This window comes from Micromonospora sp. DT53 (assembly GCF_049841535.1).
Taxonomy (GTDB): Bacteria; Actinomycetota; Actinomycetes; order Mycobacteriales; family Micromonosporaceae; genus Micromonospora.
In genome coordinates this window covers 230,687-288,164 of sequence record NZ_JBNCKM010000007.1, presented here as the reverse complement: position 1 = coordinate 288,164, position 57,478 = coordinate 230,687, and the positions used below count along the sequence as shown (strand labels likewise).

General features: G+C 70.6%; 49 protein-coding genes and 2 pseudogenes (1 of these 51 only partly in view). 15 read left to right on the top strand and 36 right to left on the bottom strand.

All coding sequences use genetic code 11. The annotated features are described in order from the left end of the window. Positions 1-100: 100 nt before the first annotated feature. A complete protein-coding gene (locus ACLQ3B_RS23160; protein WP_425782779.1) occupies positions 101-1,351 on the bottom strand; it encodes an Ig-like domain-containing protein in 1,251 nt (416 codons plus the stop codon). A gap of 213 nt (positions 1,352-1,564) precedes the next feature. Between ACLQ3B_RS23160 and ACLQ3B_RS23155 the strand changes: the two genes are divergently transcribed. Together ACLQ3B_RS23155 and ACLQ3B_RS23150 are read left to right on the top strand one after the other, a co-directional pair. Beyond that, entirely contained in the window at positions 1,565-2,101 is a 537-nt protein-coding gene (locus ACLQ3B_RS23155; protein WP_425782778.1) for a hypothetical protein, read from the top strand. Positions 2,102-2,330: 229 nt separating this feature from the next. Further along, on the top strand, positions 2,331-3,467 hold the full coding sequence (locus ACLQ3B_RS23150) for a DUF1996 domain-containing protein (RefSeq protein ID WP_425782777.1): 1,137 nt from the start codon (positions 2,331-2,333) through the stop codon (positions 3,465-3,467). A gap of 144 nt (positions 3,468-3,611) precedes the next feature. On the opposite strand, the gene ACLQ3B_RS23145 is transcribed toward ACLQ3B_RS23150, so the two are convergent. The 15 genes and pseudogenes from ACLQ3B_RS23145 to ACLQ3B_RS23075 all read right to left on the bottom strand — a co-directional run bounded on the left by ACLQ3B_RS23145 (position 3,612) and on the right by ACLQ3B_RS23075 (position 20,769). Beyond that, positions 3,612-3,830, bottom strand: coding sequence for a hypothetical protein (locus ACLQ3B_RS23145; RefSeq protein ID WP_425782776.1), 219 nt, complete (start codon positions 3,828-3,830; stop codon positions 3,612-3,614). Further along, positions 3,827-4,006 carry a hypothetical protein gene (locus ACLQ3B_RS23140; RefSeq protein WP_425782775.1) on the bottom strand — a complete coding sequence of 60 codons (180 nt, stop codon included), beginning with the start codon at positions 4,004-4,006 and terminating at the stop codon, positions 3,827-3,829. The genes ACLQ3B_RS23145 and ACLQ3B_RS23140 overlap by 4 nt, the downstream gene beginning before the upstream one ends. A gap of 591 nt (positions 4,007-4,597) precedes the next feature. Further along, on the bottom strand, positions 4,598-5,794 hold the full coding sequence (locus ACLQ3B_RS23135; RefSeq protein ID WP_425782774.1) for a helix-turn-helix domain-containing protein: 1,197 nt from the start codon (positions 5,792-5,794) through the stop codon (positions 4,598-4,600). Positions 5,795-6,211: 417 nt separating this feature from the next. Continuing rightward, a complete protein-coding gene (locus ACLQ3B_RS23130; RefSeq protein WP_425782773.1) occupies positions 6,212-7,189 on the bottom strand; it encodes a hypothetical protein in 978 nt (325 codons plus the stop codon). 32 nt (positions 7,190-7,221) lie between these two features. Then, positions 7,222-7,683 (bottom strand): annotated as a pseudogene (locus ACLQ3B_RS23125) (OmpL47-type beta-barrel domain-containing protein); the annotation flags it as partial. A gap of 90 nt (positions 7,684-7,773) precedes the next feature. Then, positions 7,774-8,412: pseudogene (locus ACLQ3B_RS23120) on the bottom strand (OmpL47-type beta-barrel domain-containing protein); the annotation flags it as partial. A gap of 347 nt (positions 8,413-8,759) precedes the next feature. Next, positions 8,760-12,701: a ThuA domain-containing protein gene (locus ACLQ3B_RS23115; RefSeq protein WP_425782772.1), complete on the bottom strand. Its 3,942-nt coding sequence runs from the start codon at positions 12,699-12,701 to the stop codon at positions 8,760-8,762. A gap of 23 nt (positions 12,702-12,724) precedes the next feature. After that, positions 12,725-13,732 carry a multicopper oxidase domain-containing protein gene (locus ACLQ3B_RS23110; protein WP_425782771.1) on the bottom strand — a complete coding sequence of 336 codons (1,008 nt, stop codon included), beginning with the start codon at positions 13,730-13,732 and terminating at the stop codon, positions 12,725-12,727. A gap of 309 nt (positions 13,733-14,041) precedes the next feature. Next, positions 14,042-14,881 carry an amino acid ABC transporter ATP-binding protein gene (locus tag ACLQ3B_RS23105; RefSeq protein ID WP_425782770.1) on the bottom strand — a complete coding sequence of 280 codons (840 nt, stop codon included), beginning with the start codon at positions 14,879-14,881 and terminating at the stop codon, positions 14,042-14,044. Positions 14,882-14,885: 4 nt separating this feature from the next. Then, on the bottom strand, positions 14,886-15,680 hold the full coding sequence (locus tag ACLQ3B_RS23100) for an amino acid ABC transporter permease (protein ID WP_425782769.1): 795 nt from the start codon (positions 15,678-15,680) through the stop codon (positions 14,886-14,888). A 149-nt stretch (positions 15,681-15,829) separates the two neighbouring features. Beyond that, positions 15,830-16,648, bottom strand: coding sequence for a basic amino acid ABC transporter substrate-binding protein (locus ACLQ3B_RS23095; RefSeq protein ID WP_425782768.1), 819 nt, complete (start codon positions 16,646-16,648; stop codon positions 15,830-15,832). Positions 16,649-16,833: 185 nt separating this feature from the next. Continuing rightward, a complete protein-coding gene (locus ACLQ3B_RS23090) occupies positions 16,834-17,511 on the bottom strand; it encodes a hypothetical protein (RefSeq protein ID WP_425782767.1) in 678 nt (225 codons plus the stop codon). Positions 17,512-17,596: 85 nt separating this feature from the next. Beyond that, positions 17,597-18,508 (bottom strand): sulfotransferase family protein, encoded by a 912-nt coding sequence (locus ACLQ3B_RS23085; protein WP_425782766.1) that lies wholly within the window; start codon positions 18,506-18,508, stop codon positions 17,597-17,599. 3 nt (positions 18,509-18,511) lie between these two features. Continuing rightward, positions 18,512-19,489, bottom strand: a complete 978-nt coding sequence (locus ACLQ3B_RS23080) for a sulfotransferase (RefSeq protein ID WP_425782765.1) — start codon at positions 19,487-19,489, stop codon at positions 18,512-18,514. Then, positions 19,486-20,769 (bottom strand): glycosyltransferase family 4 protein, encoded by a 1,284-nt coding sequence (locus ACLQ3B_RS23075; RefSeq protein WP_425782764.1) that lies wholly within the window; start codon positions 20,767-20,769, stop codon positions 19,486-19,488. Before ACLQ3B_RS23075 ends, ACLQ3B_RS23080 begins: the two co-directional genes overlap by 4 nt. Positions 20,770-21,028: 259 nt before the next feature. Between ACLQ3B_RS23075 and ACLQ3B_RS23070 the strand changes: the two genes are divergently transcribed. From ACLQ3B_RS23070 to ACLQ3B_RS23060, 3 genes are read left to right on the top strand one after another with little or no spacing between them, the layout of a single operon-like run. After that, the gene (locus ACLQ3B_RS23070; RefSeq protein WP_425782763.1) at positions 21,029-21,991 is read left to right on the top strand and encodes a hypothetical protein; all 963 of its coding nucleotides are present in this window, start codon (positions 21,029-21,031) and stop codon (positions 21,989-21,991) included. Continuing rightward, positions 21,984-22,763: a sulfotransferase family protein gene (locus ACLQ3B_RS23065; protein ID WP_425782762.1), complete on the top strand. Its 780-nt coding sequence runs from the start codon at positions 21,984-21,986 to the stop codon at positions 22,761-22,763. Before ACLQ3B_RS23070 ends, ACLQ3B_RS23065 begins: the two co-directional genes overlap by 8 nt. Then, the gene (locus tag ACLQ3B_RS23060) at positions 22,760-24,235 is read left to right on the top strand and encodes a hypothetical protein (RefSeq protein ID WP_425782761.1); all 1,476 of its coding nucleotides are present in this window, start codon (positions 22,760-22,762) and stop codon (positions 24,233-24,235) included. The genes ACLQ3B_RS23065 and ACLQ3B_RS23060 overlap by 4 nt, the downstream gene beginning before the upstream one ends. On the opposite strand, the gene ACLQ3B_RS23055 is transcribed toward ACLQ3B_RS23060, so the two are convergent. The 7 genes from ACLQ3B_RS23055 to ACLQ3B_RS23025 all read right to left on the bottom strand — a co-directional run bounded on the left by ACLQ3B_RS23055 (position 24,232) and on the right by ACLQ3B_RS23025 (position 33,631). After that, positions 24,232-25,083 (bottom strand): sulfotransferase family protein, encoded by an 852-nt coding sequence (locus ACLQ3B_RS23055; protein WP_425782760.1) that lies wholly within the window; start codon positions 25,081-25,083, stop codon positions 24,232-24,234. The genes ACLQ3B_RS23060 and ACLQ3B_RS23055 overlap by 4 nt on opposite strands. Continuing rightward, on the bottom strand, positions 25,080-26,660 hold the full coding sequence (locus tag ACLQ3B_RS23050) for an oligosaccharide flippase family protein (RefSeq protein WP_425782759.1): 1,581 nt from the start codon (positions 26,658-26,660) through the stop codon (positions 25,080-25,082). Before ACLQ3B_RS23050 ends, ACLQ3B_RS23055 begins: the two co-directional genes overlap by 4 nt. A gap of 31 nt (positions 26,661-26,691) precedes the next feature. Then, positions 26,692-27,708: a Wzz/FepE/Etk N-terminal domain-containing protein gene (locus tag ACLQ3B_RS23045; RefSeq protein ID WP_425782758.1), complete on the bottom strand. Its 1,017-nt coding sequence runs from the start codon at positions 27,706-27,708 to the stop codon at positions 26,692-26,694. A gap of 24 nt (positions 27,709-27,732) precedes the next feature. Next, positions 27,733-29,190 carry an O-antigen ligase family protein gene (locus ACLQ3B_RS23040; protein WP_425782757.1) on the bottom strand — a complete coding sequence of 486 codons (1,458 nt, stop codon included), beginning with the start codon at positions 29,188-29,190 and terminating at the stop codon, positions 27,733-27,735. Positions 29,191-29,370: 180 nt separating this feature from the next. Beyond that, the gene (locus ACLQ3B_RS23035) at positions 29,371-30,657 is read right to left on the bottom strand and encodes a glycosyltransferase family 4 protein (protein WP_425782756.1); all 1,287 of its coding nucleotides are present in this window, start codon (positions 30,655-30,657) and stop codon (positions 29,371-29,373) included. 245 nt (positions 30,658-30,902) lie between these two features. Then, the gene (katG, locus tag ACLQ3B_RS23030; protein ID WP_425782755.1) at positions 30,903-33,179 is read right to left on the bottom strand and encodes a catalase/peroxidase HPI; all 2,277 of its coding nucleotides are present in this window, start codon (positions 33,177-33,179) and stop codon (positions 30,903-30,905) included. Continuing rightward, on the bottom strand, positions 33,176-33,631 hold the full coding sequence (locus tag ACLQ3B_RS23025; protein ID WP_425782894.1) for a Fur family transcriptional regulator: 456 nt from the start codon (positions 33,629-33,631) through the stop codon (positions 33,176-33,178). Before ACLQ3B_RS23025 ends, katG begins: the two co-directional genes overlap by 4 nt. Before the next feature lie 198 nt (positions 33,632-33,829). Here ACLQ3B_RS23025 and ACLQ3B_RS23020 point away from each other — a divergent pair, with 198 nt between their 5' ends. The 3 genes from ACLQ3B_RS23020 (at position 33,830) to ACLQ3B_RS23010 (ending at position 36,844) form a co-directional block, all read left to right on the top strand. Continuing rightward, positions 33,830-34,237, top strand: a complete 408-nt coding sequence (locus tag ACLQ3B_RS23020; protein ID WP_425782754.1) for a YciI family protein — start codon at positions 33,830-33,832, stop codon at positions 34,235-34,237. Between the two features lie 8 nt (positions 34,238-34,245). Then, positions 34,246-35,391: an RNA polymerase sigma factor gene (locus tag ACLQ3B_RS23015; RefSeq protein WP_425782893.1), complete on the top strand. Its 1,146-nt coding sequence runs from the start codon at positions 34,246-34,248 to the stop codon at positions 35,389-35,391. 430 nt (positions 35,392-35,821) lie between these two features. After that, complete coding sequence (locus ACLQ3B_RS23010; RefSeq protein ID WP_425782753.1) at positions 35,822-36,844, top strand: glycoside hydrolase family 11 protein; 1,023 nt, start codon at positions 35,822-35,824, stop codon at positions 36,842-36,844. An 87-nt stretch (positions 36,845-36,931) separates the two neighbouring features. On the opposite strand, the gene ACLQ3B_RS23005 is transcribed toward ACLQ3B_RS23010, so the two are convergent. The 10 genes from ACLQ3B_RS23005 to ACLQ3B_RS22960 form a co-directional block, all read right to left on the bottom strand. Next, complete coding sequence (locus ACLQ3B_RS23005; RefSeq protein ID WP_425782752.1) at positions 36,932-37,825, bottom strand: SGNH/GDSL hydrolase family protein; 894 nt, start codon at positions 37,823-37,825, stop codon at positions 36,932-36,934. A gap of 121 nt (positions 37,826-37,946) precedes the next feature. Then, positions 37,947-38,621: a DUF6891 domain-containing protein gene (locus tag ACLQ3B_RS23000; RefSeq protein WP_425782751.1), complete on the bottom strand. Its 675-nt coding sequence runs from the start codon at positions 38,619-38,621 to the stop codon at positions 37,947-37,949. Between the two features lie 75 nt (positions 38,622-38,696). Beyond that, positions 38,697-39,311, bottom strand: coding sequence for a dihydrofolate reductase family protein (locus tag ACLQ3B_RS22995; protein WP_425782750.1), 615 nt, complete (start codon positions 39,309-39,311; stop codon positions 38,697-38,699). A 109-nt stretch (positions 39,312-39,420) separates the two neighbouring features. Then, positions 39,421-39,978: a GNAT family N-acetyltransferase gene (locus ACLQ3B_RS22990; protein WP_425782749.1), complete on the bottom strand. Its 558-nt coding sequence runs from the start codon at positions 39,976-39,978 to the stop codon at positions 39,421-39,423. A gap of 236 nt (positions 39,979-40,214) precedes the next feature. Next, the gene (locus ACLQ3B_RS22985) at positions 40,215-41,612 is read right to left on the bottom strand and encodes a non-reducing end alpha-L-arabinofuranosidase family hydrolase (protein ID WP_425782748.1); all 1,398 of its coding nucleotides are present in this window, start codon (positions 41,610-41,612) and stop codon (positions 40,215-40,217) included. 152 nt (positions 41,613-41,764) lie between these two features. Further along, on the bottom strand, positions 41,765-42,850 hold the full coding sequence (locus ACLQ3B_RS22980) for a hypothetical protein (protein ID WP_425782747.1): 1,086 nt from the start codon (positions 42,848-42,850) through the stop codon (positions 41,765-41,767). Positions 42,851-42,898: 48 nt separating this feature from the next. Further along, a complete protein-coding gene (locus tag ACLQ3B_RS22975; RefSeq protein WP_425782746.1) occupies positions 42,899-43,348 on the bottom strand; it encodes an OsmC family protein in 450 nt (149 codons plus the stop codon). A gap of 25 nt (positions 43,349-43,373) precedes the next feature. Further along, a complete protein-coding gene (locus ACLQ3B_RS22970) occupies positions 43,374-45,113 on the bottom strand; it encodes a multicopper oxidase family protein (protein ID WP_425782745.1) in 1,740 nt (579 codons plus the stop codon). Continuing rightward, positions 45,110-45,562: a DUF6220 domain-containing protein gene (locus ACLQ3B_RS22965; RefSeq protein WP_425782744.1), complete on the bottom strand. Its 453-nt coding sequence runs from the start codon at positions 45,560-45,562 to the stop codon at positions 45,110-45,112. Before ACLQ3B_RS22965 ends, ACLQ3B_RS22970 begins: the two co-directional genes overlap by 4 nt. A 10-nt stretch (positions 45,563-45,572) precedes the next feature. Beyond that, positions 45,573-46,565: a carboxymuconolactone decarboxylase family protein gene (locus tag ACLQ3B_RS22960; protein ID WP_425782743.1), complete on the bottom strand. Its 993-nt coding sequence runs from the start codon at positions 46,563-46,565 to the stop codon at positions 45,573-45,575. A 144-nt stretch (positions 46,566-46,709) separates the two neighbouring features. Between ACLQ3B_RS22960 and ACLQ3B_RS22955 the strand changes: the two genes are divergently transcribed. From ACLQ3B_RS22955 to ACLQ3B_RS22945, 3 genes are all read left to right on the top strand, one after another. Further along, positions 46,710-47,840, top strand: a complete 1,131-nt coding sequence (locus tag ACLQ3B_RS22955; protein ID WP_425782742.1) for a sensor histidine kinase — start codon at positions 46,710-46,712, stop codon at positions 47,838-47,840. Beyond that, entirely contained in the window at positions 47,837-48,499 is a 663-nt protein-coding gene (locus ACLQ3B_RS22950; protein ID WP_425782741.1) for a response regulator, read from the top strand. Before ACLQ3B_RS22955 ends, ACLQ3B_RS22950 begins: the two co-directional genes overlap by 4 nt. An 82-nt stretch (positions 48,500-48,581) precedes the next feature. Beyond that, positions 48,582-49,319 (top strand): hypothetical protein, encoded by a 738-nt coding sequence (locus ACLQ3B_RS22945; protein WP_425782740.1) that lies wholly within the window; start codon positions 48,582-48,584, stop codon positions 49,317-49,319. Between the two features lie 13 nt (positions 49,320-49,332). On the opposite strand, the gene ACLQ3B_RS22940 is transcribed toward ACLQ3B_RS22945, so the two are convergent. Further along, on the bottom strand, positions 49,333-50,100 hold the full coding sequence (locus tag ACLQ3B_RS22940) for a class I SAM-dependent methyltransferase (RefSeq protein WP_425782739.1): 768 nt from the start codon (positions 50,098-50,100) through the stop codon (positions 49,333-49,335). Positions 50,101-50,340: 240 nt separating this feature from the next. Between ACLQ3B_RS22940 and ACLQ3B_RS22935 the strand changes: the two genes are divergently transcribed. After that, the gene (locus ACLQ3B_RS22935; protein ID WP_425782738.1) at positions 50,341-51,441 is read left to right on the top strand and encodes a threonine aldolase family protein; all 1,101 of its coding nucleotides are present in this window, start codon (positions 50,341-50,343) and stop codon (positions 51,439-51,441) included. A 147-nt stretch (positions 51,442-51,588) separates the two neighbouring features. On the opposite strand, the gene ACLQ3B_RS22930 is transcribed toward ACLQ3B_RS22935, so the two are convergent. Together ACLQ3B_RS22930 and ACLQ3B_RS22925 are read right to left on the bottom strand one after the other, a co-directional pair. Continuing rightward, a complete protein-coding gene (locus ACLQ3B_RS22930) occupies positions 51,589-53,892 on the bottom strand; it encodes a hypothetical protein (RefSeq protein ID WP_425782737.1) in 2,304 nt (767 codons plus the stop codon). Positions 53,893-54,138: 246 nt separating this feature from the next. After that, positions 54,139-54,405, bottom strand: a complete 267-nt coding sequence (locus tag ACLQ3B_RS22925; RefSeq protein WP_425782892.1) for a hypothetical protein — start codon at positions 54,403-54,405, stop codon at positions 54,139-54,141. Between the two features lie 625 nt (positions 54,406-55,030). On the opposite strand from ACLQ3B_RS22925, the gene ACLQ3B_RS22920 reads away from it, so the two are divergent. The 3 genes from ACLQ3B_RS22920 to ACLQ3B_RS22910 all read left to right on the top strand — a co-directional run. Next, on the top strand, positions 55,031-55,885 hold the full coding sequence (locus tag ACLQ3B_RS22920) for a helix-turn-helix domain-containing protein (RefSeq protein ID WP_425782736.1): 855 nt from the start codon (positions 55,031-55,033) through the stop codon (positions 55,883-55,885). After that, positions 55,882-56,067: a DUF397 domain-containing protein gene (locus ACLQ3B_RS22915; protein ID WP_238685028.1), complete on the top strand. Its 186-nt coding sequence runs from the start codon at positions 55,882-55,884 to the stop codon at positions 56,065-56,067. The genes ACLQ3B_RS22920 and ACLQ3B_RS22915 overlap by 4 nt, the downstream gene beginning before the upstream one ends. A 171-nt stretch (positions 56,068-56,238) precedes the next feature. Continuing rightward, positions 56,239-57,478 carry the 5' portion of a gluconokinase gene (locus ACLQ3B_RS22910; RefSeq protein WP_425782735.1) on the top strand. Its footprint extends 287 nt past the window's final position, so only the first 1,240 of its 1,527 coding nucleotides appear in the window; it begins with the start codon at positions 56,239-56,241; its stop codon lies beyond the right edge, outside the window.

The window sequence follows — 57,478 nt, the reverse complement described above, 5'->3', positions numbered from 1 at the left end:
CGGTGGGCCTCGGGCCGGGAACCATCATCGGCTCGTACGTCATGATCCGGAGGGTAGGGCTGCCGGGCCAGCGGCGAGAGCCCGCACGGCGCCCGGTGGTTCAGCCGCCGGAGGCGGACGGCCCCGGCGTCGGCACGCCACCGGCGGCCGCACGCGCGGGCGGCGCCGGGGCCGGGGCCGGTCGCAGATCCGCGGACACGGGCAGCGCGCTGCCCTTGACGAACTGGCCCCAACTGGTGTTCCAGGCCGTCCAGCCGTTGCCCGACTGGAGCCGGACCTCGGTGCCGGTGAAGGTGACCAGGTCACCGACCCGGGTGACGCCCATCAACCAGTCGGCGTTGGCCGCCGAGATGTTCGTGCAGCCGTGCGAGACGTTGCGGTGTCCCTGATCCGACACCGACCAGGGTGCCCCGTGGATGAACTCGCCGCCCCAGGTGAGCCGTTGCGCGTCCTCGACGTTCACCACGTAGCCGCCGTTCGGCTCACCGCGCGTGTCGAACGTGGTGTGCTGGTACTTTTCCATGATCACCATCTTGCCGCTGGACGTGGGAGTGCCGCGTTTGCCGAGGCTGACCGGGATGCTGCGGATCAGCTTGCCGTCCCGCAGCACCCGCATCTGCTTGGTGGCGTTGTCGACGTCGAGCGCCACCTGCCGTCCGATCCGGGACGTCGCGGTGCGATCGGCGTCGCCGATGTGGTTCTTGCCGATCGGCAGGCCCTCCAGGCCGGCCCGGACACTGATGGTCGTGCCGGGCCGCCAGAAGTCGGGAGCCCGGTAGTAGACCTGGCTGCCGTCGTCCACCCAGGACCAGGCCCCCGGCTGCGGCGGGTTCGTGGTGACGAACAGTCGACGTTGCACGTCGGCGCGGGCCGCCCTGGCGATGGGCGGATCGAAACCGATGGTCACCGGCATCGCGGTGCCGTACGTCTGCTTGTCGGCGAAGTACAGGGTGCTGCTCGCCTGCGGCTTCGTCGACGTCGCCGCGGTGGTGAAGGTGCTGGTGCGGGTGGTGGTCCGCCCGGAGTCGCCGGTGGCGGTCACCGCCGCGGTGTAGGTGTGCTGCGGGCGCAGCGGAGTGGTCGGCACCCAGGCCGAGCCGTCCTCGCGTGGCTCCGCCCGGACCAGCGCGCCCGCGTCGTCGACGATGCGCACGGCGGTGATCCGTCCGCCCGTGACGAGCGGAACCACCTCGGCGCTGAGCGGCACGTCCCGGGAGAGATCGGCGGGCGTGAGGGTCAGTTCGGGCGAGGGCACCACCTGCTCGGCGGGGCGCACGGCGGCCTTTCGCTCGGTGGTGCAGCCACCGAGGACCAGCGGTGTGGCCGCGACGGTCACCGCAACGAGCGCCATACGCCTTCGTAGACCCATCGAACGTCCCCCGGCTTCCGTGTGCTCCGTGGCGGCAATTCTCTCCGCGTCGGCGGCGCCCTGCGCTGTTTCCGAAAATCACGCAACGAAGGGGGGAACGCTGGGCACATCGCGCGTTGCAGGTCCGTCCGCTGCGCTTCCCTTTCGTGATCCTCGGGGCATCGAAGCGTGATGCCGCCGTGGAATGCTGCCGACATGCGCGGAAGACGACGTCCATGGATTCTGCTCCCGCTGCCCCTCCTCCTCCTGACCGCCTGCACCCCACCGGACGAGCCGATTGTCGCCCTCGCCGTCCAGGACGGCCGGCCGGTCGGCGTACTTGTTACCTGTTACGACCGTGACGCCAATATCCGGGTGTACGAGAACGGCCATCAGGGTGAACCGGGCAAACGGTCGCTGATCAGGTGGAGCATCGGCGGCCCGCCCGCGAGCGAGGTCGTGGAGGTCACCCTGCTGGGTCAGCCACCGGAGGGCTGGGAGGTCGACGAGCCGGTCGACTTCCCCGGGCCCGAGCCCGGCGTCGAGGTGGACGTCGAGTCGCTCACCGAACTGCGCCCCGGAGCCACCTACACCCTCAACGGGTCAAGCCGCCGTAAGTCCATCCCGGTGGACTTCACCCTTGCGGACCTGCCGCGAATCGGCCCGGATCAGGTGCTGGCGCCGCGCGGGCACGACTCGACGACTGTCGTGTCGCGGGAGAGCTTCCTGCGTAAGGCACGCGACAAGTGTTGAACAGGACGGCGGTCGGGGGCACGGCAGAAACGCAGAGTGCCAGCACACTCGCCGATTACAGTTTTTGCAGAAAAATCAGAGAATTGAGATCGAGCCGACATCGCGGTGACTCCGTAAAGCTGACCAGGCAATCGCTGAGCGCTATTTAAGGGAGAATTAACCGTTTCAGTGGGAAACGGGCAGGGGGCCGACTCGTATTCTTCGGGCTCGGAAGAAAGGTGCGCCCCCGTTGATAAATCTCCGATCCACCCCTCGACACCGTCGTTCCGTCACCGCCCTGCTGCTGGTGAGCGTGGCACTCGCCGGCGGATGCAAGGAGGCCCCGGCCACTCCCGGCGCGTCCGGCCCGTCCAGCGACACCGGCATCGGCTCGCCCGGCCCGGACGCGCCCACTGCCCCCGCCCCGGGCGACCCCTCAGCCACGCCGAGCGCCCCGGGCACATCGGCAACCCCGCCCACGCCGGGCACGCCGTCGACCCCGGCGACCAGCGCCGCCCCGCCCACCGCATCCGGCGGCTGGATCACCATCGACGCCGACGGGCAGGCCGCCGCGACGAAGGCGTTCTTCGCGCGTAAGCCCAAGCCGGTGACCGGCAACCCCGTCAAGGTGCCCGAATTCAACGTCGGCTGTACGACCAGCCACCACAACAGCGACGACCCGATCGTGCTGCCCAAGCTGGTGGGCGGCTCGCACAACCACACGTTCTGGGGCAACAAGTCGACCGACGCCAACTCGACCGCCGAATCGCTGCGGGCGTCCAAGGCGACCACCTGCAACTCGCCGGACGACCAGTCCGCCTACTGGGTGCCGACGATGTACCAGAACGGCAAGGTCGTGGACCCGAAGGAGGTGACCGTCTACTACGGTTCCCGCCTGAAGGACCCGAGCCGGACCCAGCCGTTCCCGTTCGGCCTACGAATGATCACCGGTAACGCCAAGAACCAGGTCGACACCCCGGACAAGCAGGGCAACCACTTCTGGTGCGCCGGCATCGGCGGCGAGGTCGGCCGCAGCGCCGACAAGACGTTCCCGGTCTGCGCCAAGACCGCGAACATCGTCCGGCAGATCACCTTCCCGGACTGCTGGGACGGCAAGCACCTGGACAGCCCCGACCACAAGGCGCACATGGCCAACGGGGACCACACCGGAGCGTGCCCGAAGAGCCACCCGGTGCCCGTCCCCTCGGTGTCCTTCGTGATCTCGTACCCGTTGAGCGCGAACACTGACGGCATCACCCTCGCGTCCGGCACGTCGTTCTCTATGCACGCGGACTTCTTCAACGCGTGGAAGGACGACGCGCTCGCCGCACGGGTGCGCAACTGCCTCGACCAGGGCGTGAAGTGCAACTCGGCCGGTAACTTCTAGAGCGAACGGTCGATCTGAGCTGGCCCACGGATCGTCGCGGGCCAGCTCAGATCGAGACGTAGCGAGGTCTCCGGTGGACGGCTCAGCCGCCGGACGGAGAGCCGTCGCTGTAGTGGAACTTCTCGTTGCCAGACCGCAGGATGCTCACCGAAGCCAGCCGAGGAAGCGTCTGTGCAACGCACCCGCCGGCAGCCAGGTCAGATCCTCGGAGGCCCGCACCAGCTGGGCACCTAGGTAGATGGCCAGGGAGATCGGGGCGTTGTCGAACTCGGCGCGTAGCTCGCGCTTCCGGGTCGCGCAGGGCCAGGGCAGGCCGCAGCCACCGCAGCTCCAGATCGGCAGGACCGGGCCGTGGACGCTCACCGCACACCCGTCAGGAGGCGAGCAGTGACCGCCCGTGCCTGCCGGCTGGTCGCCCATTGCACCTGCCAGCACGGGTACGGCGTGAGCAGTGCCCACCACGCCCGGCAGCCGCTGCACATGCCGTCCAGTCCTCGGACGTGCACCGCAATGATCGCCTTCTGCTGCCCGTTACTCACTGCTCACCTTCCTGTGGCCAGTGACCACGATTGATCGGAAGCCGGTGCCGGGCACGGCATGGCAGGTCGGCTCCGCAGCGGCAGACATGCCGCCAGAGTCGCCACGACCACACCGGCCGATGCCTGGGGCGAGAGTCAGCGCGGTGGCCGAGAGGTATTCGTCATACGAAACGCGCCGGCTGGTCACGGTTGACCGGCTGAACGAGTTGGCCACGCGTCGGGTCACCGGAGGCCCTCCGGTCGGCGTGCGCTGAGCTGGTCTGCCGATTCGTGATGGCCCTGGCACCGCCGCAACTGCCTCGCGTGGTCGAGTAGACGCTGCTGCGCCGCGGCCTGCTCAACCTCCTGGTACCGCTGCCCGGTCCCGGGCGGTGGCGGCGGCTGGGGCCGCCGACACAGCCACCGCATCAACGCGCACAGCTCAGACCAGATCGCCACAGACTCGCCCCCTCGATCGAGCAACAGGGGCGGCGACGAGATCCGGTCGGGCTCCATCGGGTGTCAAGCAGGCACAGGCTCGCCGCCGTCAGTGACCGGGACGCTACGAGTGGTCACCGGCTGCGGAAGGGAGAGTTTGTACCTCAGGGAGAGTTACCCGACCATGCCGATCGCGAGGGCCAACTCTCGGGCGTCCTCACCGACCGTGCCCGGCCGGTTCGACAGTTCCAGGGCAACAGTGCGGGCGTACGGGTTGTGTCGCACCGTGTCGACGCTCTCCCGAAGTGCCCGGCCGAGCAGGTGCACCGCCGCGACCTCCCCACGGTCGAGCAGGTGCGCCCGAGCGGCATCGATCAGCGCGGCAGCCCGGCGCGTCTGCGAGGGCATCGCCCGATAGTCGGTGGCGTCGGCCCGCCGCACCGCCTCACCCGTGCGGCACAGGTCCGTCTCGATGGAGACCGCGTACGCCGCACACGCCGCCGATCCGAACATCAGCCACGGATGGACGTACCCGTCACCGAGCCGGCTCGCGGCCGAGTCGGCGGCATCCCACGCCCGCGACGCCCGACCGGCCCGGCCAGCCTTGCTGTGGCCCAACGCGATACCGAGCTGCACCTGACCCCATCGCGCCAACTGCTCGCCACCCGCCGCTGGGTCAACCAGACCCGCAGCCTCGACCAGTGCCTGCTCGGCGGCATCCACCTGATTCGCGCCCCGGTAGACGTGCGCGTAGTACCAGGCCGCCACCGCGATCGCCGCCGGGTCGTCCGCGTCCTGGGCCGCCGACGTCGCCCGGTCGGCAGCGAGCCACACCAACTCCGGCAGCGGCTGGTGCGCAAGGTACAACTGCACAAGGTGATACACCCGCGCCAACTCCACCGACGCCAGCCGACGATCCCCGCCGTCGAGCATCCGGGCACTCCGCTGCGCATCCGTCAGCAACCCGGGAAGCACCGCCGCCACCGCCGTACGCTCGGTCGTCGACCGATGCCACAAGGCCCACGCCTGATCCACCAGAGCACGCATCACGACAACCGGCGTCACCGCGCCCACCGGCACCGAAGCCCGCTGCATCACCGCAGCGACCTTGCCGACCTCGGAATGCCCCGCCCTGGTCACCGACGCCACCGGTAACGACTGATCACCGGTCAGATCCGCCAGATCCGAGATGTCGAGCACCTCGGCCAGCCGCAGCAGCATGGGCAGGCGTGGCGGCAGTAGCCGGCCGTTCTCCAACGCCTTGACCCACTCCGCGCTACGCCCGACCAGCCCTCCGAGAACGGGTCGAGTCTTCCCCGCGCGCTCGCGATACATCCGAAGGCGCGCACCAAAGGTCGCGGAATCGCTCATCATCGTCTCCCAGGTAGCGGTCTGGGCAGCGGACCACCAGCCGTTACGCCAGCAGACCACCACAGTCGACGGTACCCCCGCCCACCGCCCAGACGCGCCCCACCACGACGGATAAAGCTGCAGCGGCCCGGCGACGTTCCGAGCTTCGCCGCACCGCGGCCTTCGCCCGCGGTGACTCAAGCGGGGCTCAGGTGCGGCCAGGCTATCCCCAACCGTGCCGGCCCTCGCCATCAGCTCGACGAGCGCGAGAGGACACGACCATCGGCGGGACGTGGCACCACCACGAACCCGACCTCCGGCGTGAGCCGGGTCGATGGGACAACCTCCACGCGAGCTTGGCTCGCGATGGTCCGGCCCCGATACGACGGCGGTGGCCGGTCGCCCCGAGGGGTGGCCGGCCGCCGCCGCGTCAATCAGCTAGAGCCGGGCCGCGCCCGCCTCGGTGGCCTCCTGCACCGCCGACGTACGGCGGAGCTCGGCCCGCTCGTCGCCAGCGTCCTCGCGGTCCGGACCGGCCACCCGCGCCGCCCGGTTGGTGGCCGGGGCGGCTTGGTCACCTGTCACGCCGCCGCGGATCCGGTTGTTCGCGGCCACCTGCGCGGCCGGGTCGTTGGACGTCACCGCCAACTGGCCGTTGATGATGTTGTCGTCGACGGTGACGCCACCGGTGGTGCTGGTGACGCTCACGTCCCCACCCCAGTAACCGCCGGAGGCGCAACTGTCCAGGGTGCCGTTCGGGCCGAGCTGCACACCGCCCAGGTTGCCGGCGAAGGTGGCCCGGCCCTGCACCGCGCTGCCACACACCACGCTGCCGGTGGCGCTGTTGAGCACCGACAGGGTGCCGTCGACGAACGAGTCGTGCAGGTCGGTGTAGTAGGTGCCGGTGCTGCTGAGGTTGCGCTGCACCTGGGTGCCCCGGTCGAGCCGGACCTCGCCGGCCCCGACGTTGACGTGCCCGGTGACCGTCGACGCCTCGGCGAACAGGAAGCTGTCGATGGTCGTGGAGCCCTTCGGCCGTACGGTCACGGTGCCGGTGCGGGCGTCCTTCAGGAAGATGCCGTACCCCCCGGCCGCGAGCACCACCTGGCCGTCGACTGTCGTCTCGGTCGCGTCGAGGTACCCGTCGGCGGCGACGCGCACCTCACCGCTGACCCGGCCACCGGTCACCACCAGGTTGCCGCCGGCCGCGACTGTGACGTTGCCGGTGATCGTGGTGCCGGTCAGCGCGCAGGACTCGCCGGCGGGTACGAGCAGGTCGTTGGGCACGGTCACCGCACCGCCGGTGCCGATGCAGTGGGTGACCAGGTCCGCGTGTGCGGTGGGCGCCACGGCCAGCACCGATGCCGCGATGACGGCGCTCACGGTGGCCAGCTTGGCGACGGTACGTCCGGGCATGGCTGTACTCCCTGTCGATGAGGTTCGAGGACTCATGCGCCGACGTCCGATCGGGCCGCGGCCCGGACGATGGCGCCCTGCTGCCGCCGGTCGAGCGTGCCGCCGGTCACGAGCGCGGCGGTGACCGCCTCGACGTGCCTGACGAATTCGGCGTGGCCGGGGTAGTCGGCGTGTTCGTCGATCAGATCGTTGATGGTGCAGCCGTCGCCGGTGTCCACGTTGGCCACACCGGTGTCGCCGCCGTCGATGATCACGGTGGCCCGGCTGTCCGAGTCGGGGCACTTGTCGGTGCCGTCGGCCACCACCGTGAACGTCGCCGACTGCTCGGTGGAGGAGTTCCCGGCCGTGTCGGTCGCCCGGTACCGCAGGGTGTGCGCGCCGGGCGCGCGGACGGCGACCGGGGCGGCGTACGCCGTCCAGCCTCCGGCGTCGAGCGCGTACTCGATCGTGGCCACACCCGACTCGGCGTCGGTGGCCGTGACGGTCACGGTCGCACCGCCGACGTACGCGCCGTCGTCGTTGCGCTCACCGGCCAGCGTGGCGGCGACCGTTGGTGCGGTGGTGTCCTCGGCCTGCGGCTCGACGACTGTGAAGTGGGACATCTGCTCGGCCGACGTGTTGCCGGCGGCGTCGGTCGCCCTGAAGTGCAGCATGTGCATGCCGGGCGCGTTCACCACGATCGGATTCGCGTACGCGGTGAAGGCCGCCCCGTCCAGCGCGTACTCGATGGTGGCGACGCCGGATCCGCTGTCGGTCGCGGTCAACGTGGCGGTGGCCGTACCGACGTAGTTGCCGTCGTCGTCACGGTCGCCGGCCAGCGCGACCGCGACCACCGGCGCGGTGGTGTCCTCCTCCCCCGGCTCGACGATCCGGAACGACACCGAGCCGACGGCGCTGGTGTTGCCGGCCTGGTCGGTGGCGCGGAACTGCACCGCGTGATCGCCGATCGCGGTCACCCGCACCGGCTCGGTGTACGGCAGGAAGCTGGTGTCGTCGACCTGGTACTCGACGGTCTGGACGCCCGAGCCGGCGTCGGTGGCCGTCACGGTCACCGTGGCCGCGCCGAGGTAGTTGCCGTCCTGGTCCTGGTCGCCGGACACGGCGCCGGTCACGGTCGGCGCGGTGGTGTCGCCGCCTCCGCCGCCGTCGGTGACCACCAGCTCACCGACCATCGAGCTGTGGCCTGGGATCGAGCAGAAGTACCGGTAACGGCCCGGGGTCAGCGTCACTGTCGCCTGGTGGCGGCCGTTGTTGGCGTCGAACGGGCTGGCCAGGATGTTGAGTGTGACGTCGTGGTTGTAGCCCTCGGTGCTGGTGTCGAAGGTCAGCGTGTGCGGCATCCCGAGGGTGTTGCCGGTGGCCTCGCTGTTCTCCCAGATGATCGTGGTCTCGCCGGCCACCGCCGTGGTGGGTGCGGACTTGTAGCGGGTGATGTCGCCGTCGGCCGTCCAGGTCAGCACCTGGTCCGCGGCGGCACGGGGGGCGGCGGAGGCGGGCGCCACTGCCCACGGGATCACCGTGAGCAGGAGCGCCGCCAGCGCGGCCGTCAGTCGTCGGGTCATCGTCACTCCTAGAGTTCCCGCGCGCGGATGTTGCGGAACTCGGCCAGGTCGTTGTCACCGTGGTTCTGCAGACCGATGAAGCCGCGCAGGAACTGCCGCAGATCGGTCGGCGGATCGCCGGCGCGCGAGGACTGCTTGCCGGGCGTGTTGTCGAACTCGTTGATCACCACACCGTTGCGGATCATCGTGTAGTGCTGCCCGACGGCGCGGATCTCGTAGTCGTTCCACTCGTTCTTCGGCGTCACGCCGGCCTGGGCGAGCGGCACCGGGTCGAAGTTGTAGACCGAGCCGGTCTTCTGCGGCTCACCTGTGTCACCGTCGTAGATCTGGATCTCGTGTCCGCAGTAGATCGCCATCCACGCCGGCGAGGTCCGGGCCGACCCAACCGTGCCGCAGCTGTCCGGTGGTCGCTGGTCGAGGGGGGTCCGCAGGTCCGGGAACCGGATGAAGACTCCGGTGTTGGCCCGGCCGGTGCCCGGGGCGATGTCCCGGAACTGCAACTTCAACGAGAAGTCGCCCAGCTCCTTGGTGTGCCAGAGCATGCCCAGGCCACCGCTGGAACGCAGCGACCCGTCCGGCTGGATACCGAACTGTCCCGACGGCGCCTGCTGCCAACCGCGTAGTGACTCGGCGGTGCCGTCGAAGAGGGGCTCGTACCCGGTGTGACCGTCGCGGCCGATCTCCGACGCGGCGGCCAGGCGAGTGATGGTGCCCGCCTCACGGGTGGTGAGCAGGTCGTCGTCCTGCAACGCGCGGGCCACGGCGGTCACGTGCCTGACGAAACCGTTGTGGTCGGCCCAGGTGCTCTCGTCGTCGATCAGGTCGTTGGCCGTGCAGCCCTGCCCGACCGTGCGACTGGGCACCCCGGTGTCGGTGTCGCCCAGCCACACCGTCGGTCGGTCGTCGGGCACCGCGCAGCCCACCGTCACAGTGGTCTGCGTGGTCGACTTCTCGCCGTCGGCGTACGTGACGGTGAGCTTCGCGGTGTAGGTGCCGACCGTGGCGTACGTGTGCCGGGGGTCCGCCTCGGTCGACGTGGTGCCGTCGCCGAACTCCCACCGGTGACTGACGCCGCCGGAGCGGGAACCGGTGAAGGCGATGGTGAGCGGCTTGTTCTGCACGGCGACCGAGGTCGCCGCCGGTGCCGGGGTGGGCGCCCCGCCGGTGTAGGTGATCCGGATCAGCTTCTGGTTGGCGTGCAGGCTGAAGAAGCCGCCGCCGTAGTCGAGCAGGTAGAGGGCGCCGTCCGGGCCGAACTTGGCGTCCATCCAGCTCTGCAACTTGGTGTCGCCGTTGCCGCCCGGGATGATGGCCCGCAGCGACTCGGCGTACACCGGCGGGGCGGCCTGCGGCACGCCGGCCGGGTCGACGGTGACCGCGACCCGGTTGGCGGCGTTCGACTGGTCGCCGATGAACCACTTGCCGTCCCAGTGCTCCGGCCACGCCACGCCACTCGTGGTGTCGACGAGGCTCCGGTGGTACGTCGGACCGGACATGATGGCCTGTCCCCCGCCGCGCAGGTACGGCTGCGTGTAGGTGGCGTCGGCCGCCGCGTAGGTCGGCAGGTCGCTGCCGTCGGTCCGCTTCGGGAACACCGGGCCGCCGCCGTCCGGCGAGTACCAGATCATGTTGTCCCGGGCCGCCGGAATGTCCACAAGTCCGGTGTTGCGCGGCGACTCGTTCTTCAGGTCGTCGCAGTCGTACCAGCCGGTCAGCACCGTCGCGTCGGTGGTGCTGCGGTCGCGGTACGGCTGCCGGTTGCCCATGCAGTACGGCCAGCCCTGGTTGCCGGCCGAGGTGATGATGGTGGCCGTCTCGTACTTCGCCGGGCCGAGGGTGGGGCTGGGTGACGAGGCGTCCGGGCCGACCCAGCCGGCGGTCAGCCACTGGTGCACCGGGTCGATCTGGAGGCGGGCGATGTTGCGTACGCCCATCACGTAGATCTCCGGCCGGGTCTTCTCGGTGCCCGGTGGGAACAGGTTGCCCTCGGGGATGGTGTACGTGCCGTCCGACTCCGGGTGGATCCGAATGATCTTGCCGGCGAGGTCGTTGGTGTTACCCGACGTGCGGCGGGCGTCCTGGAACGAGATCCCCTCGTACTCCTGGGTCCAGTTGTTGCCGGCGTAGCCCTGCGACCCCTCCGAGGAGTTGTTGTCGCCGGAGCCGACGTAGAGGTTGCCCTTGGCGTCGAACGCCATGCCGCCGCCGGCGTGGCAGCAGCTGTGGACCTGCACGGGGAACTGCAACAGGTCCTTGCGGGTGGCCTGGTCGATGGTCTGCGCCTGACGGTCGTAGGTGAACCGGGAGACGGTCCGCTGACCGACCCGCTTCACCCGGTCGACCGAGTCGTGCGGCATCCAGTAGACGTAGAGCCACCCGTTGTCGGCGAACGCCGGGTCGGGCACGATGCCGAGCAGGCCCTCCTCGTTCTTCACCAGCTCGGAGCCGCTGCCCCGGTTGCCCATCACCTCCAGGGTGGTGAGCAGCTTGACCTGCTTGGTCCGCGGGTCCCAGGAGTGGATGGTGCCGCAGCCCAGGCCGACCTTCGGGTTGTTCCAGTCCGCGATCGGGCCGCTCGGGCAGGCGGCCTTGCCGACGTAGAAGACCGTGCCGTCCGGCGCGACGGTGAGCCCGTGCGGCTCGCCGATCTGGTCCAGCTGCCCGGTCTGGTTGGCTGCGGTGAGTCGCTCCACCTTGTAGTTCGCGGCGATGGTGGCCTGGCAGTCGCCGCGTACGCGACCCGTGGTCCAGTTGAGGGCGCCGGCGAGGTGCGTGCGGAACGCCTCCTCACCGTAGCTGCCCTCGGTGTGACCCATGCCGGTGTAGAACGACCGGCCGCCGTCGTAGTCCCGGCACCAGGACACCGGGTGGAAGGCGCCGTTGGCGCTGGCCCCCGGGTTGTAGTGCCGCTCCTCGACCTGGGCGAGCGTGTGCACGGCGCCGACCGGGTTCGGGTCCCAGTTCTCCCAACGGTCGGACCGGGTGAGGGTCATCGGCAGTGACGCCGTGGCCGGGTGCTTGCGGTCCAGGATGTTCACCACCGCGCGGTTCACCGCGGGCGGCTCCGGGGCGGTGGTGCTGCCGGTGAACAGGCGCAGGTCGGCGAGCTGGACCAGCGGCTCACCGCTGTTCGCGGTGACGTTCAGCCGGTAGCGCGGGAACTCCTGCGGCGCGGCGATGTCGAACCGCCGGGTCTGGTACCGGTCCGGAAAGGTCTGCCCGGTGCGGCGGTCCAGGTCGGTCCAGCTCTGGCCGTCCGTGGAGCCCTGGAGGGTCCAGTCCTTCGGGTCCCGACCGTCGGAGTCGTTGGCCGAGGTGAGCGCGTACCCGGTGATCCGCTTCGGTGCGCTCAACTCGTACGCCACCCACGCGGTCGGGGTGCGGACCAGCCACTTCGTGTTGGCGTCGCCGTCGGTCAGCTTCTCCTTGGTCTCGTTGGGAGCGTTCTCGCCGCTGGCGGTCACCTTGGCCACCGGCTCGGCCACCGGGATGGCGCCGGCCGGGCGGGTGCCGATCAGTCCGGTGAACCAGGTGGAGTCGACCTGGGCGCGGGCGGCGTCGGCGATGCCGACGAAACCGCCGCCGGCCTTGACGTAGCTCTGCAGCGCCGACTCCTGGTCGCGGTTGAGCGCGGCGCCCGTCGCGGAGAGAAAGACCACGCTGCGGTACGCGGACAGCCCGGACGCCGTGAAGGTGCCCGGGTCCGTGGTGGCCGTGACATCGATGTCATGGACGGCACCAAGCTGTTTGATGGTGTCCACCGCGCGCGTTACCGGGTCCTGCTGCTCGGCCACCGGGCCGTGGAACACCAGGACCGCGGTCTTCTGCGGCTGCGCCGCCGCCTGCGGGGCGGCCGCCGTTCGTGGCGCGGCCGCGGCCGCCGTCGTTGCCGGGATCAGTGTCGCGAAGGCCGCTACCGCGGCGAGGGTTCGTCGTAGTTTTCTGGTCATGCCCGTCCCCACTTTCGGTTCGGTCAGCTTCCGTGCGTGTGGGTGTGGCCCTGGAACCGGTGGATCGCCTCCTCGGCGCCCGGCGGCATGCTGCCGTCGGCGTTGCGTACCAGGAAGATCCCGGCCATGCCGCCGTCGGAGTGCGTCTGCACGTGGCAGTGGTACATCCACGCGCCGGGTCCGACGCCCTCACCGGCCAGCACCTGGAAACCGAACGAGCTGCCGGGATTGAGGTCCTTGTTGTCGATCACCAGGCTCGGGTCGCTCGGCCCCTCCAACATCCCGGTGCGGTTGTCCGCCCAGCGGTGCGCGTGCAGGTGGAAGGTGTGGAACAGGTTGCCGTGGCCGATGGCGATCCACTCGACGCGCTCGCCCAGGTTCGCCTCGAACATCGGGGTCGCCGGGGCCATCTTGTTGTTGATCATCATGTCGTGGAACACCGCCGTGAACTGCTTCGACGGCAGGATGTCGCCACGTCGCCGGACGATCAGCGCCCCGTACAGTCCCTTCGCGACACCGCCGGTGCCGTGGTCGGTGCCCATCGCGTGATCGTGGTAGTGCCAGTAGCCGGCGCTGCCCGGCATGTACCGCCGGCCCGCCGCGGCCACCATCTCGTGCGAGCGCCAGACGTACGTCCGCGTTTCACCCGGGTTGTTGAACGAGGCGTTGAACGGGCTGCCGTCGGACTCGGTGCTGTAGTCCACCCCGTGCGGATGGATGGACAGCCGCTGGCTTGTGGTGTTGACCAGGGTGATCTCCAGGGTGTCACCCTCGTACATCTCCAGGATGGGACCCGGAACGGTGGCCTGACCTGGCGCCAGGCCGTACCCGAACAGGTTGCCGGGCAACTGCTCGGCGTAGATGGTGATCTTCTTGGTGACACCTGCGGCGGCCCGGGCGGGGCTGCCGCCGAACGCGGTGCCGATCGTTGGGGCGGACGCGCCCAACGCCCCGGCGGCGAGCGCGCCGGTGGCGATCAGCGATCTGCGGGACAGGTGGCGGTGAGGGCCACCAACGTGATCGTCGTCCATGGGTCTCCGTTCCCGACCGGGCGAAGACGCGACGAGGGCAGGGTGCATCGACCGCCGAGCACAGGCGGTGGCACGACTGAGGGTGAGGCTCGTCGCGGGCTTTGCTCGGAAGACTCAGAACTTTCGATGGATGCCAGCAACTTATGTAATCCATCGACGAAAGTACAGGTCTGATTGCAAAAAGATTACCTTGACATCACGACGTCCGTCGATTGACATGAAGCTGACACGCAACGGAGGAGCGCACAGATCGACACCGGGTTGCCCTCAAGAGGGCAACCCGGCGGGAGGGACGGACGGGAGCTGTCGTCAGAGGTGGTGGCGGTCGTCCGCCGGCAGGCCGGGGCTCTGCGGCGGCGCGGGCGACTGGTCGGGCTGACCGAGCTGCGCGACGTGGGTCGGGTCGAGGACCCGGGAGAGGAACGCGCGGGTCCGTTCGTGCTTCGGCGCGCCGAGCACCTCCTGCGGCGGGCCCTGCTCGACCACCACGCCACCGTCCATGAACACGACCCGGTCGGCGACGTCGCGGGCGAACGCCATCTCGTGGGTGACCACCATCATCGTCATGCCGTCCTCGGCCAGCTTGCGCATGACGGTGAGCACGTCGCCGACGAGTTCCGGGTCGAGCGCGGAGGTCGGCTCGTCGAAGAGCATCAGCTTCGGCTCCATCGACAGCGACCGGGCGATCGCCGCCCGCTGCTGCTGGCCACCGGAGAGCTGCGCCGGGAAGACGTCGGCCTTGTCGGTCAGCCCGACGCGCTCCAGGTTGGCCCGCGCGATCCGCTCGGCCTCGGCCCGACTCCGCCGCAGCACCCTGCGCTGGGCGATGGTGAGGTTGTTCAGGACGGTCAGGTGCGGAAACAGGTTGAACGACTGGAAGACCATGCCGATGCCGCGGCGAACCTCGTCGATCTCGACGTCCGGGTCGGTCATCTCGACCCCGTTCACCCAGATCTTGCCGGCCGTCGGCTCCTCCAGCAGGTCGACACAGCGCAGCAGCGTCGACTTGCCGGAACCGGACGGCCCGATGACGCAGACCACCTCGCCCTGGCCGACCTCGAAGTCGATGCCCTTGAGCACCTTGAGCGGCCCGAAGGACTTGTGCAGGTCGCGGATCTCCACGGCGGGGCGGGATGGGGTGGTCGTCATGGGGTCACCGGGCCTTGGCGTAGCGGAGTTCGAGGCGTCGTACCACCTGCGACAGCGGCAGGGTGATCACCAGGTAGGCGAGGCCGGCCACCAGCAGCGGAGTCGCGTTCACCCGGTCGTTGAGCATGTCCCGACCGAACTTGGTGATCTCGATGGTCTGGGCCGTCACCCCCAGCACGTAGGCCAGCGACGAGTCCTTGGTGAGCAGGATGAGCTCGTTGGTCAGCGGTGGGATCACGATCCGGAACGCCTGCGGGATGACGATCGTGCGCATGGCGGTGAAGTGCGACATGCCGAGGGTCCGCGCCGCCTCCATCTGCCCCTTCGGCACGGCCTGGATGCCGGCCCGGATCGTCTCCGCCATGTACGCCGCGGCGGTCAACCCGAGGCCGATCGCGATCGAACCGAACACCCCGCCCGGAATCTCGCGCTCCGGGAAGGCGATCGGGATGCCGTACCCGACGAGGAAGAGCACCAGCAGCGCGGGTAGACCCCGGAACAGCTCGATGTACGCCGTCGCCACCCAGCGGTACGGCGCCACCCTGGACAGCCGCATCAGCGCCAGCATGGTGCCGAAAACGAGGCCGAAGGCGAACGCGCCAAGCGTGTAGAGGACGGTGTTGCGTAGCGCGACCGTGATGATCGTCGGGAACATCGACTTGATGATGTCGACGCGGAAGAACGCGTCGGCCAACCTGTCCCAGTCCGCGGCGACGAGCACCGTGGCGATGATGGCGATGAAGACCAGGTACTGGAGCCCGAGGGACAGCCGCTCCCGCTGGCGGCGTCGCAGCTTCACGTTCGCTCGTTGCCTTCCCGGAGGTTACCGACGTCGGAGGGCGCGCGGGGCGCGCGCCCTCCGGTACTGCGCGGTGCTCAGGCGCTAGACCGCTACGCGGCTCAGGCGCTAGACCGCTGCGCGGCTCAGGCGCTAGACCGCTGCGCGGCTCAGGCGCTCGGCTTCTTGCCGATCCACTTCTCGTAGATCGTGTTGTAGGTGCCGTCCTGCTTGGCCTTGGCCAGCGCCTCGTTGATCTTCTTGAGCAGCTCCGGGTTGGCGTCCTTCTTCACGGGGAAGCCGTACTGCTCGCCGGTGTCGAACTCGGCGGCCACCTCGAACCCACCCGGGTTCTTCTTCAGGTACTCGGTCCAGACCGGCAGGTCGTTGATGGCGGCCTCGACCTGGCCGTTGGCGACGGCCTGCTGCAGGGCGGCGAGGTCCTCGAACTCGACGAGCTTGAGGCCCTTCTCCGTCTCGAACTTCTTGGCGTAGTCACGACCGGTGGTGGCCGCCTGGACGCCGAGCTTCTTGCCCTTGAGGTCGTCGAGCGACTTGTACGTCTTGCCGGTCTTCACCAGCATCGCCTGGGTGGCGTCGAAGTAGGGGTCGGAGAAGTCGATCACCTTCCGCCGCTCGTCGGTGATCGTCATGCCGGCGGCGGCCGCGTCGCACTTGCCGGTGTTGAGGTCCTGGCCGGACTTGATCCCCTCGAACGGGGTGTCGATGATCGTCTGCTCGACGCCGAGCTCCTTGGCGACCAGGTCCATGATCTCGACGTCGAAGCCGGTCACCTTGCCGCTGGCGTCCTTGGACTGGAACGGCGGGTACGGCAGGTGGGTGCAGACGGTCAGCTTGCCCGCCGCGACCAGCTTGACACCGCTCGCCTGGACCTCACTGTCGTCCTTCTTCGCGCAGCCCGCGCTCAGCGCGAGGGCGGCGACGGCCACGACGAGGCCGGCCTGACGGACGGCGCTTGGGAACCTCACGGCTGTGTCCCTCCGATTCGGCTTCCATTGCACAGAAAGCCTGTCTGGTTCATAGACTTTGCGAACGCGACCGTACCCGATCCGTCCCGTCGCCCCCAGATCCCGCCGCGACCGCTCGGCCCGGGCGGCACGCCGACCGCGGCCGACCGCCGCCGGCAAACCGGACACCGGGGCAGCAAAGCGCCTCAGCCGCCGGTTCCCTCCTTCGCCCCGTCCGGCGTGAGGGCCCCTCCGTCCGGGTCTGTGTCCAGGAACACGTGCTGGTGGCCCTGGCCGGCGTCGACGCTGATCTGGTCGAGCTGGGTCGCCGCGACCGACCAGATCGTCGCCGCCTCGGCCGCCTGCCGCGCGGTGACGTCCAGCAGGGCCGCACGCTGCGCGGCCGGAACAGCGGCGGCCAGAGCGTAGGCGTCGACGGCCAGCGAGGCCTGCTGGACCGCTCCGCGCAACCCTCCGCGCGCCACGTTGGTGGCGGTGGTCCCCGACGGCGGGTCGGCGAAGGGCGCGGCCGCCTGGCGCATGACCTCCTGCCATTGGCGTGCCTTCGCCGCGTCCGGCGCACGTCCGCCGGCCGTCTCCGTCTTGAGGGCGGCCAGGACCGGGGCGACCTGGTCGCGAACACGTCGGGCCGTCTCGATCAGCTCCGCGATCTGTTGGACGTCCCGCTTCGCCTCGGCCTGCTTGATGCTCGCGATGGCCGCCTCGGTGGCGTCCGGGCGGCCCACCTGGTAGCCGACCAACCCACCCAGCAAGGCGGTGACCAGCGCGATCACGCCCGCGACAGCCGCGTAGCGCGCTGTGGGGCGGCGACCGACATTGGCCTTGTCCAACTGGTAGGAGGGTCGGCCGGTACGGCGCGCCATCGCATCTCCTCACATCGATGGTGTGGGGCCAAAGATTAACCGCCCCCGTGACGTCCGTCGATAGCGAGGACGGCGACCCCCGCCCCTAGACCGGGTAGCCCCACTCGGCCAGCGGTTTCTCCAGCACCCGTTCGACCGCGGCGAGCTGCGCCGGGCCGAGTTCGTCCCGGTACGCCTCCGCCCGACCCACGGTGAAGTCGTACCGGGAGAAGCCCTTCTCGAAGGCTGGCGACCAGCTCAGGCCGAGGAAGTCCAGCATCCGGCCCACCTGCTCGCGCGGCTGCTCGACCAGGTCCTCGTAGCGGACGTCCAGCCACTGGTCGGCCGGGTGGCGCAACCGAGCCTGCGCGAAGGCGTCCATCAGCATCTTCCAGCCCAGCGCGGCGAGCACCTGGAAGGACCGAGCCGACTCGGCCCACTCCTCCCGCAGGTCGGACGGGAGCGGGCCGTAGATCCAGTTGTCCGGCCCGCGCCAGCCGTCCCACCAGCCCATCTGGAGCCACGAGTTGGCCACCGCCCGGCCGTCGCGCACCACGTTGACCACCCGCAGATCCGGGTACGCGGCGTGCAGCAGGCCGGTGCGCGGCCATCCGGTGACGTGCTGCACCAGCTGCTGACAGCCCTGCCGCGCGACCCGCTCGTCGAAGAAGGCCCGCAGCCGCCGGGCCACGAACGGCGTCAGGTCCTCGGCCACCAGGTCCCGGCACGGTCGGGAGAATCCGGCAAGCACTTGCCTGTCGAGCAGGTGGTACGCCTCCGACGGCGCCACCCGGAGCCGGCCCCGCTCCAGCAACCGTCGACTGTGTCGCAGCGAGGTCATCCCGGCGGGGCGCGGCGCGGAGCGCCGGTAGAGCGCGCCGTTGAACCTGCCCTTGGGGTTGAGTCGGGCGAGTTTGTCGTCCAGGCCGGAGACGAAGCCGACCGCGGGATGCCGGGAGAGCAACTCCTGGACAAGTGTCGAACCGCAGCGACCGGTGCCCACCACCAGTGAGAGCATCGTTCAGCCTTCCTGCCGGGTGGCGGGTGGGGTGGCCGCCGGGCGGCGCAACGGGTAGCCGAACCGGGTCAGGGCCACGGCGGTCAGCCCGGTCACCACGGCGTACGCGCGGGTGGGGAGCCTGCTCACCCACTCCGTGTCGGCGACCACGTCGACCAGCCCGGTGCGGTGCCGCGAGGGGTTGCCGGCCACCGAGTGGGTGGGGGTGAGCCGCACCGTGGCCGGTGTCGGGAAGGGAAGCTCGTCGGCTGTCGCGCCGACGAAGGTGGCGATCCGGGCGGTGACGCCGGCCGGCTCGGCCACGAAGTCCTCGTACCGCACCCGCAGGTAGCGGCCCGGCGCGCGGCGGCGGCCACCCCACAGTCGTACGGTCGCGGTGTTCCAGACCAGCCAGAGCAGCGCGGCCTTGCCAACGGGTGGTCGGCTCATCAACTGGTCGTCGGCGGGCCCGTCCAACGGGCGTCGCCGACGCCAGGAGTACGCGGTCGCGCGTGGGTCACGCACCACGTGCAGGACGTACAGGTCGATGCCGGGCAGGCTGCCGAGCAGGGCGCCGTACGGCGGCAGCTTGGAGGAGTCGACGATGACGCCGTCCGACCGCCCGGCCAGGGCGTGCTCGGCGATCGAGGCGTAGAGCCGGGCCAGGTGCGTGTCGTCGGGGTGGCCCGCGACCGGTGGCTGCCCCCGACGCTCGCGGCGCAGCAGCGCGGGCAGTCCGCGCAGCCGCAGCCGCTGCGCCAACCGGGCGGCGATCCCGGCCGGGTCGGCGTCGGTCAGGTCGGCGCGTACCCGGGCCCAGAGCGGGCAGTCGGTCACCGGGGAGCCGCAGCCGCAGGGCCGGTTCTCCAGGATGCCGCGCCGCCACAGGTATCGCAGCTCGCCCGCCGCGAAGAAGCCCGGCACCTGTCCGAGGACCGTGGTCACCAGCGTGCTGCCACTGCGACCGCTGCCGGCGAGGTAGAGCACCCGCACCGGGCTCACCGGGCCGCTCCCCCACCGGTTGCGGCACGGCCGGCCCGCCGGCGCGACGGCAGCGCCTCGGCGGCCTCCGCGTACAGCCCACGGATCCGGTCCAGGTGCCGGTCCGGAGTGAACTGAGCGGCGATCTTCGCCCGGCCGGCCCGGCCCATCCGGTACGCGCGGTGGGGTTCGGTCAGGATGTCGGTAAGCGCGTCGCCGAGGGCGGTGGGCTCATCGGCGGTGACGATGCGGCCGTCCACGTCGGACTCGACCAGCTCCGGAAGTCCGCCCAGGTCGGTGGCGACCACCGGCACACCGCAGGCGAACGCCTCCAGCACCGCCATCGGTTGGTTCTCGTGCCACCGGGACGGGACGGCGACCACCGCCGCCGACCGGATCAGCTCGTGCAGGCGCGGCTTGTCGAGACGGCCGTGGAACCGGACCCGGCCGGGTGCTCGCCGCGTGGCGAGCGCCTCCAGCTCGGGCCGGGCCGGGCCGTCTCCGGCGACGTCCACGCCGACCCCGTCCGGCAGTGCGGCGGCCGCCTCGATCAGCACGTCGACACCCTTCTCCGGCGACAGCCGGCCGGCGAAGACGACACCTCCCCCGGGTGTCTCCTTCGCCGCGACGCCGGTCAGGTCGACGAAGTGGTTGACCACCCGCAGCCGGTCCGGGTAGACGCCCGCGCGGCGCATCACGTCGGCCAGGAACCCACTCGGGCTGACGAAGAGCTGCACCGGGTCGTACGCGTCGAACTGCCGGTGCAACCAGGACTCGACCGCGAGCAGCCCGCTGCGCGACAGCGACCCGTCCTTGCAGCGGCGGCGGGCCGCCTGCAACGGGCCACCTGTGACGCACGCCTGGCAGGGGCGACCCCGGTCCAGCAGTTGGTAGCTCGGGCAGGCGAGCTTGTAGTCGTGCATGGTCAGCACGCACGGCACACCTGCCGAGCGGGCCGCGGCGAGCACCGACGGGGAGAGCTGGTGGTAGATGTTGTGCAGGTGCAGCACGTCCGGCCGGAAGTCGTCGATCACCCGGGCCAGTCCGCGACGGCTCGTCGGTGACCACAGCATCCGGCCGACGGCCACCGCGCGGGGCCGCACCCCGCTCGGCGCCGGCTCCAACTCCACTTCGGACGGGAACCGCGCGGCGTACGGCAGCGAGGGCTCGTTCTCCGGGTGGCTCATGCCGAAGTAGGCGACCGTGTCACCCGCGGCCCGTTGCAGGTCGGCGAGATCGAGCAGATACCCCTCGGCGCCGCCACGGCGGTAGAGGAACTTGTTCACATGCAGCACGCGCATCGACTCGGCCTGCTCACGTCGATCGGGCGGTCCGGGCCCGGGGGTGATGACCGGGGGCTGCCCGCCCCGGCCAGCGCCCACGCTATGCAGGGCGGGTCGGCGAGTCCAGCTCACGTTTGGCATGGTGGCTGAACGGGTGATCTTCGTCTGCCCGTGCGGCCCGCAGCCTGGCCTCCCGCCATGATCTCCGGATAGCCTGGCTGCCGCCGGTCGCACCCGCTCCCCGATGGGCCGGGCCGGTGCCCGACGAGGAGGACCCGTGGCAGCCGACGACGAGGTCTCCGCGCTGGCGTACACCGCTCGGCGGGTCCGGCGGCATCTGCGCTGGGCGCGTACCGAGGGGATCGGACGGCTGATCGAGGAGGACCGCCTCAATCCGGTCGACCGGATCGGCACGGCCCTGGCGAAGCGGCGCTGGCGACGGCGGGCCGGCCGGACGCCCGGCTCGGCGATGCCGGTCTACCTGGTCGGTCTGCAACGCTCCGGCACGAACATGCTGGTCCGGGGCCTGGACGCCGCCGGAGAGGTCGAGGTCCGCAACGAGAACGACAGCACCCTCTTCCACCGCTTCCAACTGCGCCCGGACGCGGTGCTGACCGCCGCCGTCCAGCGCAGCCGGCACGCGTACGTCCTGATCAAGCCGCTCTGCGAGAGCCACCGGGTGGACGAGTTGCTGGCCCTGCCGGGGCTGACGCCCGGGCGCGCGCTCTGGGTCTACCGCGACGTCGACGACCGGGCCCGCTCCGAGGTCGCCAAGTTCGGTGACGCCAACCTGCGGGCAATGCGGGCGATCGCCGACGGCAGCATCGGCCGACGATGGCAGGGGCAGCGCCTCGACGCCGACACCGTCGAGTTGATCCGGGCCCACGACCCGCAACGGTTGGACCCGCACAGCGGCGCGGCGCTGTTCTGGTACGTCCGCAACTCGCTGGTCTTCCAGCTCGGCCTGGACCAGCGGGCCGACGTGCTGCTCTGCCGCTACGACAGCCTGGTCGCGGAGCCCGCCGCGCAGATCCGGCGGCTCTGCGCCTTCCTCGACTTCCCCTACCATCCCCGGTTGCACGCGCACATCGCCGCACGCGAGTCGCACGGCCCGGCGGGTCAGCGGCGGCTACCGATCGACAGCCGCGTCCGGGCTCGCTGCGACGAGTTGACCGACCGGCTCGACCGCGCCGCGGCCGACGCCCGATCCGAGACGACGAAGGCGGTCGACCGTGGCTGAGACCGGAACCCGCACCGCGCCGATCTTCCTGGTCGGGTGCCAACGGTCGGGCACCACGCTGGTGCGTCTCGTCCTGGACTCGCACTCACGGATCAGCTGCGGCCCGGAAACCCGGTTCCTGCCGGACCTGCGACGGATCGTCGGCCGGGACTGGGACCGGCTGGCCCGCTTCGGCTTCCCGCGCGAGGACTGGCTGCGCCGGATCCGGGACTTCTTCGGCGGCGTGCACGCCGACTACGCCGCCGCGCGGGGCAAGACCCGGTGGGCCGACAAGACCCCGCTGTACGCGATGTCGCTCGACTTCGTCACCGAGGTCTTCCCGGACGCCCAGATCGTGCACCTCATCCGGGACGGACGCGACGTGGTGGTCTCGCACCGCAAACGGTTCGGCTACTGGTCCGCCGTGAAGTGCGTGGTGAAGTGGCCGCGCTACATCCGCGCCGCGCGGGCGGTCGGCGCGACCCTGCCGGCGGACCGCTACTACGAGCTGCGGTACGAGCAGGCGGTCAGCGAGCCGGAGAAGGCGATGCGTGGCCTCTTCGAATTCCTCGGCGAACCGTGGGAGGACGGCATCCTCGACTACGACAGCAAGCAGCACGACGTGGCCCAGAAGTACACCACCGAAGCGGAGCGACGACGGGCCGCGGCGAGCGTCACCGCGCCGATCTACGGCTCGCGGGTGGGCAGCTACCGCCGGGAGCTCGACCCGTTCCTGCGCCTGCTGGTCTGGGTCTTCTCCGGTCCGACCCTGCGCGCCCTGGGCTACCGGTGACCCGCGCGCTCCGGCTGCGGGCGGTCGCCGCCGCCGTCGCCGCCACGCTCCTGCTCACCGCCGGCTGCACCGCACGCGACGACGCGCCGCCGCCGGCCGCCACCCCCTCGGTGCCGGCGGCACCCGGAGCCACCACCAGCACCGTGGACGGGGTGCGCAACCCGTTCGGCGCGCACTGGGACTGGTCGCGGTACCAGCAGTTCGGGCCGTACCTGCGCCGGCTCGCCGGTTCGGCGACGTACGAGGAGATCTCCTGGTGCGAGATCGAACGGACGTCGGGGCAGGCGGACTGGGCCGGGTTGGACGAGATCGCCACGCGCAGCCGGGAGCTGGGCATCACCCTGCACCTGAAGATCCGCACCGGCGTGTGCTGGGCGACCGGTGGCACCGCCCGCCACACCCGGGGCACGGCGAACAAGACCGAGTCGGCGATGCCCACCGACCTCGGCGCGTACCAGCGGTTCGTCCGCTCGGTGGTCCAGCGCTACGGCCCGTACGGGGTGCGGGAGTACGCCATCGAGAACGAGGTGAACGCGCCGAGCTACTGGGCCGGCAGCCCCGAGGACTACGCCCGGCTGGTCCGCGCCGCCGCCGAGAGCATCCGCGCGACCGACCCGAAGGCGCGGGTGGTCGACTCCGGCATCAGCAGCGTCGCGTACGGCATGGGTGTCGCCGACCGGCTGGTACGCGCCGGTCGGGTGCCCGAGGCCATCACCGCCTACCAGGCGTACTTCCAACGCCGGGTCGGCACCCGGGGGCAGCAGATCCCGGCGGTGACCGGGGAGGCGCAGCTGCGAAGGGCGCTCGGCACCGAGACCAACAGCCGCAGCCTGCGTTTCCTGGCGGTGACCGAGTCGCTGCTGACCGACCGCACCGTCGACGTCCGGCAGGTGCACTTCTACGAGCACTTCAGCGGGGTGGCCCCGCTGCTGGACTACCTGCGCGCGACCACACCACCGACGACTCCGGTCCAGGCCTGGGAGGTCGGGCAGTTCTGGCGCGACGGCGACGGTGACCCGGCCAGCCGGGCCGCGGAGATGGTCAAGACGGTCACCCTGCTGGCCGCCGGCGGGATCGGCGAGATCAGTTGGTTGCCGTTGGCGTACAACCCGAACAACGCGGCCGGCAGCGAGGTCCGCTACGGCCTGCTCGACCCGGACGGCACCGAACGCGAGGCCGGCCGGATGCTGGCGGCCCTGGCCGACGCGGCCCGGGACGCGACAGTCACCCCGTTGCCCGCCTCGGTGGCCGGCAGGCTGAACGGTGTCGCGTTCGTCCGGGGTGGATCGAGCACGCTGGTCCTCTGGTCGGCGTCGAACACGCCGGTGACCGTGCCGGCGACGCCGGGCGCGCGCACCGGGGCGGTGGGTTCCCCGCTGGGCGCGGCCGGTGGCGGCACCACCGTGACCGACGTTCCCGTCCTGCTCCGCGCCGACCAGCCGGTGGAGCGGATCCTCGCCACCGTGCGCTAGCCGGGCCAGGGGTCGGGCCAGTCGAGCAGGGCGGCCAGGCGGGCGTTGTGCGGCGCGAAGTGCTCGCCCAGCCGGTCCCGGATGGCCGGGGTCAGCTCGGAGACGCCTTGGTCGACGCGACGGGTGTGCCGGGTGAACGCCTCGGGGGTGAAGGCCGGCAGGCCGAGGAAGCGCAGGATGTCGGCGTACGTGCCCGCCGGGTCGGCGCGCAGGTCCTCGGTCCGTGCGACGTGGATCCGCTCGCGCGGGACCGCCGCGAACCACAGGTCCACCTGCTCGGCGTAGCGGCCCCGGGCCGCGTACGAATAATTGCGCAACGCCCGGTGCGCGGCGGGGCTGTCCGGGCCGCCGCGCGTCGCCCGCGCCAGCCGCTTCTCCTCCGCGTCCAGCGCGTCGGCGAAGGACAGCGGCTCGGCCCCGTACGAGCGGGTGTGCAGGTAGTGCGAGTACGCCCGCTGCACCGGGTCACGCAGCAGTGCGACGAAGCGGGCCTGCGGCAGGGTCGCCGCGACCCGGGACGGCACGCTCGGGTGGAACAGGTAGTAGGGGCTCGCCTCGAACGTGCGCTCCCCCGGGGCGAGGCGTGGGAAGTGCCCCCGGTACCACCGCTCGCCCCGACCGTGGTGGACGCTGAAGTACTGCAACTCCTTGCCGCTGGCCACCCGGACCCGGGGATGCGCGGCGAGGTGGTGGTACAGCGACGTGGTGCCGCAGCGCTGCGCACCGATCACCAGGAAGTCGGGCAGCGGACCGGGCTCTCCCGGTCGCGCCGCGCGTCCCCAGGCCCGCGCCGCGCGTACCCCCCGGCGCAGTCGGTCGGTGACCTGACGCCGGGCGACCCCGGTCACGAGCGGACCCTGGTGCGGTAGGTGTCCACACCGGCGCCATCGGCGGGGTCGACCAGAGCGCGTCGACCACCTCGGCGGGTCACCGAGCGCAGCACCATGACGTCCTCCCGGCTGAGCCCGAGGGCGAGCACCGCGGCGAGGTACACGGCCACGATCGCGGCCAGGCCGACCGCGAGCTGCGCGGTCCAGCCCTCGACCAGCCAGCGCACACCGAACCCGACGCCCATCGCGACAAGCGCGGCGACCAGGCCCTTGACCATGCCCGCCGTCACCGGCACGGTGTGCACCTGCGCGCGCACCTGCCAGACCCGGGCGATGTTCACCGCCGCCAGCGAGACCGCCCAGGCCACCGCCGCGCCGAGAATGCCGTACGCCGGGATGAGCCAGAGGTTGAGCAGGACGTTGAGCAGCAGTGCGGCGAGGTTGTCCACCATGTTTACCGACACCCGGCCGGACATGTTCAGCAGCGTCCCGCAGGGCCCGGTCGCGGCGTTGACGAGTTGGCCGAGCGCCAGCACGACAGTCACCGCCGCGCCGCCGGCCAGACCCGGCCCGCCGACCAGGCGCAGTAACTGCTCCGGGAAGACCAGCAACGCCGCGAAGGCCGGCAGTGACAGCCGCAGCACCCAACCGGTGGCGACCCGGTAGATGCGGCGTACCTCGTCCAGTCGGCCCTGGTGGTAGAGGTGCGCCAGGTGCGGACCGAACGAGGCGTTGACCGGCGCCAGCACGAACACCGCGATCGTGACCAGCCGGGTCGCCACGTGGTAGACGCCGATCGCGTCGGGACCGTAGTCGAAGAAGCCGAGCAGCAACGCGTCCACCCAGATCAGCCCGGTGGACGACAGCGAGGAGACCCAACTGACCGTGGAGAACCGGAACAGCTCGCCCGGCCGGTACGCGGGCCGGGCGGCGGGCACCCGGCGCACCATCCGGGCGAGCGCCACGAGGGCGAACCCGGCCGCGCTCCAGCTCGCCGCCACCAGCGCCCAGAACGCTCCGGTCAGGCCCGCCCCGAGGGCGAGCGCCAGCGCGGTGAGTGCCAGCCGGGCGGCCGGCTCGTAGACCTGGCCGATGAGGGCGTAGGCCCGTTGCGTGCGCCACCCCCGGGTGGCCGCCAGCGCCGCCTCGCACACGGTCGCGGCGGGCAGGCACAGCGCCACCAGCCGCAGCCCGGTGGTGAGCTGCGGGTCGTGCAGGGCGTCGGCGAGCCACGGCGCGCCGACCGCCAGACCGAGGGCGATCACCGTGGACGCCACAGCCGAGATGCCGATCCCGAGCCGGATCGCGCCCCGGAGGGCGGCCGGCTCGTCGTCGGCGAGGTGCACCGCCACGAACCGGGTCAGCCCGGCCCGGAAACCGGAGAGCGAGAGCAGCCCGAGCAGCGACAGCACGGCGTAGACCTGGGCGTACCGGCCGAGTTCGCGTACACCCAGGGCCCGGGCCAGCAACAGCATGACCAGGAAGAGCGCCACCTGGCTGAGCACGGCGCTGCCCAGGTTCAACACACCGCCGCGCGCCATGCCGCGTACCTGTTGGTCGCCGGCCTCCGGCGCGGCCGGCGGCCGGCCGGTCACCTCGCGCACCCGGCGGCCCGTTCTCCGACGGTCACGGCCGTGCCGCGGTCACGGTCTCCGCCGGCACCGAGGGAGCCGCGGCGGTCGCCGCCGGGGCCGCCGGGCGGGCGGCGGCACGACCCCGCGAGAGCAGTTCGAGTACGCCCACCAGCAGCACCCCGAGCAGCAGACCCGCGCCGCCCACCGGCAGGGCGGTGCGCACCAGCTCCGTCATCCGGCTCACCTCGTGCGCCTCGCCGATGCTCGTCACCTGCTTCGGATCGGCGGCCTGGGCCTGCGCCCGCGCCGCCTGCAACCCCTCCCGCGCCTGGGACAGGGCGTTGGTCGCCGCGTCCCGCTGGGCGAGCAGGGCCTGGTAGTCGGGGAGCTTCGGCCCCAGCTCGTCGAGCTTCTTCTGAGCGGCGGTGATCGCGGCGGTCGCGGCGTCGACACCGCGGCCGTTGCCGACCGCCTGCATGGAGAGTTGCTGCTGGCGCAGACTGGTCAGCTCGCCCAGCGTCGCCTGGTAGATCCGGTCCGGCTGGGAGACCTTGTTCGCCTTCTCCCACTCGCCGATCGCCCTGGTCGCCGCGGTGACGTCGGCGTTGGCCGCCTCGACCTCGCCGGTGGCGATGCCGACCTGGGAGGAGAAGAGGAAGGCCAACGCCCGGGTGGTGGTCGCGGTCAGCACCGGCGCGACCTTGGCCCGGTCACCGGCGGTGTACGTCACCTCCAGTTGGCTGCTGGCGCCGACCTGGGTGATGGCGAGCCCGTCGCGCAGCCGCTCCGGCGGCACCCCGGTGTCAGCGGCCACGTCGGCGAGGACCCGGGGCGAGGTGACCGCAGCGCCGAACGCCGCGACGAACTGGTTCGCCGCCTGCGTACCGCTGTACTGCGTCCCGGCCGCACCGCCGCCCACCAGGGCCGGCGCCGCCACGTACGCGGTACCGCCGAACTGCTGTGGCGCGAGCAGGACGATGGCGGCCGCGGCGCCGGTGGCGAGCACCGGCACCCCCACGAGTACCCAGAGGCGCCGCCGGGCGACCCGCAGGTAGTCGACGATCTCCACTTTTTCCCCAATGCTGTCGTTCAGTCAAACCGGGACGGACGTGCGTCGTGGCTGCTCGCCGGTCAGGTTCGGAGCCGGTGGGCGGGCGATCACGCTGGCCGCCGCGGCGAACGCGACGAAGTACCAGAGGGTGACCACGTTGGAAATGACGTTGGAGGCGGCGCTGACCGCCACGAACGCGGCGGCGCAGCCGGTGAACCCGACCGCGACGCCACGCTCGAAGCTGCCCGGAGGCGCCCGCCGCAGCGCGTTCCGGGCGGTGCGCAGGAAGGCGAACAGCATCAGCAGGTACGCCCCGAGACCGAGCAACCCGGTCTCCACGTACGCCCGCAGGAAGTCGTTGTGCGGCTTCTTCGCCTCGTCGGTCTCGCGCTGGGTCATGTTCGGCCCGATGCCGGTCACCGGATTCCGGTCGGCGAGTGTGACGATCTCGGTCCAGTAGCCGACCCGCCACGCCAGGGTGTTTCCGGTCGGGTCTCCGCCGACCGCGCGCGACGTGCCGAGTTGGGCGAACCGCTCGCCGACGGCGGGCACCAGGGCCACCCCGGCGACCGCCACCACGCAGAGGGTGACAAGCATCCGCTTGCTGCGATGCAGCGCCGCGACCACCACCAGGCCGATCGCCGCACCGAGCAGGGCACTGCGGGTGTTGGTGAGCAGCAGGAACAGCAGCGAGAGCGCCAGCAGCGCCCCGAGCGCCATCCGCAGTCGACGATCCAGGAAGCGGTACACCGCGAACCCGAAGATCACCATGAACATCAGGTAGCGGCCGAACGTGGTCGACTGGCTGAACGTGCCGCTGATCCGGGTGAAGTCGCCCTTCACCTCGGCCGGTGGGTTGCCGAGTAGCGACAGGACGACTGTGTAGCCCAGCGCCAGCACCAGCGAGGCGTAGCAGGCGAGCAGGATCCGACGGATCGCCGCGGTGTCCGGCATGAGCTGTTCCAGCACCACGAACATCACCACCACGGTGAGGATCCGCAACGCCTCCAACAGGCTGTTCGCCGGCCGGCTGGCACCCAGGGCGCTGACCACGCTGCTGGCGCCGACGAGCACCATGGCCCAGCTGAGCGGGGAGCCACGCAACCTCCCGCGCCGGCTGAGCTGTGCGGCCAGCCAGAGCCCGGCGGCGAGGAGGAACAGCACCGCGAGCAGGGTGGAAGGATCCACCGCCCGGGCGGTGCCGGCGGAGTCGGCCTGGCCGGCGCTCGGGCCGGTCAGCTTGAACAGATCGACGCAGGAACGCACCGCGAGCATCAGCAGCACGTACCCGGCGAACCGGGTCAGCGCGAGGACGGCCACCGCGATCCCCGCGACCGCCGCGAGCGGCAGCACCATCCCCCTGCGGTCACCGGCCGCCATGGAGACGCCCGCGACCACCGCCACGACCGCGGCGGCCAGCGCCGCGCCGCCGGTGAGGAGGCGGGTCGGGTCGAGCCGCCTGGTCATGAGCGGGGTGACCTGCTGCGTCTGTTGTTCCACTGGTCCCACTGAACTGAGTCGGCGCTGTCCGGCCGCTGCCGGGCGCGGCCAGCCGACGTCCTCCCGGCACAAGATCGGTTCAATCTAGCCCTGTCCCCTCGGCGGCAGAAGGGGCCGTTGCGCCGACTGCTCCGTCCTCCGCGGGGCCAATGGGCCGCTCCCCCGACGACCGTCGCACGGTCAGTCGGCGGCCGCAGCGAGTCGCGCCCTGGCCCGGCGGCTCGGCTCCGGAGCCAGGCGGAGATAGAGCCGCTCCAACTCGCGGGCGGCGGTGTCCCAGCTGTACCTGCCGGTGACCCGCTCGCCCAGCGCCACGGCACCGGCCCGTTCCGCCGGCAGGTCGGCGAGCAGCGACGTCAGCGCCCGGACCAGGTCGTCCTCGTCGCCGTCGCGGAACAACCGCCCGCCGGCGGCGTCCGACCTCAGCACCTCGACGTGCGGCGCGATGTCGCTCGCGACCACCGGCAGCCCGTACGCGGCCGCCTCCAGCAACGTCAACGGCAGTCCCTCCAACCGGGACGGTTGGACGAAGCCGGCGGCGCCGGAGTACAGCTCGGCGAGCAGGTCGCCGTAGGCGAACCCGGTGAAGACGATCCGGTCGTCCGCCCCGGCCTCACGTCGCAGCCGGTCCACGAAGTCGTCGGTGAACGACGACCCGCCGACGATCGCCAGGCGCATCGGGGTCTCGGTGCGGCGGAAGGCCCGGATCAGCAGGTCGGCGGCCTTCTCCGGGACCAACCGACCGACCAGCAGCAGGTAGCCGCCGGGGGTCAGCCCGAACCGGTCCTGGATCTGACAGGTCGGCGCCGGTCGGGCCGGGTTCACGCCGTTCGGGATGTAGGTGGTCGGGCGGCCGAACCGGGCGCCGTAGTGGGCGGCGAGCCCCTGGGAGACCGCCACCCGCTGGTGCGGGACGTACCCGCTGAACCAGTGGGCGCTGCCCAGCACCGCCCGCGCGGCGAGCCCCCACTTGCCCCGCTGGTTGTCCAGCCCGTGCACGGTCAGCACCACGCGAGCCCGGGACAGGGCGCGCGGAAGCGGGGCGACCAGGGCCGGCCCGAGCCCGTGGTAGTGCACGATGTCGGGCCGCGCGGCCATCGCCGCCACGGTCGAGGTCGCCGCGTGCACGATGGCGTCGAGGTGCTTGCTCGCGATGGTGTGGGTCTGGCGCAGCCGTACGCCCCGGTAGCCGTCCGGGGTTGTCTCACCGTAGCTCCGGCGGCAGTAGACGGTGACCTCGTGCCCGTAGCCGGCGAGCCGGCTGGCCATCTCCTCCACGTGCCGTTCGATACCGCCGTAGGTCGCCGGCATCCCCTTCTGGCCGATCATCGCGATCCGCAGCGGACGCCAGGCGGTGTCGGCGACGCCCGCCGCGGACCGCCGGCCGGGAGCCACCCGCTGCCAGGGGATCGCCGGGCTTCCGGCGTGCTGGTCCACGTCCTCGGCCTGCAGGTCGGGATGGCCCACGATGACTCCCTGCGTGACTAGGTCCGCGCCCGCCGCCCGGGCAGGTCAACACCTTGCCATGGTTGGGGCCGTCCGCCAGCTGATCGATCAGACAGAAAAATCATCCATGGGATTCGCTGTAAAGGGAATGGCAGCAGGGTGACGTCGAGGTGGACGGTACGGGTGCCGCGTCGAACGGCACACACAGAGCGACGAGCCCCGGTCGATCGCAGATGGATCGGCCGGGGCTCGTCGGTGGGTACCTGTCAGGCGATGTCGAACCGGTCGAGCTCCATGACCTTGGCCCAGGCGGCCACGAAGTCGGTCACGAACTTGTCGCGGGCGTCCTGGCTGGCGTAGACCTCCGCGAGGGCGCGCAGCTGGGAGTTGGACCCGAAGATGAGGTCGACCGCCGTGGCGGTCCACTTCACCTCGTCGGTGGCCAGGTCGCGGATCTCGTACACGTGCTCGTCGGACTTCGACGCGCTCCACCGGGTGCCCGGGGAGAGCAGGTTGGCGAAGAAGTCGTTGGTCAGCACGCCCGGCCGGTCGGTGAGGACACCGTGCCGGCTACCGCCGACGTTGGCGCCGAGGGAGCGCAGGCCGCCGATGAGGACTGTCATCTCCGGCGCGGTCAGGTTGAGCATGTAGGCACGGTCGACGAGCAGTACCTCCGGCTGGGTCTTCTCGCCAGCACGCAGGTAGTTGCGGAAACCGTCGGCGCGCGGCTCCAGGACCCGGAAGGAGTCGGTGTCGGTCTGCTCCTGGGTCGCGTCGGTGCGGCCCGCCCGGAACGGCACGGTCACCTCGACGCCGGCGTCGCGCGCCGCCTTCTCGACGGCGGCCGAACCGGCCAGCACGATCAGGTCGGCCAGCGAGATGGTCGCCCCGCCAGCGGAGTTGAACTCCTGCTGGATGCCCTCAAGGGTGCTCAGGACGGTCGCCAGCTGCTCGGGCTGGTTGATCTCCCAGCCGCGCTGCGGCTCAAGGCGGATACGTGCCCCGTTGGCGCCGCCGCGCTTGTCCGTGTGCCGGAAGGTCGCGGCCGATGCCCAGGCGGTGGAGACCAGCTGGTCGATCGTGAGACCGGACTGGAGGACCTTCGCCTTGAGGGCGGCGACGTCGGCGTCCCCCACCAGCTCGTGGTCGACGGCCGGCACCGGGTCCTGCCACAGCTGCGGCTCGGCCACCCACGGCCCGAGGAACCGCTCGATCGGGCCCATGTCACGGTGCAGCAGCTTGTACCACGCCTTGGCGAAGGCCAGCGCGAACTGGTCGGGGTTCTCCAGGAAGCGGCGGGAGATCTTCTCGTACGCCGGGTCGACGCGCAGCGACAGGTCCGTCGTGAGCATCGTCGGCCGGTGCTTCCTCGCCGGGTCGAAGGGGTCCGGGATGATCGCCTCGGCGTCCTTGGCGACCCACTGCTTCGCGCCGCCGGGGCTGGTGGTCAGCTCCCACTCGTACCCGAAGAGGATCTCGAAGAAGCGGTTGCTCCACTGCGTCGGCACGTCGGTCCACGTCACCTCGAGACCACTGGTGATCGTGTCGCCGCCCTTGCCGCTGCCGTGGGTGCTCAGCCAGCCCAGGCCCTGCGCCTCCAGCGGCGCGCCCTCGGGCTCCGGACCCACGTGGTTGTCGGCGACGGCGGCACCGTGGGTCTTGCCGAAGGTGTGGCCACCGGCGATGAGGGCGACGGTCTCCTCGTCGTTCATCGCCATCCGGCCGAAGGTCTCGCGGATGAAGTGCGCCGCCGCAGCCGGGTCCGCGTTACCGCGCGGGCCCTCCGGGTTGACGTAGATCAGCCCCATCTCGGTCGAGCCGACGCCTGCCGCCATCTCCTTCTCGGAGGCGTAGCGCTCGTCACCCAGCCAGGTGTCCTCCGGACCCCAGAAGATCTCCTCGGGCTCCCAGACGTCCTCGCGACCGAAGCCGAAGCCGAAGGTCTTGAAGCCCATCGACTCCAGGGCGACGTTGCCGGCGAGCACGAGCAGGTCGGCCCAGGAGACCTTCTGGCCGTACTTCTGCTTGACCGGCCAGAGCAGGCGGCGGGCCTTGTCCAGGTTGGCGTTGTCCGGCCAGCTGTTGAGCGGCGCGAACCGCTGACCACCGTCACCGGCGCCACCGCGACCGTCCTCGATGCGGTACGTGCCGGCGGCGTGCCAGCTCATCCGGATCATCAGGCCGCCGTAGTGGCCGAAGTCGGCCGGCCACCAGTCCTGCGAGGTGGTGAGCACCTCGACGATGTCGCGCTTGAGGGCCTCGACGTCGAGCTTCGCGAACTCCTTGGCGTAGCTGAAGTCCTCGCCCAGCGGGTTGCCCTTGGACGAGTGGGCGTGCAGCACCGAGAGGTCGAGCTGGTTGGGCCACCAGTCCCGGTTGGTGCGCGGACGACCGCCGGTCTTCGGGGTCGGCGAGTCGATCGCCGGGTTCTCACTCTCGCTGCCGTGCGCGGTCACCGAGTCGTGCGCGACCGGGCAGCCGGCCGCTGCCTTCTGGTCCACGCCCTGCGCACTGGTGGGGCCGTTGTCCTGGGTGTCGCTCATGGGCTTCCTTCCGAGCTTGCGGATCTCTGGGGCGTGCGTTCGGTCGCACAGTCGGGGCAGGTGCCCCAGTAGACGACCTCCGCCTCGTCGACCGCGAAACCGTGGTCGCCCGAGGCGGTGAGACAGGGGGCGTGGCCGACGGCGCAGTCGACGTCGGCGATGGCACCGCAGGAGCGGCACACGACATGGTGATGGTTGTCCGCGACCCGGGACTCGTAGCGGGCGGTCGCCCCGGCCGGCTGGATGCGTCGCACCAGGCCGGCGTCGGTGAGCACGCGCAGCACGTCGTACACCGCCTGGTGGGAGACCGTGGGGTGATCCGCGCGGACCAGCGCGATCACCGCGTCGGTGCCGATGTGCGGGTGGTCGCGCAGCGCCGCGAGCACCGCCAACCGGGGCCGGGTCACGCGCAACGAGGCAGCCCGCAGCTGCGCCTCGAAGTCGGACATCACGGGTACGAACACTAGCTCACTATTTTGGAACGGATCAAGTTTTGCGCCACCCGAGGTGCCCCAACGACGGACGATTCACCCGAGGTTAACCTGCGGGAGGAAAAAAACCGGACACCCGTGTCGAGAAGCGCCGACCGGCTCCGTCCCCGGAGTGAACGTGACCACGATGGGTCGCAGCCAGCATCAAGGAGCATCACGATGGCCAAGTACCTGCTGCTCAAGCACTACCGGGGGGGCCCGGCCGCGGTGAACGACGTGCCCATGGCGCAGTGGACGCCTGCGGAGATCTCGGCGCACGTGCAGTACATGCGCGACTTCGCGGCCCGACTCGAGGAAACTGGCGAGTTCGTCGACGCTCAGGCACTCGCCCCGGAGGGGACGTTCGTCAGGTACGACGGTGAGGGCCGCCCGCCGGTCACCGACGGGCCGTTCGCGGAGACCAAGGATCTCATCGCCGGCTGGATGGTGATCGACGTCGACAGCCACGAGCGGGCCGTCGAGCTGGCCGGGGAACTGTCGGCCGCCCCCGGGGCGGGCGGGAAGCCCATCCACGAGTGGCTCGAGCTGCGCCCGTTCCTGAGCGAGCCGCCCACCATCACCGAGTGACGACTCCGATGGACGAGATGCTGCTGCGGAGCCTCACGCCGAGCGTCCTCGGGATCCTCGTCCGCCGCGGAATCGACTTCGCGGCGGCCGAGGATGCCGTGCAGGACGCCCTGGTCGAGGCGGTCCGCGTCTGGGCAGCCGACCCGCCGCGCGACCCGAAGGGGTGGCTGACCACTGTGGCGTGGCGGCGGTTCCTCGACGGGGCCCGCGCCGACGCCGCTCGCCGTCGGCGCGAGGATCGCGTCGACGAGGAGCCGGCGCCCGGGCCCGCCCCCACCGTGGACGACACGCTCCAGCTCTACTTCCTGTGCGCTCACCCGTCACTGACGCCGTCGTCCGCGGTCGCGCTCACGCTGCGCGCCGTCGGCGGTCTGACCACCCGCCAGATCGCCCACGCCTACCTGGTGCCCGAGGCGACCATGGCGCAGCGCATCAGCCGGGCGAAGCGCACCGTCTCCGGGCTGCGGTTCGACCGACCCGGTGACGTCGCCACCGTGCTGCGCGTCCTCTACCTGGTCTTCAACGAGGGCTACTCCGGCGACGTGGACCTCGCCGCCGAGGCCATCCGGCTCACCCGACAACTCGCGGCCGCGATCGACCACCCCGAGGTGGCGGGGCTGCTCGCCCTCATGCTGCTGCACCACGCCCGGCGCGCTGCCCGGACCGCGCCCGACGGCAGTCTGGTGTCGCTCGCCGAGCAGGACCGCAGCCGCTGGGACACCCGGTCGATCGCCGAGGGCGTCGACATCCTGCAGGCGGCCCTCGCCCGCGACCACCTGGGCGAGTTTCAGGCTCAGGCCGCCATCGCGGCACTGCACGCGGATGCGCCGACCGCCGCCGAGACCGACTGGGTGCAGATCGTGGAGTGGTACGACGAACTCGCGCGCCTGACCGGGAACCCGGTCGTCCGACTCAACCGCGCGGTGGCGGTCGGTGAGGCCGACGGCCCCCGGGCCGGCCTGTCGGCGCTCGCGGCGGTGGACGACGCGCTGCCCCGGTACACGGCGGTGGCGGCGTACCTGCACGAGCGCGACGGCAACGTCGTGACGGCGGCGCGGCTGTACGCCGAGGCGGCCCAGCAGGCCCCCAACCTCGCCGAACGTGACCACCTGACCCGCCAGGCCGCCCGGCTCAACGCCCTCGGGCGTCGCTGACCGATCGGGATCGGGAGCGCCCGCCCCGGATCGCCTGCCACAGCCGGCGCATGTGGTCCGGAAAGTCTCCGGAAATTTCGGCGATCGCCACTCGGCCCGTGATCCGTCATCGAGACCGCGCCGGGACCGCCCTGCACTCTGATCGACTACTGACCTGGATGGATGCCGCTCGGTGACGACAGCAGTGTTGCCACCCTGTTTCCGAAAATTGTTGACAAGGCGACAGCCGGGTTAATACGGTCGCCATCGACGGCGTTCGATTGTCGTCAGCACCAGCCACCACGACCCACTCCTCCGGTCGCCGTGCAGGACGACCGGCCCACCACCACCGAGCGGTACGACGCCGTGGCCGTCCCCCGACCACCGGCAGCCTGCCGAGGCGTACCGCGCCGCTGGCCCCCGCCAGCCGTCACGAGGAGGCAACAGTTACATGACCGACACCAGTCACACCAAACCGAGAGGCCGCGGCCGCATGCGGTTGCTCCTCGGTGCCGCGTGCGCCGCCGTCGTGGCCGTCGCCGGCACGATGACGGCCACCAACGCGTACGCCGAGGCCGACCGGACCCTCACCTCGAGCCTCACCGGCACGCACAACGGTTACTACTTCTCGTTCTGGAAGGACAGCGGCAACGCGAGCATGACGCTGCGCGCCGACGGCCGCTACAGCAGCAGCTGGGACCGGAGCACAAACAACTGGGTAGGCGGCAAGGGGTGGGCCACCGGCAACCGCCGGACTGTCACCTACTCGGGCACCTACAACCCGGGCAACAACAACACCTACCTCGCCCTGTACGGATGGACGCGCAACCCGCTCATCGAGTACTACGTGGTGGAGAACTTCGGCAGCTACAACCCGAGCAGCGGCGCGCAGCGGATGGGCACGGTCACCACTGACGGCGGCACCTACGACATCCTGCGCAGCCAGCGGGTCAACGCCCCGTCGATCGACGGCAACCAGACCTTCTACCAGTTCTGGAGCGTCCGCCAGCAGAAGCGCTCGAGTGGCACCATCACCACCGCCAACCACTTCGACGCCTGGGCCCGCGCCGGCCTGAACCTCGGCAGCAACCACAGCTACCAGGTCATGGCCACCGAGGGCTACCAGAGCAGCGGAAGCTCCGACATCACCGTCCGGGAGGGCAGCGGCGGCAACCCGACCTCCGGGCCGACCACCGGCAACCCGGGGACCGGAAACTGCAACGCGACGATCTCCGCCGGGCAGCAGTGGGGTGACCGGTTCAACCTCAACGTCGCGGTCAGCGGCACCAACAACTGGGTCGTCAGCCTCGGCCTTGGTGGTGGACAGAGCATTCAGAACAGCTGGAACGCCTCGGTCAACGGCAACAGCGGCACGGTCACCGCGACGCCGAACGGCAACGGCAACAACTTCGGCGTAACGATCATGGCCAACGGCAACTGGAACTGGCCGACGATCACCTGTCGCACCAGTTGACCCTGATCAGTTCCTAGAAGAGGCGAGCCACCGGCCCGGCCCCGTCGCACAGCGCGGCGGGGCCGGGTCGACCGTTCGGCGGACTGATCAGCTGTTCAGTCGGGTCAGCAGGGCGGTGGCCATACCCTGCTCGCCGCGGGCGTTGGGGTGGAACGGCGCGGCCGAGTTCTGCGGCACCAGACCCTCGATCCATCGGGTGCCGCTGCCCTTGCACGCGTCGCGGCCGATCGACGGGGTGTAGACATCGGCGTACGTGGCGCCGTTGGCGCTCGCGACGCTTGCCAGCATCGCGTTGAGCGACTTCTCGATGCCACGCAGGTACGGCACGTCCTGATAGGCGATCGGAACGACCGGCCAGCAGCCGTAGCCGGTGTCCGGCAGGATCGCCGGATAGCCGAGCACCACGACCCGTGCGCCCGGCGCGGCCCGTCGGACCGCCTGGAGCACGGCGGTGACCTTCGGCGTGGCGGCGACGATCCGCGCCTGCAACTGGTCGACACCTCCGGCGGTGTACCGGTTCTTGCACGGTGAGCCGAGCGGACTGCTGACGCTCGCCTCCGCACAGTCGCCGATGATGCCGGAGAAGCCGATGTCGTTGCCGCCGATCTGCACCGTCACCAGCGCCGTGCTCGACGTGACCGCGTTGAGCTGCGGTGGCAGCGTGATGCCCAGTTGGCCGCTACCGCCGTAGAGGATGTCGTCAGTGGTGGCGCCGGAGCAGCTCACGTCGGCGAACGACGACGAGCCGGCGGACGCCGCCACCAGCGACGGGTAGTTGCGATTGGACCGTAGGCAGTTGAGGTCGACCTGGGTGGGGATCAGCGGGCCTGCGGTGTACGAGTCGCCCAGCGCGACGTAGCGGCCGGTGGGCACCGCGGCGCTGGCCGGGGTGGCGACGGTGAGCAGCACGCCGGCGGTGGCGAGGGCGAGTGCGGCCAACCGGGTGGCTGCCCGCAGGAGGGGCAGGCGGGGACGGGTCATGGCGCCTCCCAGGAGGGATCAGGGTGGTGGTGCCCGCGATCCTGTCCCCGTCGACCTCAACCGTCAATATTGATGAACCTCATTAAATAGCTGCCCGAAGTGTGGGATGAGTCGGTGGTGGTCAGCCCAGTCGGGCGTACCACTGGGCGCCGGTGACCCGGATCCGCCGGGACTGCTCGCGGTTCCACTCCACCCGCATGCCGTGCTTGCGGAGCACCGGAAAGGCGACCTCGTCCAGCAGTCGTTCCAGGTCGGCCTGGTAGTTGGCCTGCTGCTCGGCCTCCGACAGGCCCGCGTAGGCGACCTCGTCGAAGTCGGCCGGAGGGTAGGCGCCGTAGCCGAGATAGACCTCGCCGTCCTCGCTCGCGAGCAGCGACTCGGTGTCCTGCTGGTGGTACCACAGAAACCCGTGCCAGTGCCGAGAGTCGTCCCGCTCGTCGTGGATCTCGGCGCTCGCGCAGGTGCCACAGCAGCTGAAGTTCTCCCGGGCCAACACCCCCAGCTCGTTGAGCTCGGCGAAAGCGCGGGTGAGGTTGCCGCGCACCTCACCCCACTCGCGCTGCTGCTCCCGCCGAACAGCCAACGCCGTCTCGTGCGCCGCCCTTAGCTCGTCGTCCGTGGCGCCGCAGCGCTCCTCGGCGTCGTCGAAGACGTCGACGAACTCGTCCGCGTCGCTCTCACCCCGCACGACCCAGGCCCACAGCTCGTCCTCGACGGCGGTGCGCGCCGGCTCGGGGATCCGATCGGTGAGGAACCTGACACCGGCAGGGCGATCGTTGTACGTCCACTCGGTCACCACGGGATCTTCACACGGGCGTACGACGACCTCGGCCCGAGAAGGGCCAGCGCGGCGGTCGCCCCGAAACGGGCCCTAGTTTCCGGCCTGCACCTGGTCCTTGACCTCGTCGTAGCCGACAGGCGTCGGCGCAGTGCCCGGCGCGTAGATCACGCGGAGGACGCCGGTCGGGAACGCCTCCGACGCCACAAGTCGCAGGTGGTACGCCGTGTCGCCCTCGTCGAACAGCCTGCGGCCCTTACGCGCGGCCACCGGGTGCACCAGCAGGCGCAGCTCGTCGACCAGGCCCGCGGCGAGCAGTTGCTGCACCACGGAGATCGACCCGGGGATGAGGATGCCCCGGACACCGGCGTCTGCCTTGAGCGCGGTGACGGCGTCGAGGAGGTCCCCGTCGATCAGCTCCGAGTTGCGCCAGGAGAACTCCAGCGGCTGACGCGAGACGACGACCTTGCGCATGTCGCCGAGTTGCTTGGCGAACGGCGCGTCGTCGCCGCCGGCGGCCTCACGGCCGGGCCAGGCCCCGGCGAAACTGTCGTACGTCTCCCGGCCGATGAGCAGCACGTCGGCGGCGTCGTAGTCCTCGGTGACGGCGCGGCCCATGTTCTCGTCGAAGTACGGGAAGTGCCAGTCCGGGTCGATCTCGGCCACACCGTCGGCCGAGATGAACAGCGTGGAGATGACAGTTGCCATCGCGGGGGTTCCCTTCGAGTCGGGTGATGTCGGTAGGTCGACCGGCGCATCGTCCCAAACTCGTCGGCCACCGGCTGCCCCGATGACGCGTGTCGTATCCGCCTCTTTGTCAGCCGGACGTCACGGGAGCGATCCAGTGCCACGTTTCGAGCAGCTTCAGCTGCCCCAACCCATTCGTCCTCTCGACGACGTCATCGTCGCTTCGGACGTATCCGGCGGACTCAGCGACCCGCTGTGAGGGCACGTTGCCCTGCACGATGCTCAGCCGCAATCGACTGAAGCCGAGTTCTTCGTGGCAAAACCTCGTCATCAACCGCAGCGAACGCGACGCCATACCTCGGCCGCGGTGCGCCGGGCCGATGGCGTACCCCAGCACGCCGATCGCCACGTGAAGGGCGACGAGGCCAAGCGGCTCCCCGCCGTCGGGCGTCACGGCCAGGTCGACGATGCCCTGGGCACGGCGGCGCCGGATTCTGACCAGAAAGGCGTCCGCGTCGAATGGGGAAGGAATATCGGTGTTCGCGGCCATGTCCGGCGCGTCGAAGAGGCCCGGCATGTGCGGCAGATCGGCGTCGAGCCAGTCTCGCAGCACAACCCCCTCCCCTTCCAGCACAAGAGGGGCGGCGGTTGGATCGACCGCCGACGAAATTGTTGAATCACAGCTCACATAACATCCTTACACGGATGTCGCCACCGGCCTCAACGCTGGCCCCTGGTCGCGAGACGAGGGGCACCTGAGGGGTGGGCTCGACTCGCGTTCATGGAAGTCGCGGCGTCGGGGCGACCGGGATACCGCGACTTCCATGAGCCCGAGTGGATCAACCGCACCCGGCGTGGTGCGGGCGGGCTCGGCGTGACGCCGAGCCCGCCCGTTCCGGGTCAGTCGAGCTTGATCAAATCGTGTCAGCGCTGCAGGGTCAGCAGACCCGGCCGGTACGGCAGGAGGCCGTAGTCCACGCCGTCAGAGCTGGGGGAACGGCCCTGGTACAGCAGCTGCAGGTTGCAAGGGTTGACGGTCATCGTCTGGTCGGCGTTGGTGCGCAGCAGCTCACCGTGGCTGATGTCGTTGGTCCAGGTCGCGCCGCTGTTGACCTTGCCCGCGAACGGGTTGCTCTGCGACGCGGCCTGCGGCGTCCACGAACCGTTCAGGCTGGTGGCCGTGAACGAGCGGAAGTAGCGGCCCGTCGAGCCGATCGCCTCGACGATCATGAGATAGCGGGTCTGACCCTGCAGCTTGTAGACCTGAACGGCCTCGAACAGGTTGTTCGTCGAGTCGCTCATGATGGTCGTGTAGTTGCTGCCGAAGCTGCCCGGGAAGTTCCCGATCGGCATGCTGGCCCGGTAGATCTTGCCGTTGTCCCCGGCGAAGAACAGGTACATGTTCTGGTCGTCACCGATGACCGCCTGGTCGATCGGGCCGGTGCCCGAGCCGGTGATGCTTCCGCTGAACAGCGTCTGGGGCGCGGACCAACCGTTCGGGTTGGTCGGGTTGGTCGAGGTCCGGTAGGAGAACGCCGGCCCACCCCACTGGTAGGTGAGCACCCAGATGTTCTTCGGCGCGAAGTAGAACAGCGACGGCGCGACGGTCCCCGAGTTCATCCCGGTCTGGGTGGCCGAGGCCATCTGCGAGTAGTTCGAGAAGAGGCTGAAGTTCATCGAGCCCCACCTGCTACCGAAGTCGTGCGTGGTGGCGTAGACCAGTTGCTGACCGTTGTAGGGGGCGACCGTGAAGTCCTTCAGCGAGACCCAGCCCGACTTAGGCTGCGCCAACGCTCCAGTCGAGGACCACCGGTACGTCGACGGAAGGTTGCACGTCGGCGGATCGGTCGGCGGATCGGTTGGCGGATCGGTTGGCGGATCGGTCGGCGGATCGGTCGGCGTCGTGCCGCCGGTGCAGGTGACACCGTTCAGGGCGAAGCTCGTCGGCGCTGGATTGCTGCTCGTCCACGACCCGTTGAATCCGAACGACACCGAGCCGTTGGTCGGGATCGCGGCGTTGTAGCTCACGTTCTTCGCCGTCACCGCGGACCCGCTCTGCGTCAGCGACGTGTTCCAGGCCTGCGTCACCGTCTGCCCGGCGCCGTATGACCAGGTCAACGTCCAACTGCTCAGCGGATCACCCAGGTTCGTGACCGCCACGCTGGCGCCGAAGCCGCCCTGCCACTGGGACGACACCGTGTAGTTCACCGAACAACCCTGAGCCGCGGCACCGGCCGGCAGCGCTGCGACAACCGTCGACGACACAAGTAAGCCGACGCCGGCCGCAACCAGACCGACATTGGTGGCTCTGGATCTGGTCATATAGCACCCTCCTCGCGGGATGGCGGCCTATACATTTATGGTGGTCGCTGCTCAGTGACTGATTGTGAGCGTTAACAGGCCGCGTCAGCCATGTTACGGGAGCGCTCCCATACGCTCAACTACATCTATCTCTGGTTCTCGCTCACGCTCCGTCAGACAACGGTGAGGGTGAGGACACCGAACTGGTTGCCCCGCTGCACGTACTGCGGCAGATAGAGCTTCCACGTCACGCTCAGCTCACGCCCGGCCCGCATCGAGGCCGGCACCTCGGCGGCCATCTCGAACACGGCACTGCCGCGCGCCGGGATCTGCGGGAACGCCCGGCAGTTCAGCCGGTACAACTGGGCCGAGTTCACCGCGTCGTTCGTCGCGTCGCCGAGCGAGAACCGTTCCATCAGGTAGCCCGGGCAGGGGTCCAGCGCGAGCGGGCCGTCGGTCGGGTTGCCCAGCGTCACCCGAAAGGTGAGCCGCGACCCGGCCACGGCGGTCGCCGGCCCCTGGACAGCGACGGTGAGCTGGTCGAGCGGCGAGGACGGCGGTCTCGACACCACCACCGGCTCGGTGAACCCACTCGCGGAGAGCGTCCCCCGCACGCGAGGATTGACCCCCTCCCCCTGCGGACAACCCGGACGCTCGTCGGCGGTGACCGGCGCGCGCACCGTGCCGCCGTCGTGCGGCAGCTCGATCGCGAGCTCCACCATCCCCTTCACCTGCCGACAGAACGGCCCGGACCAGTCCAGGCGCAGGCTGGCGTGGCCGCCGGCCGGCACGGCGACCACCCGGGTGCGACCCTCCTCGTCGATACCGTGGGTGTAGAGCATCGGGATCTCGCGCCCGTCGGCGAGCATGGTGGTGGGCACCTCGCCCTGCAGGGTGCACTCGACCTTGGACGAGTTCCGCACGTCCACTTCGCCGATGAGCTTGCCGATGGCGGCGTCGAAGCCTCGGGGCGTCTCACCGCCGGTGCCGGGCCGCGTCCACGTGGTGAGCCGACCGGTCAGCTGCTCCGCCCGGCACGGCCTGCTGCCGGTGGCCGGCGTTCTCGGCGCGGCAGGGCGGCCGTTGAGGTCCTCGGCGGTGATCTTCAGGTCGGCCCAGGGCACGCTGCCGTCGGCGAGCAGCGCGGTGGGCGCCGGCTCCGCGGCCGTCGGGGCCGAGCGACCCCGCCGGGCTTCGGGGTCGGCGCACGCCACCGCCACGGTGAGGACGATCAGCAGTGGTACCAGTAGTCGACGCATGTCGTCACCCTCACACGAACGAACCGCACGGATCCTGAGTAGCCGTGCTCAGCGATCAGCCTCCTTGGGTCCGGGGCCTTCGGCGATCGCGACGGGAGTGCCGAGCTCGACGGTACGGGAGACGGTGCACAACCGATCGTGCGACTGCTGCAACGACCGGGGCAGCGCCGCACGGGCCTGGTCGCCGTCCGCGCCGTCGGGGAAGGTCACGGTGAACTCGACCCGCAGGTTCCGCATCCGGTTCCCGCCGGCCTCGTCCCGGACCTTGTCACCGGTCACGGTGACGGCGAACTCGGTCGGCTCGGCACGGCGGCTGGTGATGTGGTCCACGTCCACCGCGGTGCAGCCGCCGATGGCGGCCAGCAACAGCTCCACCGGCGTGAAACTGCCGTCGTCGCCCGCGCCCAGCGACACCGACCCGCCACGAACATTCCGCACCACGTAGTTGCCCAGGCCGGTGCGCTCGATCGCCACCGAGCGGAAGCTGTCCTCAGTCATGACAGAAAACTACCGGGATCCGCGATCAGGAGTACATGAGATGCAGCGTCATCCCAGCATCGGCGTGCGCCAGGTTGTGGCAGTGGTTGGCCCACATTCCCGGGTTGTCAGCCCGGAACGCCACCTCCCACACCTCGCCCGGACGGACGTCGAACGAGTCCAGCCACAGCGGGGATCCGGCCGCCGACTTCCCGTTGCGGGCCAGCACCAGGACGTGGTGGCCGTGCAGGTGCCACGGGTGCACGATCTGCGACCGGTTGACGATCGTGAACCGCACGACGTCGCCCCGGCGTACGACCTGCGGTGGGATGTCCGGGTCGGCCGCGCCGTTGACGGTGTGGGCGTACCTCGGCAGCAGGTTGCGCAGGTCGAGACCGCGATCGAGCACGAGGGTGAACGTCTTGTCGAACCGGGACCACGGCGCCGCGGCGGTCGCGCCGTAGCCGAGCGGATCGAGCACCGGCCAGGCGCCGGTCGCCGTCGACACCGGGCCTGTCGAGTAGACCGCGCGTCCGTCGACGAACAGCGCCACCGGTGTCGCCGGCGCGCTGAAGACCAGGTCGTAGCGGCCCCCGGCCGGGATCAGCAGGGCGGTGTCCACAAGCGGCGTCGGGCCCCGCAGGTCGACGCCGTCGATCGCGGCCACCCGGAACGGGGTGCCGGCCAGGGCGTACCGATGCGTCGTGCTGTCGGTGTTGATCAGTCGTAGCCGCACCGGCACGCCGGCCTCGACCGGCTCCACCCTCGGCGCGGGCAACGGACGGCCCGTCAGGGTGTGCACCGGCACGGTGACGTCGAGGCCGGTCACCGGGCCCGGTCGCACCACCAGCACACCGTAGAGACCCATCCGCACGCCGACATCCGAGGCCGAGTGCGTGTGGTACCAGTACGTCCCGGCCTGGTCGGCGCGGAACCGGTAGACGAACTCCTGCCCGGGCCGCACCGCCGCCTGCGTCACCCCGGGCACCCCGTCCTGATCGTTCGGCACGTCGTACCCGTGCCAGTGCAGCGTGACGCCGCGCCCGATGTCCCGGTTGCGCAGCGTCACCTCCACGACGTCGCCGACGGTGGCGGTCAACTCCGGTCCGGGTACCTGCCCGTTGAACGCCCACGCCGCGACGTTCCGACCGCCCGCGTCCACGGTGACGCTCCCGGCGGTCAGGGTGAACCGCCGGGTGGGTTCGTCGGCGATCCGGGCCACCGGATAACCATGATCATGCGGTACGGCGGGCGCGGCGCCCGGGGCGACGGTCAGCCCGGTTCCGGTCACCAGCGCCGCGACCGCCACCCCGAGAGCCACCCGGGACACCGTCCGGGACGGGCGCGCGCCGAGAGCACGCCCCGAGATCATCGTCGCCGCCACGACCCCGGCGACCGCGAGCAGCCCCGCCCCGGCCGACGCCGGATAGCCGTGCAGGATCGTCACGAGCAGGGCGCCGCTGGTGGCGTACCCGGCGAAGAACAGCGGAACCGAGACGGCCCGGATGTCGCCCGGGACCCGCAGCAGCCGCGGACCGGCGACGCCCACCGCCGCGAGCGACAGGGGGCCGGTGATGAGGACCTTCTCCGCGGCGAACCACCAGCCGGCGCGGGCCAGGGCGGTGATCGTGACCGCGCGGGCGAGCGTGGCGAGCAACGCGACGGCCGCCAGCCCCAGCGCGAGCGGACGACGCCGGACGGCCGACGCCGCGCCACCACCCAGCCAGCCGGCGGCCGCGAGGACCGCGATCACGAGGTCGGCCACGAGCAGCGACCCGGTGGTCATGCCGGCTCCCCTTCCCGGGTGGCCAGCCGAGCGGCGCCGGCCGGCACCGGGACGGCCAACCGTCGCGCCGCCCGAAGGACACCGACCACGACGTGGACCGCGATGATCCCGTTGAGCGCGTGCAACCCACCGATGGTCAGGCCGAGGGGGGTGCTGACACCCGACGCGTCCGTGAACGCCTCGGCGAGCATGGCGATGAGCGGTTGGAGGACGACGAGGCCGATCGGCAGGACCGCCAGTCCGATGAGCCTTCCCGGCGCCTTCGCCAGCGCGGCGAACAGGGCGGTGAGCAGGGCGAGAATCGGGATGACCGCCAGGCCGTTGACGCTGTGCAGCGCGTACGCGTCGTCGCCGGCGGGTCTCGTGAACCCGCCCACGGCGGCGAAGACGAACTGCAGGGCGAACGCGACGAGCAACAGTGCGCTGACGATGACGAATGCCTTGCGCATGGGTTACCTCCTAGAGGCGCGCCGAGGCGAGAGCCCGGGCGACATGGTCGGTGGCCGTGATCGCCCCGAACGCGACCAACGCCACGAGGTCGGCGTCGGCCGGATGGGAGAGCCGCCAGAGAGCGACGTCGCCCGGGCTGATCGCGCCGGGTGCGAACGCCGCCAGCAACGCGATCCGCGTCGCGATGCGGTCCCGACCCGGCACGTCCCGGACCAGGTCGACGGCCCAGTCCGCGGGTCGGGCCGGGAACCGGCCGTCCTCCCAGCGCACGGTCGCCGTCACGGTCTGGCGTGCCACGTCGCCCAGCAGGTCCCCACCCCGGGTGGCGGCGTTGCGCAACGATGCGTAGGCGACGCCCACCGGGCTGTCCCCCGCCCAGACGGGAGGTGACGCCGTCGCGTCGGCGTCGAGGAGCGGGAGGCTTCGGCCGGGTTCCTTCGGCTCCCGGGCCGCCTTCGCGTAGAGCCGGCCCCCGACCGAGCGCACCAGTGGGGACCGTTGCAGGCCGCCGGGGAGCAGATCGGGGTCGAGCAACGCGGAGACGACCCGGTTGATGAAGTGGAAGGCGAGCAGCGTGCCGGTGATCTCCGGGCGGTACTGGCTGGTCCACCCGGCGGCTCCGGGGCTGCGGCTCGCCTGCGCCCAGCCGACGAGCTGGGCGTGCCTCGGCTCGGGCGGCGTCTCGCCCCGGGCGACGGCCTCGGCCAGCTGCGGCGCGCCCAGCGCGTGCAGCAGCAGCACGTGGGCGTCGACGCAGAACTGGCAGCGGTTGGCCCACGACACGGCGGCCGCGACGAGTTCGCGGTCGACCCGGGGTGCGTCCCCGGCGAGCAGCGCCTCCCGCATCAGCGCCCAGGTCGCGGCCAGCACGTCCGGCACGGCGGAGAGCGCCTGGAAGGTCGGCAACGGCCCGAGGAAGTCGTCGCGCAACTGTTGGTAGACCAGCGCGGTGCGGCCGGTGACCGCCCTCGGCGGCACGGGGGTGAAGAAGCGGTATGTCATGGGATCGATGCTCGCGGCGGCGGGCCGGGAAAGCATCGCGCCGCCGCAGGCACTTGTCCCGCCGCACATACCGCGACCGTGGTACGCCGCGGGTACCACGCGCGCGGGATGCTCCACCGACGACGGCCGTTCTACAGTGCGAGCATGCGCCGTGACCTCCCGTACGCCCTCGGCGGTCTCGCCCTCGGCGTCCTCCTGCTCGGCAACGCCGTGCTCACCCCGGATGCCGCGACGGTCGAGGTGCTCGACGTCGCCCTGGTCCTGGCCACGGTGGTGGCTCTGGCGGCGTGCCGGCGCTACCCGGTGGTGGCGCTGGGCGTGGTCACCGTCGCCATGCTGGCCGTGCACATCCGGGTGCACCCGGGGGTGTCCGCTGCGTTCCCCGTCCTCTGCGCGGTCTACGTCGCCGCTTGGCAGGGACACCGGTGGGCCGCCGCCGTGGCCAGCCTCGCCTTCCTCGGTGGCTTCCTGGCCCGCGACATCTCGATAGCGCCGGCCGGCCGACCGGGCCAACTGGTCGCCGAGCGGACGGCCCTGCTGCTCGGCTGGTTCGTGGCGGCCAACGTCGCCGGGCTCGTCGCGCGGCAGCGCCAGGCGTACCTGGAGCAGGTCGAACAGCGGGCGATCGAGGCCGAACGCACCCGCGAGGAGATGGCGTTGCGGCGCGCCGGGGAGGAGCGCCTGCGCATCGCCCGGGACCTGCACGACTCCCTGACCCACAGCATCTCCGTGATCAAGGTGCAGGCCGGAATCGCCGTGCACCTGGCCCGCAAACACGGCGAGGCGCCGTCGGCCACGCTGCTGGCGATCCAGGAGGCCAGCAGCGCCGCGATGCGGGAGCTCCGCACGACCCTCGACGTCCTACGCGCACCCACCGACGGCGACCGCGTCGGACTGGCCCGGGTGGACGAGCTGGCCGAGCGGACCCGGGCGGTCGGCGTACCGGTGCAGGTGACAGTCACCGGTCAGCGCGGGGAGCTGCCCGACGACGTCGACCAGGCCGGGTACCGGGTCATCCAGGAGGCCCTCACCAACGTGGCCCGCCACGCCGGCCCCGCGACCGCGCACATTCAGGTGGAGTACGCCCCGGCGGGTCTGACCGTCGCGGTCACCGACGACGGTCAGGCGTCGCCGGCTGAGCCCCTGACCCCGGGCGTGGGCCTGCGGGGCATGCGGGAGCGGGTCAGCGCGCTGGGCGGCACGCTGCGCGCCGCCGCCCAGGACGACCACGGGTTCACCGTACGGGCCACCTTCCCGCTGCGGGAGTCGGATTGATCAGGGTGCTGATCGTCGACGACCAGGCGCTGATGCGAGCCGGCTTCCGGGCACTGCTCGACGCCGAGGACCATCTGGAGGTCGTCGGCGAGGCGACCGACGGCGCCTCGGCCGTCCACCTGGCACGATGTCTGCGCCCGGACGTCGTCCTGATGGATGTGCAGATGCCGGGCCTCGACGGCATCGAGGCCACCCGGCGCATCGCCGCCGATCCCGACCTCGCCGCGATCCGCGTTCTCATCCTCACCAACTACGGGCTCGACTCCTACGTCTTCGCCGCCCTCCGCGCGGGCGCCAGCGGCTTCCTCCTCAAGGACGCGGACCCCGCCGACCTGCTGCACGCCGTCAGCGTCGTCGCGCGCGGCGACGCGCTGCTCGCGCCAACCGTCACCCGCACACTGATCAGTGAGTTCGTGGCCGGCCCACCGCCGCCCGTGCCGATGGCCGGACGCGACGTGCTGACCGCCCGGGAGCAGGAGATCGTCGAGCTGGTCGCCCGAGGGCTGACCAACGACGAGATCGCCGCGCGCATGGTGATCAGTCCGCTGACCGCCAAGACACACGTCAACCGGGCGATGACGAAGCTGCACTGCCGCGACCGGGCCCAACTGGTCGTGTGGGCGTACGAGTCGGGGCTGATCACGCCGCGTCGGCGGTGATCGCGGTCTCCGTGAACGGAGTCGATCAACCCCCTTGGGAACATGAGGGAGGGTCGACGCACTAGCATTGCCGCCGTCCGCGATGGCTCTGCTGAATCGAGGCGACATGCGTTGGCTCCGTCGATTGCTGGGCGGTAGGCGAGTCCAGCTCGACCCGGGACGCCAGCAGGCACTGCTGCACGACGTCCAGTCCCGGTACGGCTCGCACGCGCGGGTTCGGTTCACCGAGCAGGTCGAGGCGCTCACCGGTTCGCTCGACAGCGACGACGGCCTGGTGGTGGCGACCCGGATCGTGAGCCAGGTCGCCGACGAGGCCCATGTGGACCTTCAGGCCCAGGCCCAGGAGATCCACCGGCGGACGGGCCGACGGCTGCTGGTGCACCGCCGTAACTACCGGCCGCTGTGGAAGGAGGCCGGCCCGGCCCTGCGCTGGCCGCTGTTCGCGCTGCCGTGTGGCTTCCACCCGTACGCGCAGGTGGCCGCCGCCGTCACGGTGCTCGGCAACCGGGCGCCCCGGCTGGAGCGGGTGACCGATCCGAACCCGCTGGTGACCCGCGTGTTCGAGGTGCTTGACCTGACCACCTCCGGTTGGGAGTACGGCCGGGTGCGGGTGGACACCGACGCCGCCACCCTGGCCGATCGACTGATCGTCAGTGCCGGGCGGGTCCTCGCGGCCATGGACGATCCGCCGCGGCTACCGCCCGCGGTCCGGGAGCTGATGCGTCGCAACAACACAGTCGCCGTGCACGATCCGGCCGGCCCACGGGCGGTCGGCGGGATCAATCTGGGCGCGCGGATGCGCGAGGAGTTCCTGGTCTGAGCTCCCTCGGGCACTACTGGTCGGTTCGCCGACGGGCGAGGTGCACGATGAGGTCTGCGGAAAGCTCGACCGTGTCGGGCAGGATTCGTTCGATCTGGTTGAAGACCTGCTCCTGCGTCGAGGTCGGCAGCGTGAGATACGCCGAGATCGTCGACAGGTGCCCGACGTAGTCGCGCGCACTCATCGTCAGCCGACGCTCGATCACGGTCTGCCGCACATCGGTGAACAATTTGGAGCGTTCGAGTTCCGTGCCGGGCCACTGCATGGCCTGTCCCGGGGGCGTGCCGTCGGGAGACGGGATCTCGTCGCTCTCCAGAAACGGTGCCCGGGCGGCGCGGACAGCGTCCGCCACCGCTGGGTCGACCAGCTTTCTCGGCCCGCCGAACGAGGCGAACACGCCGCCGGGTTCCAGCAGCGCGGCCACCCGTGGCCATCGACCTTCCGGTGTGGTCCAGTGCAGTGCCGCCGCCGCGTAGACCAGGTGGTACGTCACGCCCGGCCGCAGGTCCTCGAACGCGGCCCGCACGGTCTCGACGCCTGCCGGTACGTGCTTGCGCAGCTCGGCGAGCATGGCCTCGTCCGGCTCGGTCGCGGTGACCGTGACGCCCGCTCCGGCGAACAGCCGGGTCGCCTTGCCCGTGCCGGCGCCGACCTCCAGTGCCGTTCGAATCGGCCGATCCGCGTAGCTCAGGACCAGGTCGACAAGCTCGGCGGGGTAGCCCGGTCGGTACCGTTCGTACTGTTCCGCCACCATCCCGAAGCTCTGTGCGCGAGCAGACATGCCGACAATCCTGTCACCACCCACGCCGGCTTAGGCCGTCACGCGCGAACTGGACCGCCTCGGCTGCAGCAGCGAAGCATCTCCGCTATCGCCCTGATGATCACTACGCGGTCTTTGGAGTCAGCCGCCGATGTCGTCCAGCCAGGCCGATTGCGACTAGGGCAACTCGTTCGCTGACGCTGATCTCCTGCCGCCGGAAACCGATTGGTCTCTGTTGCGCCGACATGCGACGATCCGCCGATGTCCCACAACACCAGGCAGCGTCGGCGTGCCGCGCTGCGCGCCTGCGACCAGATCCTCTCCGGCATCCGGCCCACGACCATGAGGGAGCGGCTCGCGGACATGGACGCAGGCGGTGATCTGGACGGTCAGCCCGACTTCTACGGCGACGGTCCGGTGAACGCGCTTGAAGAACGCGTGGCAGGACTACTGGGAACCGAGGCCGCCGTCTTCTTCCCCACCGGCACGATGGCCCAGCAGGTCGCGCTGCGCTATGGCGCTGACCGCACCGGGCACCCGACCGTCGCTCTCCACCCGCTCGGCCACCTGGAGATGGACGAACGGCATGCCTACGCCCACCTGAGCGGCCTGCGCAGCACCTGGCCGACCACCGCGCCGCGCAACCCCACCGCCGACGAGATCACCGCCCTCGCCGAACCCGTGAGCACCGTCGTCATCGAACTCCCGCTGCGCGACGCTGGCTTCGTCCTTCCCTCCTGGGACGAGCTCGCCGCCGCATCCGCCGCCGCGCGCGCCATCGGCGCCCGCGTGCACGTCGACGGCGCCCGAATCTGGGAATCCACCCCACACCTGGCACACACCCTCAGCGAGATCGCCGACCTCGCCGACAGCACCTACGTCTCGTTCTACAAAACGATCGGCGGTATCAGCGGGGCGGCGCTCGCGGGCACCACGCAGCTCGCCTCCTACGCCCGCATCTGGCGGCACCGCTACGGCGGCGAGGTGTTCCAGCAGTGGCCAGCCGCTCTGACCGCACTCGCCGGACTCGACAGGGAGCTGCCTCGCATCCCCGAATATGTGCGGCACGCGCGAACAGTCGCCGCGGCACTCAGCGCGCTTCCCGGCGCGCGGGTGTATCCAGAACCTCCGCACACCCATCGATTCCGTCTCTGGCTGCCCCACTCGGCGCAGGCGCTCAACGACGCTACGCTCGCACTCGCCGAGGAGGAAAAGGTGTGGTTCGTCGCCGGGTGGCAGGAAACAGCCGTGCCGGGTATGGCGATGACCGAGGTCACCGTCGCCACCCCCGCCCTCAAGTGGACCGCCGAGGACATCGCCGAGGTTGGTGAGCGCTTCCTCGGCCGCGTCGTCGGCCATTGAACCGGGCGCTGGCGCCACTGGTGGTCAGAACAGGCACATTGAACGGCGGTCCGGCTGAGCCGCACCTGCCGAACGCCTGACGCTCGGTCGGCGGTGGGCCCCGGTCGCACCGGGACCCACCGCGCCGATCTGCCCTTAAGGCATGTCCTACCGCGTGCCGATGGTGACGGCGCGCCCGCCGGGCCGGTACAGCAGCAGATGGTCCGCGCTGCCGGTATGCCCGAAGTCATAGGCGACGATCCGGTCCTGGGCGTTGCGCAGGTCGAACCAGCCGACGCTGCCGACGCCCTGGTGGGAGACGTGGACCGCCGAGTACGTGTCGTTGGGGTCGTGCCGCACCACGTCCAGGTAGCCGGTGCCGGGCCGGTAGACGGCGAGGTGGTCGGCCATGCCGGTGTGGGCGTAGTCGAAGGCGACGATGCGGTCCCGCGGGTCGGCGAGGTCGTAGCCGCCGATGCCGCTGGACGACATGAGGTGCGGCCAGAAGGTGTTGCCGGCCGCGTGCCCGACGATGGTGACGAGCCGGGCGCCAGGGCGGTACAGCAGCAGGGCGTCCTGCTTGCCCGTGTGCGCATAGTCGTAGGCGATGACCTGGTCGTCCGGGCTGGTCAGGGCAAAGCCGTCGATGCCCTGGTGCGACCCGACGACAGTCTCGAACGGCCCTGCGGCGCTGTGCTGCAGGATGAACAGCACGTTGTCGCCGGGCCGGTACGCCACGAGGTGGTCGAGCTTGCCGGTGTGCTCGTAGTCGTAGGCCACGAGCCGGTCCTTCGGCGACGACAGGTCGTAGCCGCCGATGCCGCTTGTCGAGGTGAACACCGGCCAGAAGCTGCCGTCCGACGCGTGGCCGACGACGTGCACAACGCCCGTCCCCGGCCGGTACAGCACCAGGTAGTCCTGCCGGCCGGTGTGCGCGAAGTCGTAGCTGATGATCTGGTCGTTGGCGCTGATCAGATTGAAGCCGCCGATCCCGCGCGTGGACGAGAACACCGTCTCGAAGCTGGGCCGCTCGGTGCCGACCGTCGTCTTCCGCCGCAGCACGTACACGATCCCGGTGCCCGGCCGGTAGACCAGCAGGTGATCGAGCTTGCCGGTGTGCTCGTAGTCGAACGGCACCACCCGGTCTCGGGGATCGGCCAGGTCGTATCCGCCGATTCCGCTCTGCGACTTGAACGGCACCCGCAGGTCGGGGTTGGTGAACGCCAGGCTCAGGTCGTCGTAGAGCGTCACGTCCTTCTTGACGAAGCCCTTCTCGGTGACGACGCCGTACTGGCTGTATTCGGAGTCGCGGTACGAGAACAGGACGAGCGGGCCGGTGTAGTCCTGCGCCTGCCACATCCGGACGCCCTTGACCAGCTGGTCCCGTTTCTCCGCCCACCACCAGGCGGGATTGGGGTAGATCAGCCCGTAGCCCCACTCGGTGCCCCAGATCTTCTTGCCCGCGTCGCCCCTCCGCACCATCACGTCCCGGACCGCGGCGAGCTCACCACAGATCTGCCCGGGCGTGTCATCGGCCGGCGGTCCGAACAGGTTCTCCCAGGGCGCGCCACACTTCGGCGTGTCCGGGGCCTCGTTCATCTCGGAGTACGGATGATGGGCGACCGCATCGAACGTGTCCTTGTAACCGTGGGCGTACCCCCAGTCCAGCCACGCCGACGGCGACCTCGCCGCGTCGCCGTGAGTCGCGCCGAGCCCCGCCGACCCGCCGGCCAGCACATAACATTGGCCGCACGTGGCGCGGATCTCCGTGGACGCCATCTCGACCAGCTCCCAGTACCGGGCCAGTGTCGCGGTCGCGTCGGCGCCCGTGTCGTAGCGCCCGTCCCCCGGCCGGATGACGCCGTCGTCCCCGTACACGCCGTCGTACTTGCCGAAGCCGTCGATGTTCGGCTCGTTCCAGATCTCGAAGGCGTCGACGATGGGCGGGGTGCCGGGCGGCGAGCCCGGCGGCGGCCCGTAGTGCTGCACCGTCTGGGCCACGAGCGTCTTCCAGCCCTCGCTGTCCGTCGGCAGCCAGGTCTCCGGCGGGTCCTGCGTTGAGTCGCCCGTCCAGAGGTGGCCGCCGCTGAGCCAGCTGGGCGAGCCGAACAGGGTCACGAGCGGTCGCATGCCTTTGCGGTGCGCCTCCATCACCGACTTGTCGAGGTGGTCGAAGTTCATGTGGATGCCCGTGGAATCTTTCGACGCGTACGTGTGAAAGTCGGTCCACGCCCTGATGATCGGCGTGCGGCCCGGGACGAACCCCTGGATGCGGTCCAGATGGTCGCCGATCCCGCCAGGGGTTTTGAAGTCCCAGCCGACCTCGGAGAAGCCGACGTCACGGTTGCTGTAGGGGTAGCGCGACGGCGCCGGGTCAGCGGACGCCGGGGCGGCGCCGGCGGCGACGACCGTGGCCGCCAGCGCCATGAGGGCCGCCGCCGACAGGGAGACCAAGCGTTGTGCTCGGATCATGGGTGACCGTTCCCGCCTTCCGCTCAGAGCGCGCCGTGAAACGGTCGCTCATACACGCGGACCCGGGGCGGGCAGGCCTGTCGCCTTGTGACGTACCCGCGGCGCCCCGTCCTGACACCCCGCGTGTCAGCCGCCGCGCGAGGAACGTAACTGAATTGGACGGTGGGCGTCGCCCGCTTGCGCCGTGGGTGCCGGCGGTTGTCGACCAGGCCATGCCGTGGGAGGAGATTTGGTGCGGCTGGAGTATTAGGCCATCACGCGCGAACCGGACCGCCGCGGTTGCGCACTCGCCGGGGCGGTTCGCCGTCGGATACGCAACCCGGCCCTCAAGACGTACAGCTCGCGCTTGGCCGTAGCCAGCCCCTTCGTGTCGAGCACGTACCCGGTGATCCAGATCCAGTCGTTGTACGGGTCGGTCTCACCGATCGACACCAGACGCATCACCAGGGCCCGATCCCCCGAGAACTGCACCGAGCAGGCCGCCCCGATCAGCACGACGTCTCCCGCCTTCATGCCAGCCACGCGAGGAATCTGCGGTACACCGTGTCAGCGGGAGCCCAGGACATGTCATGCATCGCTGCGGTGAGATGCGAGCCCATGTGGATCCGGAGGGCTAGCGGCGACGTGGCGTACTCCCCCCGCAGCTCGAAGCGGCGGGTGGGACATGGCCAAGGTCGCTCGCACGCCTCGCACAGCCACAGTGGAGGCACCGGCCCGTGTGTGGTCATCAGCTCTCACCCGGCCAGTGACCCCGGTTGATCGGGATCTTGTGTCTGATCCGACACGGCAGCTCGTTCCCGCACGTGCAGACGTTCCGCCACTTGATCCACGACCACACCGGCTTATGCCTGCGAGCCAGAGTCATCGCCACCGCCGCCAGGTACTCGCCGTAAGGCACGTGCCGGCTCATCCGCCCTCCCTCGTAGAGGTTGGCGGCAGCACGGCTACCCACAGTGACTCGACCACCACACCCAGCGCAATGGTTTACCGGTCGACGTGGATATGCAATATTACATTTTGGATGAAACGTAAGAGCGGATTTCATCTTGATAGATTTCATTGCTACGCGTGACCGACAGGAGTTACATATCGAGTGCAAGCTGCGCCCGGTATGTAGTCACGGATAAGGAGAGCGGCAGTGACGACAGACACCGGCTCTACGGTCCCGAGGCGACAGCTAGGGCGGTACCTGCGACAGCTTCGCGAGGAAGCCCGCGTGACGGTCAAGGCAGCAGCCGATGCGCTGGAGTGGTCGACACCGAAGATCTGGCGCATCGAAACCGGCGCTACTTCGATGAGATCGCTCGACGTAGAAGCGATGTGCAGAATCTACAGAGCGTCACCAGAACTGACCGAGGCTTTGATGGGCCTCGCGAAGGAGACGAAGGGGCGAGGCTGGTGGCACTCCTACGGTGACGCCATCCCCGAGTGGTTCGAGCTGTACGTGGGACTGGAAGCCGCAGCAGCTCGACTCCGGACGTACGAAGGGCAGCTTGTTCCCGGCCTGCTCCAGACCGAGAAGTACGCTACCCGCGTCTTACAGGTAGCCCGTCCAGACATCACCCGGGCGGAGATCGAGCGGCGGCTAGCCGTGCGTCTCGGTCGTCAGGCGCTGCTGACGCGCTCGGCACCACCCGCGCCGCAGTTCGACGTTCTGCTCGAGGAGGCTGTCTTGCGGCGTGGGGTGGACGCTGAGCAACTGCTACACCTGATCAAGATCAGCAGGCAGCCGAACGTCTCGCTGCGAGTAATTCCGTTAGCCGGGGGTCTGCACCGGGGCAACATGACCAGCGGCACGTTCACGATCCTCGAATTCGAGGGGGGAGCCGAGCCGTCAATCATCTACTCCGACAGCCTCACAGGTGCGCTCTACCTCGATAAGCCCGCCGAGGTCGCAGCGTACGGAGAGGCGTGGGACATCATGGAGAACCCCGCGCTGACCGAAGCGCAGTCTCGCAAACTCATGGCATCGATCGCGGAGGACCTAACATGACCACGCTCAACTGGAAGACGAGCACCCGCAGCAACGAGGGGAACTGCGTCGAGGTTGCCACGCCAACCCCGATGGTCATGGTCCGGGACTCCAAGGACCGGGAGGGACCGGTGCTGTCGTTCGGCGCGGGTCAGTGGGCCGGTTTCGTCCGGGGCATCAAGGGCGGCAGGTTCACCGTCTGACGTCGGTGCCGGGTGAGGTGAAGCGCTCGGTCTTCTTCGTCTTCGGCGTTCGGCCGGTCATGCGGATGGCCGCAACAACCATCGGCGCTAGTTTGCTGGGCTTCGTGCCACGACAGGACAACTGCGCGCAACCGCTTGCCGGCCCGCCGAGCACCGCTCGACCATGTGCGGATGGGGCCGGAGCGTCGGGTGATCGTCGGAGTCGACGTGGGCACCAGGGCCGTGCGGGCTGTCGCGTTCGCACTGGACGGCACCGCACGACACGTCGCGACGCGGGAGTACCCACTGCTTGAGCCGATGCCCGGCTGGCAGGTGCAGGAGCCGGACGTGCTGATGGCGGCCACCCTGGCGGCGGTGTCGGCGTGTGTGGCCGGCACCGCCGGGGCGGAGGTGGTCGCCCTCGCGTTGAGTTCGGCCAGGTACGGCCTGATCGGGCTGGACGCGGCCCTGACGCCGGTGACGCCGCTGCTGACCCGTCGTGACACGCGGTCGTCGGAGGCGGCCCGTGAGCTGCGGTTGTCCGGTCAGAGCCGGGAGCTGCACCGGTTGACGGGCACACCCGTGCATCCGATGAATCCGCTCTGCAAGCTCTTGTGGTTCGCCCGCCACGAGCCCTACCTGTGCGCGGCGACCCGGTGGTGGATCGGCCTCAAGGACTATGTGGTCCATCGGCTCACCGGGCTGTTGGTGACCGAGTTGTCCTCGGCCTCCGGCACCGGGATGTTCGACGTGCACCGCCGGGGGTGGAGTCCCGCCGTACTCGATCTCGCCGGGGTGTCCGCGAGTCAGCTGCCCCCGGTGCTGCCCACGACGGCGGTGCTACGGCTCTCGCCGGCGGCCGGGCGCGCGGTCGGCCTGCCCTCCGGCACACCTGTCGTCGTCGGCGCGGGAGACGGTCCGTTGCGCAGTCTGGGCGCGGCGGCGATCGACCACACCGTCGGTGCCCTGACGCTCGGGGCCGCCGGGGCCCTGCGGACGGTCGTCGCGGCACCTCCCACCGACCCGGTCGAGACGTTCTCCTGCGGTGCGTTGACCGACGACGCGTGGGTGGTCGGCAGCGCGGTCAGCAACGGCGGCAACGTCGTGCGGTGGGCGGGACGTGTCCTCGGGGACGACCGTGCCGCGCCCGCGCTCCTGGATCTCGCCGAGCGGATCGCACCGGGCAGCAACGGTCTCGTGATGTTGCCCTATCTGCGGGCCGACGAGGCCCCGCCGCAGGGCTGCGCCCCGCCGGGCGCGTTCCTGGGGTTGCGCAGCGAGCACTCTCGCGGGCATCTGGTCCGGGCCGCCGTGGAGGGGGTCTGCCTGCAACTCGGTGGTGTCCGGGATCGGCTGGCCGCGCTGACGCCGATCGGCAGCGTCCGCCTGACCGGCGGGGCCTTCCGCTCTCCGCTGTGGCGCGAGGTGATGG

Excerpts from the sequence above, each read along its gene's own strand:
- ACLQ3B_RS23160 (WP_425782779.1), bottom strand. The coding sequence starts at position 1,351 with ATGGCGCTCGTTGCGGTGACCGTCGCGGCCACACCGCTGGTCCTCGGT.
- ACLQ3B_RS23155 (WP_425782778.1), top strand. The coding sequence starts at position 1,565 with ATGCGCGGAAGACGACGTCCATGGATTCTGCTCCCGCTGCCCCTCCTC.
- ACLQ3B_RS23135 (WP_425782774.1), bottom strand. The coding sequence starts at position 5,794 with ATGAGCGATTCCGCGACCTTTGGTGCGCGCCTTCGGATGTATCGCGAG.
- ACLQ3B_RS23130 (WP_425782773.1), bottom strand. The coding sequence starts at position 7,189 with ATGCCCGGACGTACCGTCGCCAAGCTGGCCACCGTGAGCGCCGTCATC.
- ACLQ3B_RS23115 (WP_425782772.1), bottom strand. The coding sequence starts at position 12,701 with ATGACCAGAAAACTACGACGAACCCTCGCCGCGGTAGCGGCCTTCGCG.
- ACLQ3B_RS23110 (WP_425782771.1), bottom strand. The coding sequence starts at position 13,732 with ATGGACGACGATCACGTTGGTGGCCCTCACCGCCACCTGTCCCGCAGA.
- ACLQ3B_RS23105 (WP_425782770.1), bottom strand. The coding sequence starts at position 14,881 with ATGACGACCACCCCATCCCGCCCCGCCGTGGAGATCCGCGACCTGCAC.
- ACLQ3B_RS23090 (WP_425782767.1), bottom strand. The coding sequence starts at position 17,511 with ATGGCGCGCCGTACCGGCCGACCCTCCTACCAGTTGGACAAGGCCAAT.
- ACLQ3B_RS23085 (WP_425782766.1), bottom strand. The coding sequence starts at position 18,508 with ATGCTCTCACTGGTGGTGGGCACCGGTCGCTGCGGTTCGACACTTGTC.
- ACLQ3B_RS23075 (WP_425782764.1), bottom strand. The coding sequence starts at position 20,769 with ATGCGCGTGCTGCATGTGAACAAGTTCCTCTACCGCCGTGGCGGCGCC.
- katG (WP_425782755.1), bottom strand. The coding sequence starts at position 33,179 with ATGAGCGACACCCAGGACAACGGCCCCACCAGTGCGCAGGGCGTGGAC.
- ACLQ3B_RS23020 (WP_425782754.1), top strand. The coding sequence starts at position 33,830 with ATGGCCAAGTACCTGCTGCTCAAGCACTACCGGGGGGGCCCGGCCGCG.
- ACLQ3B_RS23015 (WP_425782893.1), top strand. The coding sequence starts at position 34,246 with ATGGACGAGATGCTGCTGCGGAGCCTCACGCCGAGCGTCCTCGGGATC.
- ACLQ3B_RS23010 (WP_425782753.1), top strand. The coding sequence starts at position 35,822 with ATGACCGACACCAGTCACACCAAACCGAGAGGCCGCGGCCGCATGCGG.
- ACLQ3B_RS23005 (WP_425782752.1), bottom strand. The coding sequence starts at position 37,825 with ATGACCCGTCCCCGCCTGCCCCTCCTGCGGGCAGCCACCCGGTTGGCC.
- ACLQ3B_RS22995 (WP_425782750.1), bottom strand. The coding sequence starts at position 39,311 with ATGGCAACTGTCATCTCCACGCTGTTCATCTCGGCCGACGGTGTGGCC.
- ACLQ3B_RS22985 (WP_425782748.1), bottom strand. The coding sequence starts at position 41,612 with ATGACCAGATCCAGAGCCACCAATGTCGGTCTGGTTGCGGCCGGCGTC.
- ACLQ3B_RS22980 (WP_425782747.1), bottom strand. The coding sequence starts at position 42,850 with ATGCGTCGACTACTGGTACCACTGCTGATCGTCCTCACCGTGGCGGTG.
- ACLQ3B_RS22975 (WP_425782746.1), bottom strand. The coding sequence starts at position 43,348 with ATGACTGAGGACAGCTTCCGCTCGGTGGCGATCGAGCGCACCGGCCTG.
- ACLQ3B_RS22970 (WP_425782745.1), bottom strand. The coding sequence starts at position 45,113 with ATGACCACCGGGTCGCTGCTCGTGGCCGACCTCGTGATCGCGGTCCTC.
- ACLQ3B_RS22965 (WP_425782744.1), bottom strand. The coding sequence starts at position 45,562 with ATGCGCAAGGCATTCGTCATCGTCAGCGCACTGTTGCTCGTCGCGTTC.
- ACLQ3B_RS22960 (WP_425782743.1), bottom strand. The coding sequence starts at position 46,565 with ATGACATACCGCTTCTTCACCCCCGTGCCGCCGAGGGCGGTCACCGGC.
- ACLQ3B_RS22955 (WP_425782742.1), top strand. The coding sequence starts at position 46,710 with ATGCGCCGTGACCTCCCGTACGCCCTCGGCGGTCTCGCCCTCGGCGTC.
- ACLQ3B_RS22945 (WP_425782740.1), top strand. The coding sequence starts at position 48,582 with ATGGCTCTGCTGAATCGAGGCGACATGCGTTGGCTCCGTCGATTGCTG.
- ACLQ3B_RS22940 (WP_425782739.1), bottom strand. The coding sequence starts at position 50,100 with ATGTCTGCTCGCGCACAGAGCTTCGGGATGGTGGCGGAACAGTACGAA.
- ACLQ3B_RS22935 (WP_425782738.1), top strand. The coding sequence starts at position 50,341 with ATGTCCCACAACACCAGGCAGCGTCGGCGTGCCGCGCTGCGCGCCTGC.
- ACLQ3B_RS22930 (WP_425782737.1), bottom strand. The coding sequence starts at position 53,892 with ATGATCCGAGCACAACGCTTGGTCTCCCTGTCGGCGGCGGCCCTCATG.
- ACLQ3B_RS22925 (WP_425782892.1), bottom strand. The coding sequence starts at position 54,405 with ATGAAGGCGGGAGACGTCGTGCTGATCGGGGCGGCCTGCTCGGTGCAG.
- ACLQ3B_RS22915 (WP_238685028.1), top strand. The coding sequence starts at position 55,882 with ATGACCACGCTCAACTGGAAGACGAGCACCCGCAGCAACGAGGGGAAC.